The sequence below is a fragment of the Desulfoprunum sp. genome, assembly GCF_053613775.1.
The window spans coordinates 459,256-515,701 of sequence record NZ_JBSHXH010000004.1; the positions used below are offsets into that span (position 1 = coordinate 459,256).

Below are 56,446 nucleotides of genomic sequence, written 5' to 3' on the forward strand. Positions count from 1 at the left end.
CCGGCAAGGGGAAAAGCCTGCTTCCCTCCGGCATTCAGGCGGTGGAGGGTGAATTCGGCGTCGGCGATTCCGTCCGCTGTCTCGCTGCCGACGGGACTGTCGTCGCAGTCGGGTTGATCAGCTATTCCTCGCGCGATGTTGAAAAAATCAAGGGTCTGAAATCAGATCAGATCATCGGAGTCCTTGGCTTCAAGGACAGCGACGAGGTCATCCACCGCGACAACCTCGTTATTCTGTGAACCGGATGCGCAGTATTCAGGATCAAGATATGGACAACACCTCTCTCGCACAGATTATCGACACCATCGCCCGGCAGGCCCGGAAGGCCTCGTACTCGCTGATGTCGCTCTCGACCGCCAAAAAGAATGCCGTCCTGCTGCGGATCGCCGCTCTCCTCGAGGCGGAAAAGGAATATATCCAGGCGGAGAACGGCAGGGATCTCCAGTTGGGGAAGGAAAAAGGCCTGTCGGCGGCGATGCTCAATCGGCTCGAGCTATCCGATGCAGTCATCGCCTCGATGATTACCGGGCTGCGGGAAGTCTGCGCCCTGCCGGATCCGGTCGGTGCGATCCGGGAGATGGTCAAACGGCCGAACGGCCTGCTGGTTGGCCGGATGCGGGTCCCGCTGGGGGTCATCGCCATGATCTACGAATCACGGCCGAATGTGACGATTGACGCCGCGGCCCTGTGTCTCAAGGCGGGCAACGCCGTTATCCTGCGGGGGGGATCGGAGGCTCTGCACAGCAACATGGCCCTGGCGACGATTCTCCAGCGGGCCTTTGCCGAGGAAGGGGTTGATGAAAACGCCGCTCAGGTCATCCCGGTAACCGACCGCCAGGCCGTCAATATCATGCTCGCCCAGGAACAGTATATCGATCTCGTCATCCCGCGAGGAGGGGAGGGACTGATACGGTTTGTCACCGAAACCTCTAAAATTCCGGTGTTGAAACACTACAAGGGGGTCTGTCATATCTTTGTCGACAAGGATGCCGATCTCGACAAGGCGACGCCGATTATCCTCAACGCCAAGGTACAGCGGCCGGGGGTATGCAATGCCCTGGAAGGGCTCCTGCTCGACCGGGCTGTCGCCGAATCATATCTCCCGATAATCGCTGATGCATTAAGCAAAAATGGGGTTGAATTGCGCGGCTGCCCCCGCTGCCTGCGGATCCTGCCGCAGATGACCGCCGCCGGGGATGACGACTGGGGCCGGGAATATCTGGATCTGAAGCTCGTCGTTCGGGTGGTCGACAGCCTCGATGAGGCGCGCACCTATATCCAGCAATACGGGTCGCAGCATACCGAGGCGATTATTACCGAGAACTACTCGACGGCCCAGGAGTTCATCGCCACCATCGACGCCTCGGCCGTCATGGTCAACGCCTCGACCCGGTTCAACGACGGCGGTCAGCTGGGGCTGGGCGCGGAGATCGGCATCAGCACGACCAAACTGCATGCCTATGGACCGATGGGACTGGAGGAGTTGACCACCCGGAAATTTGTCGTTTTCGGCCAGGGGCAGGTTCGCAGTTGAGGGCACGGATCGGCCTGTTCGGCGGGACCTTCGATCCGGTACATTACGGGCATCTCCGCCTTGCTGAGTCAGCGCTGTCCGAATGCGGACTGGACAGGATAGTCTTTATTCCGGCCGCGATGCCGCCGCATAAGGCGGCATCCGAATTGACTCCATTCCACCACCGGGTCGAGATGCTCAGGCTGGCCCTGCACGATCGAACTGAATTTGAATGTTCGCTGGTGGAAGCACAACTTCCGGTGCCCACCTATACCGTCGAAACATTGCGCAATTTTCATCGACAGTATGCCCCGGACACCGATTTCTATTTTCTCACCGGACTGGACGCATTTCTGGAGATACAGACCTGGAAGGAATACAACCGACTGCTGGCAATGGCGTCCTTCGTCGTCTCGGAACGGGAAAGAGAAAAGCTCGCCCCCCTCAAGGCACAACTTGCCGGGGAGCTGGGGTATTCCACGGCTGGTCACATGTGGAAAAGCAATGACGACAGGTTGCCGATCTATTTCCTGACCAAGGCTCCGCTGACTGTATCCTCATCGACAATCAGGCGAAAAATTCGACTGGGAGAACCAATCAATGATATGGTTCCAGAGGTGGTTTACCGGTATATTCGAGCGAATAAGCTGTATCAAGGCAAAGCTGGGCAATAGTCGACGGTCGAGATCGAAGCAGGATACGGGAATATTGTGGAACTCGAAAGTGTCGGGATGCAGTTCCATGCTGAAACAACCGGTGGTGCAGGCGGCTCCGGATCGGGTTGGAGAGGGGATTTTTTCTTAGTATAGTCAACGTGATTGAGTCATGGAAACGTGATACTATGCAACTATCGGGAAAGATAACGGTTTTGATCGCGGATGATTCTCTCGTTTTCCGACGTTTTCTTCGCGACATATTTGAAAATACAATCGATATCGAGATCATTGGTGAAGCAAGGGACGGCATCGAAGCACTTGAACTCGTGCTGAAACAAACGCCTGATGTCATACTCATGGACCTCGAGATGCCGGTAATGGATGGGATGACTGCCCTCCAGCACCTGATGATCCATTGCCCTACGCCCATCATCATGTTCTCCAGTCTCACCAGTGAAGGGACGGCCCGCTGCTTCGATACCCTGAAAAATGGTGCGGTGGATTTTATCTGCAAGGATTTTCTGTTCCAGGAACATAATATTGAGATCTATGGCCAGATCGTCATTCAGAAAGTGATTAACGCCGCCGGTAACACGGTACGATCAATCGAACCGATTTTTACGCTGCAGAAAGGCCATCAGGCCAGGCTGTCCCGAGAAAAGCAGATAATTTTTTGCGAGGAATGCGGTACCCGGCAGAGTGTTGACGGAGACAGAGATCTGGTCCTGCGGGAGATCCGTTGTCAAAATTGCGGGGATATCATCGAAATTCGGAATCATTTCGATAAATTCAGGAGGAATAATTTCATTTCGATTCTGGCCGGTGGTTCGGGTTGTTTTCGCAATCTGCTCAACATCGTGCCAAAACTGGATGCGGATATGGGAGGGGCGCTGATCGTCGTCATCTTTGACGAGGAGAATGCGGTCAGCTCCTTTACCGAATACCTGAACTCGATATGCTCAATGAAGGTGATCCGGGCCCGGGAAAACATGTGCATCGATGGAGGAAATTGCTATATCGTCTCCGGCACGGAGTTGTTCGGCCTCAAACCCTATAGCGCCAATTACAGTTTTCAGCAGCTATCCAGTGATGATGGCAAAAGTCCTCTCGATTTGCTGCTGTCATCGACCGCCGCCGTGTTCAGGAATCGGACCGCGGGAATAATCCTCTCGGGTGATGCCCATGGCGGCGCCGCAGGAATGCAGGCGCTCGTGGAGGCCCAAGGCACGGCATTGATGCTGGACCCAGCCGAATGCTATTGCAAGGGTTTGGGCACCCTGATCCGCAACAATTGTTCGTCAATCTCATCGTTGGGTGAAAACGATCTGATCGCGCAGATTCAGGCGCTTCATTACGGCTCCAAAAGGACGGTGACCGCAGCCTGATCATGGCACTTCTTACGTGATGGGGAAACTCCGGATGGCGTAACACCGGTCGCGTTTGTTCTGTAGAAACTGGTGAGAAAATTGCTCTGGGAAGAACAGGTGCCGCTGATGCGGCAGGGTGTGCACAGGGAACTGGTCCAAAAGGCCTATGGACCGGCGGCCTCTGGAGAGCCGGTCTATCCTCCGCGTCAACACGTGTTCGATGCGATGAGGGTCACCAGTCTTGATAGTGTCAAGGTGGTGATAATCGGTCAGGATCCGTATATCAATGCCCATCCGGGGAAGGGCCCGGAGGCCCATGGACTCTGTTTTTCCGTGAGAAACGGGGTCCCCGAACCGCCATCGCTGCGCAATATCCTGAAGGAAATCAATGACAGCATTTACCAGGGGAAGCCGATCAGTGTCGATAGCGATCTGACACGACTGGCCCAACAAGGGGTGCTGCTCCTCAATGCCAGCCTGACCGTCATCGCCAGGAAGCCCAATTCCCATGCCAATCTCGGCTGGCATGAACTCACGGACGACATCATCAGGACGGTGTCACGACTGAAGGAACACGTGGTTTTCATGCTCTGGGGCTCCTTCGCCCAGAAGAAGGAGCCGCTGATTGATCGCAGAAAACATCTGGTGCTCAAGACCAGCCATCCTTCTCCCCTTTCAGCCCACAGAGGTTTTCTGGGGTCGGGGATCTTCGTCCGTTGCAATGAATACCTGATCCGCCACGGTCAGCAGCCTATCATCTGGTAACACCGCCAAGGCCGTTCCGGTTTCTCCCGGATCATCCGGCAATTGTCTTTATAATATCTTTTTTTCCTATAATTCCATAGAGTTGACCATCGTCGACGACGGGCAGGGTATGGACGTTTTTTTCCGACATGATGGTTGCGATCTCATCGACCGGGGTGGTGGTCGTAACGGTTACCGCCGGTGAGCTGTAGATATCCGCTACGGTGGCCCCGGCTATTTTCCGCATCTCCTGTTCCATCTTGTCTGGATTTTCGAGGAAGAAAAAAGAATCGAGGATTGTGACGATTGTAGGGATGTGAACTTTCTTGTTCTGGTCGATCAGGTCGCTTTCGGTCACGATGCCGAGAACCCTGCCGTCCGGATCGACCACCGGCACGCCGCTGATACCGTGTGCGGACAGCAGCTGCGCCAGTTGCTGAACGGTGGTTTCCAGCGAAACGGTGATAACTTCCCTGGTCATGATATCGGAGGCATTTTTCATTGCTTTACCTTTGGCGGATATGTTTGTGGATGATTGAGGGCAGGACGTCGGCGAGTTCACTGGCGCTGTACCCTACCCCTTGCTGTTGGAAAAGCTCGTCACCTGCCGATCCATGCAGGTACACAGCCATGGCCGCCGCATGCGGCGGCCCGATACCCTGGCAGACGAGGGCGCCGATGACACCGCTCAGTACGTCTCCCATACCGCCGGTTGCCATGCCGGGATTGCCGGTAGTATTGATCATGGCCATGCCATCATCAGCGGCTACGATGGTCCCGGCTCCCTTCAGGACCATGATGATCTGCTGATCGTTGCGCTTGAAGAGCGTGCAGGCCTTGCGCGCCGCCTCGAGTCGATGATCCTGGATTTCCCGGACCGAGGCATTGGCCAGACGACCGAGTTCGCCGGGATGGGGGGTGAAGATCCGTGGCCCGGCAGGCTCGCCGACCTGGTGGGGATGGCCGGCCAGTATGTTCAGCGCATCGGCATCGATGATGAGGGGCTGGTGGACATGCTGGTACAGGAACAGCACCAGCTCGACGGTCTGAGGATTGGTGCCGAGGCCCGGCCCGAGAACGATTGCCTGTTTGTCTATGATCGCCTGAAGGATATGATCACGGTCGGCGATACCGATAAAGGCGGGGCTGTTGCGAAGCGGGATGGTCATCGCCTCGAGGAGTGCGGTTTCAAAAATAGAGTTCAGCATGTGCGGCACACAGAGACTGACCAGGCCGCATCCGCTGCGGAGTGCCCCTTTAGCGGCCAGCAGGGCCGCCCCGGTCTTGCCGGGCGATCCGGCCAGGAGCAGGAGGTGACCATGACTTCCCTTGTGTGATGCCTTGCCACGGATCAGAGGTTTCGCCCACTGCCGGCATGTCGATTCGGTGATGAGCTCTGTAGCGATTTCGGCCTTATAGACCGCTTCCGGGGGAATGCCGATATCGATGATCCGCAGGGCGCCGCTCATATCCGAACTACTGTGGATAAAATGGCCGGGCTTGGGGCAACCGAATGTTGCGGTATAGTCGGCCTTGATGCATTTTCCGAGGATCCGGCCACTGTCCGAATCAAGCCCGGACGGAATATCCACCGACACTACCGGAACCGAGTGCGCGAACTCGGACTGATTGATCAGGTCGATGACGTCGGCGAAGTGGCCGTTGATTTGGCGGCCGAGACCAGTCCCGAAGAGGGCGTCAACAACGGCATAACAGGGAAGACCTCGGGATTCGATCTGTTTGAAGAGCACGGGAATGGTCTTGACCCGAACCTTGCTGTCGATGATATGGAAGGGCAGTTTGAGTTTTTCGACTATATTGAAGTTGACCGCGGCATCACCGGAGAGATGATCGGGGTTGACCATGATGAAGAAAATCGGCTGGCAGCCACGCTGGTGGAGGTGACGACCGATGACAAAACCATCGCCGCCGTTGTTGCCGGGCCCGACAAAGATCAGGGCAAAGGAGTTTTCGCAGGGGCCGAGTTCCCTGATCATCATATGGACAGTTCCAAGCCCGGCGTTTTCCATCAGGACAATCCCGGGAATGCCGAAATCTTCGATGGCGTTGCGATCGAGAGCCCGCATTTCAACAGCTGTTGGCAATTTCATGATAATTTCCTGAAGTTGAGCATGTTGTACGCGAAAGAATAACCACCCATTATGATGTATATAGGCTGCTCAACAGATGTGTCAACGCCTGAAACAAGAAAATCGATTCAGTAATCGAGGTTGAGTGCAATTCATTGCCCAGACTTGGCATTTTGAGCAAGCTCGATGCGTTCCCTGCAGAATTCGCATGGTCTGAAACCGGCATCCATCGCCACCTCGATGTCCCTGAAATCAAGGGTGCAATGCCTGTCGTGATAGTCTTTACAGCCGGCCAGATGAAAGATCCGATTCCTGATATCACCATGGAGCGGAAGCGGTTGCGCCGTCGCGGCGGCAACGATCGGTGCGGTGGTCCTCACCGGTTTTATTTTCTCGATGATGGCGATAATCGCAGAATGGAGACGGTTGAATACCGGTGAGAAGACCTTCCTCAGGTTGATAATGACGAAATTGGTGATTTTTTCCGGTATCAGCAGCTGTTCATTTGACACCTGGCGGATAAAGAAAAGGGCCATCAACAGAATCACCATGTTCGGGCCCCACATCGCCGGACCAATCGGCAGAGTTTGATCCTTGGCCACCATCTTGGCGAAGGTGAAGAGGATATAATAGAGAATAAAAACTGCCAGCCCCATCGGGATGCCGATGGCCCGGCGACCAGGACCGGCCTGCAGTCCGAGAGGCAGCCCGAGCAGACAGAGGATGAGGCAGCCGGCCGGCAGAACCAGCCGCTTATGGTATTCAATGATCAGCACCCTCCCTTTTTCAGTCGAGGTCCCACCGAATTCCCTGGCCTTGGCGAGCAGTTCGGGCATGGCCAGGGTTCCCCGGCTGAAGGCGTTGGCCGCCGCGGAGGGTGGCTGTAGAGGGATGTTGAGCTGGTACCTGTCGAACTGGACCACCTGGGAATTAGGGGTATCCGGCCGGTGGAGGCTGCCGTTGCGGAGGATGATGGTAACCTTCATCCGGTCGATCTCGCTTTTCATCTTGCCGGAGGAGGCCATGGTAATGGTTGGAATGACCTGGCCACGCATATCGGATACCCAGACATCCCGCCATTCTCCGGACTCCTGGTTGATTTTGCCGACGTAGACTACCAGGTCTCCAAGGGCCTCGGTGAACTGGTGTTCCTGGATCCCCTTGTCGATTTTTTCCTTGAGGAGTTGATATGTAAGTTGTTTCATGGCAACTTCGCTTACCGGGATCAGGGCGATGGAGAAATAACTGGTCAGCAGGGCGATGAGCGAGGCGACCACGATGACGGGCGGCAGGATCTGGTATATGCTGATTCCGCCGGCCTTGAAGGCGAGGATCTCCGAATCGTTGGCGAGCCGCGAAAATCCGATGGTGATTCCCATCATTGCGGCCATCGGAATGGAGTAGAGGAACATGTTGGGAAACAGATAGGAAAACAGACGGACGAAATCGGTGAATCCGATCTTCAGATCAAGGACAAAATTGAGGAAGGGGATGAGCTTGACCAGGAAAAACACGCAGTTCATGATCAGAAAGCTGGCGAAAAAGGGAGCCAGCATTTCGGTCGCGAGATAACTGTAGAGAAGGAACGGAAGGCGTAGTGAAGGTGGTTTCATATCCAGGAAATATCAGACTTGCATGATCCCGGTAGGCAGGAAACAGGCTGCCACTGGATCGGTCGGGGAAGTATCTCGAGGACATTACTGAAAAGTGCTTTCACAAACAAGCAGTAAGTTGTCGAATGTCGAGTTTTTGCCTTATGGTGCAACCGAAGTGAAAAAAATATGGATGTGCGAAGCGTAGATGCAGGCCTGCTTCAGGCCTGGGCAAGACAGCTGCAGGACGATTTCGGCCAGATCTGTTTCCAATATTCCCTTCATCTGGTCCACCCGGTCATCGAAATCATCGAAACAACCGAAACCCTCGGGCGCTGGCAACGGCACATCCGGACCATCGGTATCAGCCGCCATGTGGTTGTCAACCATGGCTGGGATATGACCATCAATGTCCTGAAGCACGAGATGGCGCATCAGATCTGCGACGAGCTGTTCGGCGGTCATGAGATGCCGCATGACAGCCGGTTCCGCCAGGCATGCGATATGCTGGGACTGCCGGAGGAATTCAGCCGGGCCCGCCTTCATCCCGCCTTGCTCCAGACCCCGATGGCGGCCGCCACTCACGGCGATGACCGCCGGGGAAGGTTGATCGAGAAGGTCCGCAAGGTCCTGGCGCTGTCCCAATCGGCCAACGAACATGAAGCCCGGCTGGCCCTGGAGATGGCGGTGCGGATCATGAACCGGCATGAACTGGAGAGAGCCGAGGTGGAACGACCACTCGACAAGGTGACCTACAGGATCATCTCCCTTGCCCGGCAACGGGTCCAGCTCTACCAACGGTTGATCGCCTCGCTGCTTTCCCGCCATTTCAATGTGAGACTTATCCATTCCCGAATCTATGATCCCGAGGCCGATGCGGTATGCAGGTCGTTTGAGATTTTCGGCCGCAGGGACTATGTGGAAATTGCCGAGTACTGCTACCATTTTCTGGAACACAGACTGGCGGCGCTCTGGCATGCCCACCGCCATGGTCTTCCAGGGGGGGCACGAGGGATGAAGAACAGCTATTGTTGCGGGGTGCTGCAAGGGTTCGAACAGAACCTGACCCGGAATCGAAAAGATGAAAAGGCGGCGGGAGGGGGGAAGGCCGGCGGCAGGCACCTCGACGTGGTTCAATTGCACCCCGTCGCCGGCGATCGCGAGGTGGAAGCCCTGCTGGCCAGAAGGCATCCGCGGCTGAAAAAACAGGGCGGCAGGAAAACCCGGGTCGATCCGGGCCTGTATTCCCTGGGGATGGCCGCGGGGCGGGAGATAACGCTCAGGGCCGGGATCGGGGAAGGGACGGCTGACGGTTGCGGCCCCAACCTGCTGCCGGAAAATTAATTATCGAGGGACAAGGAGTCGACATGCACCTGTTTGAGACCAAGGATGGGGACCGCTGGGTGTGCATCACCTGTGCGGAGGAAAAGAAAGAGTTGATCGAGGAGAATGGCTGGGAATGGATCCTCGATCGGGATGACATGGTCCTGCGCTGCGTCCTCTGCGGCCACCCCGATTACGATATCGAGGATTGACCCGTCAACCGCGGTCAATGCGCCTTCTTTGCCACGATACCTCGCGGGGAAGAAGGCGCATCGCCGGCATCAACCTTTGGTCTCCGACAGCGGGGATTCGATGGTGACATCGAGCCAGTGCTCGTCCCACCATTCCTTCGGCATCGAGAAAACGCCGTTGATCAGCATCGAAAAATGCAGGTGGTCACCGCCGGCCATCCCCGAGGTGCCGGTCAGACCGAGGATTTTCCCCTTCTCCAGGGTGTCGCCGACGGCGACATTGATCTGGCTCAAGTGCGAGTAGAGGCTGAAGACGCCCTGGCCATGGTCGAGGATCACCATGTTGCCATAGATGCCGAGGTAGTCGGCAAAGACCACCTTGCCGGTGTTGGCGGCCTGGACGCCGATCCGCTCGGTCGAGGCGATGTCGACGCCGAGGTGGACCTGCTTGTCGATCTCCTTGTCCTGGTAGTAGTAGGTGCGGTGATCGGCAAAGCCGGCCTTGGGACTGCCCAGCATGCGCAGGAACTTGCCTTTCCATAGCCGCTCAGGGGTCGCTTTGACACATGCCTCGGAGATGATCTTGTTGTTGGCGTCACGGATGGCGTTGTTGATATAGAGATATTTTTCTACCGGGGTGCCCTGCATTTCCGGATAATGCTGTTCGAACTCGGGAATCTTGGCGTTGAGGAAGCCGTCGCCGATATTGATGCGGTCATGCTGCCGGGCGATCTTCTGGAAGACCGGGGTAAACCCCATGATCGCCGTATTGCCGGCCCTGTCGGTGGCGCTGACCTTGGCCTCGGCGACACCTTCGGTATCATAGGGCAGGGCAAAGTAGGCGATGTAGGTATTCGGGCGATCGGCCCCGACAGGGTACCCGGGATTGGTCCGACCGTTGATGGTCACGCCATGGGAACAGTCGGGCTCGGAGACCCGGTAGATGGCAATTCCGGTGCCGCCGGGGGAGATATAGCGCTCACCGTGGAGCAGTTGGACCACCGGCGGTTTGAGGTCGAGGGTGATGTCCCTGGTCACCGTCGTGCCGTTGCCGGCCAGCAGTCCTCTGAACGAGAAGTCCCGCGCTTCGAGGGTAACCTGGATCTTTCCTTCCTTGAAGCCGAATTTCTGTGGTTCGAAGGTGATCTCCCCCTTTTCTTCGGCTGGACCGATTCTGCCGAGATAGCCGGTTCGGGGGTTTTCCTTCAACGACAGTTGCTTTGTCGTCTCTCCCTGGACGGCGGTGAGGGTCACCTTGCGGATGCCGCTTTTACCATCGGTGACCGTGTAACCGATTTTTGCCTGTTTTCCTATGTAGTTGGGGTTATCTTTGAAGGAGGCGAGGGGCTTCTCTCCTTCAAAAAAGAGGAAGAATGCGGTGGTGCCGGCAACGAGCAGGACGACAGAGAAAAAAATGAGAATAAATTTTCCGATTTTGCCGGAACCGCTGGTCTTTTTTTTCAACCTTCTGGTCTTCATAGTCTGGAAATATCCTTGAATCAAATCTGGAATGGGGAAATCGAAACAAGATCAACGCTGCCAGATGATCTCGTATTTTTCGATATGGAGATCCTTTGCCGGGGAGATGACCAACCGCTTGGAGATCTCCTGCTCGAGTTGGAGAATGGTCAATTCTTCTTCCTTCAGCAGTATGTCGGCGATGCGCGGATGGACCCGGACGGTCACGGTGTTGCCTGAGGCCTTGGCCGCATTGCGGCTGAGCTTTCGGAAGATATCGTAGCAGATCGTCCGGCGCGACTTCAACATCCCTTCGCCGGCGCAGTAATGGCAGGGTTCGCACATCAGCTGGTGGAGGTTTTCACTGTTTCTCTTCCTGGTCATCTGGACCAGGCCGAACTCGGAGAGCTTGAGGATGTTGATCCTGCTCTTGTCCTTCTTGACGGCCTCCTTGAAGGTGGTGAAGAGTTCCTCGCGATGGAACTCATCCTCCATGTCGATGAAGTCGATGATGATGATCCCGCCGATGTTGCGCAGGCGGAGCTGGTAGGCGATCTCCTTGGCGGCCTCGATATTGGTCTTGAAGATCGTCTCGTTGAGGTCGTTCTTGCCGACAAACCGACCGGTGTTGACGTCGATGACGGAGAGGGCCTCGGTACTCTCGATGATGATATAGCCGCCGGAACGGAGCCAGACCTTTTTCTCGATGGCCCGATTGATCTCGACCTCGATGCCGTGGGCTTCGAACAGGGGACTCTCACCCTGGTACAGGGATATCCTTTCCTGCAGCTGCGGGGCGAAGGCGCGGACGAAATGGAGCAGCTTGTCATAGGCGGCCTTCTCGTCGATGATCAACCGGTCGACATCGTTGGTGAACAGGTCGCGGACCGAACGGAGGGTGATGTCGAGGTCCTCGTAGACCAGGGCAGGGGATTTCGAGCTCCTGGCGAGATCCCTGATCTCGTCCCAGAGGAGCATCAGAAATTCCATGTCGGCTTCGAGTTCCTCCACCTTGGCGTGCTCGGCGACCGTCCTGACGATGAAACCGGTGCCCTGCGGTCTGATCTCCTCGATCTGTTCCTTGAGGATGGTGCGGATTTCCTCATTTTCAATTTTGCGCGACACCCCGATGTGATCGGTCAGGGGGATGAAGACCAGGTTGCGGCAGGGCAGGGTGATATGGCAGGTCAGTCGGGCGCCCTTGGTGCCTATCGGATCCTTGCTGACCTGGACCAGCACGTCCTGGCCCTCGATAAGAAGATCCTCGATATTGGCGCCATGGGATCGCCTGCCGTTGATTTCAACGGGGGCGGGCGACAACTCGTCCATGGCCGGCGACGATTCCTGGCCGAGCATCCGCTTCTCGATATCCTTTTCGGAGATGTGGACATCATCGACGTAGAGAAAACCGGTGCGTTCGAGGCCGATGTCGACGAAGGCCGCCTGCATTCCCGGCAGGACTCGGACAATCCGGCCGCGGTAGATGTTGCCCTTGAGACCTTTCTCCATAGGTCTCTGCATGTGGAATTCGGTCAGGACACCATTTTCGACAAGGGCCAGTCGGACTTCATAGCTCCTTGAATTGATGAGAATATCAGTGCTCATTGGCTGGGTAGTGCATCTTTTATTTAAACTTCTTCAGAAGAATGGTTATATTTTTTGAACTTCTCAGTATACAGCATCTCATATCCGAATCGCCATAAATATTGAAGATATAATATATAATTATAATTTATTATCCGTGCAGCCTCTGATTCTCCCAGTCTCGGTCATCATCCCGACCTACAACCGCCAGGACGTGCTGGTGCGAGCCCTGCGCTCGGTGTGCCGCCAATCGGTGCGGTGCGAGGAGATTGTCGTAGTCGACGACGCCTCGACCGATGGCAGCAGGGAGGCTGTCGAGGCCGGTTTCGATCGGGGCGGTCCCCCTGCCATCCGCTGGTTCCGGCTCCCGTCGAACCGGGGGCCGGCCGCAGCGAGGAATTTCGGGATACGGCAGGCCCGGTGCGGGATGATCGCCTTTCTCGACTCCGATGATCACTGGCGGCCGAAGAAACTGGAACGTCAGGCGGAAACGATGGAGCGTTTTCCGGAATACCTGATCAGTCACACCCGGGAAAGGTGGCTGCGACGGGGACAGCATCTCAATCAGAAATACAGGCATGTCCCCCGGCATGGGGACATCTTTTCCCATTGTCTCGAGCTCTGCGCCGTCGGGATGTCGACGGTCATGGTCCGCCGTGAGATCTTCGCCACGGTGGGTCTGTTCGATGAACGGATGCACTGCTGCGAGGACCATGATTTCTGGCTGCGGGTCAGCTGTCGCTATCCTTTCCTTCTCGTCGACGAGGAGTTGACCGTGAAAGAAGGCGGCAGGGACGACCAGCTTTCCCGCCAGCACCGGGTGGGGATGGATCGCCTGCGCATCGGTTCCCTGACCCGGCTCGTGCAGTCCGGTGTCCTCAACGCCGAACAACGGCAGCAGACCCTGCAGGGGTTGCGGCGGAAATGCGAGATCTACGGCAAGGGCTGCTGCAAACATGGCAGGGAAGAGGAGGGCCGGCGGTACCTCGACCTTGCCGCCAGAATTTCCCCGGAGGCTGGTGAGAAATGGACGCCGTGAATGCAACCCGATCCTGGCGGGATCCCTCCCGCTACATCCGCCATATCCACGTGGAGGAAAACTGTGTCGATCTGGCGGTGACCCGGGAGATCCTCGAGCGGGCGCAGCTGCCATGGTCGGTCGTCACCGAGAACCGCCCATCTGTAGAATTCGCCGATGGTTACCCGTTCAGTCTCGGCCAAGGCAAGCAGCATCTTTATCTCTGTCGCAACCGCGGCCGGTTTTTCAAGCCCTGTCCCGGGACGAAGGAATACCGCTGTTGCGGCTATGAGGTCCTCGGCACCGGCATGAACTGCCCGATGGACTGCGTCTACTGCATTCTCCAGGCCTACCTCAACACCCCGTGGATCACCCACCATGTCAATACCGACGAGCTGCTGGCGGAACTGGACCAGGTCCTCGACGCCGACCCCGGGCGTCTGCACCGTATCGGCACCGGCGAGTTTACCGATTCCCTCGCCCTCGACCGCCTGACCGGGCTGAGCCGAACCCTGGTCCCCTATTTCGCCGGCAAACCCAACGCCGTGCTTGAGTTGAAGACCAAGAGCGCCGTCGTCGACAACCTGGCGGCCCTCGATCATCGCGGCCGGACGGTGATCGCCTGGTCGTTGAACAGCCCGCTGGTCATGCGCCGGGAGGAGCTGCGATCGGCATCTTTGGAAGAGCGGATCGATGCCGCCCGGCGCTGCGCCGGCTGGGGATACAGGCTGGCCTTCCATTTCGATCCGATCATCGATCATCCCGGGTGGGAGGAAGGCTACGCCGAGACGATCCGCATGCTGTTCGCCCGGGTGCCGGCCCAATCGATTGCCTGGATTTCCCTCGGCGCCCTGCGGTTTCTCCCGAAACTGAAAGAGATCGGGATTGGACGGTTTCCAGGGTCGAGGATCTATTTCCAGGAATTCATCGATGGACTCGACGGCAAGTGCCGCTATTACCGTAAGCGCAGAGTCGGATTGTACCGCTATATTCATGACCGGCTCAGGCGCTATGCCGATCCTCGGACCTGCATCTATTTCTGTATGGAGAGCAGGGAAATATGGCGCGAGGTCATGGGCTTCGATCCCGAGGAGGTGGGCGGCATCGCCGCCATGCTCGACCGGACGGTTTTCCCCGATCATGACCGGCTGCAACGATAGCCGTTGTCCTCTGCCGACCGCCGAAGAACCGATAATCGCTTGTCCTTTCGAATTTCCAGCGTATACTGCACCTCGGAATATATGTCACCACATCATCAAAGAAGGAGAAACCACCATGTTGAATAAAGTCATGCTCATCGGCAATCTGGGCAAGGACCCCGAGATCCGCTATACCCAGGCCGGGACTGCGGTCGCCACCTTCAATGTCGCCACGACCGAGCGGTTCAAGGGGAAGGATGGCCAGATGCAGGACCAGACCGAATGGCACCGGGTCGTGGCCTGGTCCCGTCTGGCCGAGATCTGCGGCGAATACCTCCATAAAGGCTCGAAGGTCTATATCGAGGGGAGGCTGCAGACGCGAAAATGGACCGATCAGAACGGCAACGAGAAATACACCACCGAGATCATCGCCAGGGAAATGAAGATGCTGAGCCCGCGCGGCGGCACCGACCAGGATTCCTCTGGCGGATATCAGGAGCCGCCTTTTCCGGACGCCCCTGCCGGCATGATGGGGACCGGAGAAGATGTCCCGTTCTGAGCTGCGGCACCGGCCCTGACGGTAACGGATGGGTTGAAATGAATGAGGATCGGGGGACTTGCCTGGAGGCGGACTCTTGACCGGAGGCCCGGCCATTCATATTGTCAATGGAAAAGGTCGGCCTTCGGATGCGGCTCTCCTGCGCTGGGCAGGTTCCCCTTTAATCATCACGTGCGGTTGTTGAATGGCAATGGATTACTACGAAACGCTCGGTGTCTCCAAAACGGCTACGCCCGACGAAATAAAGAAAGTTTATCGGAAACTGGCCCTGAAGTACCATCCTGACCGGAACAACGGCGACAAGGCCGCTGAAGAGCGGTTCAAGCAGATCAGCGAAGCCTATGCCGTCCTCTCCGACGCCGAGAAGAAACGGCAGTACGATACCTTCGGCTCCACCCAGTTCCATCAGCGGTATTCGCAGGAGGATATCTTCCGCAATTTCGACATCAATGAAATCCTGCGGCAGTTCAATTTCGGCGGTGGTTCGCAGAATATCCATTTTCGGTCCGGGGGCGGGGGCGGGGGATTCTCTTTTTTCGGCAACGACATGCGGGGCGGCTGCGGCTCGGGCGGCTGTGGACAGCAGGCCAAGGGCCAGGACCTGACCTATCAGATCACCGTCACCCTGGAGGATGTCATGCACGGGGCCGAGCGCAATATCACCCTGCGGACCAACGGTACCCCCCAGAACGTCAGCGTCAAAATCCCCAAGGGGATCGAGGCCGGCAAAAAACTGCGGCTCAAGGACAAGGGCGGCGCCTCGCCCAACGGGGGGCCGCGGGGCGACCTGTACCTGAAGGTGGAGATCGCCCCGCACGAGCGCTTTGTCCGCGAGGGGGACGATCTGGTGATCGAGAAACTGGTCTCGTTCAGCGAGGCCTGTCTTGGAACCAAGGTCGAGGTCGAAACGATCGAGGGCAAGAATTTCGTCGTGACGATCCCGCCGGGTTCGGTCAATGAATCACGCCTGCGGCTGAAGGGACATGGACTTCCCGTGGGGCCGATCGGTGAGCGCGGCGACCTTTATGTCAAACTGGGCGTGGCAGTGCCGAAAGAATTGAACCAGGAACAGGAAGACCTGATCCGCGATCTGCAGAAACTCGGATTGTAACCGGAAGCGGCAGATTGAAAAAGGCCTTGCACCAACCACGGAAAGTGGATGGTGCGAGGCCTTTTTTGTTGCCGCGGTCAGACCGGTCAATAGCGCTGGTCGGCGAAGTTGAGCCAACCGCCGGCGGCGACGAGGTCGCGATCGAGGCTGTTCAGCTTGAAGGCGCAGGAGACCGGGGACTGGTCGGCGGCGTCGGAGACGGCCGTCATCGTGCTCTGCTCCAGATCGACCTTGACCTCGATATCGCCCTTCATCGCAAAGAGCCGGTCCAGATCGTCCTTGCCCAGCTCGATGGCGAGGATGCCGCAGTTGAACATGTTCTGCCGGAATATCCGGGCAAAGCTGCCGCCGACGATGAGGTTGATGTCGTTGACCTCGAAGGCCCATACCGCGTGTTCCCTCGATGAACCGCAGCCGAAGTTGTCCCGGGTGATCACCACCCTGGCGTTCTGCACCGCCGGCGATTGGTTGTCGAAGGGCCGGCCGTCGAGCAGCAGATCTTCGAGGAGATGGGGCTGGAGTGCCGACTTGGTGATCTCGGTGAGGTATTTCGCCGGGATGATCTCGTCGGTATTGATATCGTTTCTGTCCAGAAAGATTGCTGGACCGCCGAATTCTTTCATTGTTTTCGCCTCTCTTGCAGTATCAAATAAATGTCCGCGGATCGGTGATCGCCCCGGTGATGGCGGCGGCGGCGGCGGAGGAGGGGCTCATCAGGTGGACCATGCCGCCCTTGCCCATCCGCCCGTTGAAGTTGCGGTTGGTGGTCGAGGCACAGACCTCGCCTTCGGCCAGGACCCCTGAACTCATGCCGAGGCAGGCCCCGCAGGTGGGGTTGAGGACGCAGAAACCGGCGTCCATGAAGATCTTGATTATGCCCTCCTGAAGAGCCTGATTGAAGATCTTCGGCGTCGCCGGGGTGACGATGCCCCTGACCCCCACTGCCAGATGACGGTCCTTGAGCAGCGAGGCGGCATCACGCAGGTCTTCGATCCGGCCGTTGGTGCAGGAACCGATATATATCTGGTCGACCGGGGTGCCGGCCATCTCGCCGATATCCTTGACCTGATCGGGCTTGTAGCCGAAGGTGACCTGGGGGGCGAGGCCGGTGACATCGAGTTCGATCGTCCCGGCATAGGCGGCATCGGGATCGGAATGCCATTTGGCGAAATCGACAACCGCGGCGTCGATGTCGGCATACTGGTCCTGGATGAAGGGCCACAGGTACTCGGCCGTCATCCGGTCGGGCAGGCAGATGCCGCAGGTGGCGCCGGCCTCGACGGCCATATTGCAGATCGTCATACGCGCCGCCATGCCCATGCTGTCGACGACCGGACCGACAAACTCGATCACCTTGTCGGTGGCGCCGTTGACGGTCAGTCGCTTGATGATGGCGAGGATGACGTCCTTGGCGGTGACCCCGGGCTGGAGCCTGCCGCTGACGGTGATCTTCAGCGTCTGCGGCAGCCGGAAGGAACAGACCCCCTTGTAGATGCCGACCTCGAGATCGGTGGTGCCGACCCCGGCGGCGAAGGCGCCGAAGGCCCCATGGGTACAGGTGTGGGAGTCGCCCATGATGACGGTGTAGCCGGGACGGACGAAGCCCTTTTCGGGGAAGAGGGCGTGGCAGACGCCGTTGGCGCCGACGTCGAAAAAGTCCTTGATGCCGTGCCGCCTGGCCCAGTCGCGCATGATCTTGCCCTGGGTCGCGGTCTTGGAATCCTTGGCCGGGGTGACGTGATCGATGACCGCCTTGATCTTGTCAGGGTCGAAAACCCGGTCCATGCCCTTGGCCACCAGGTCCATGATGGCGATCGGGGTGGTGATTTCATGGCACATCACGACATCGAGATCGAGCACCATGTTTTCGGCGGAAGGAGTGTCCCGAAGGTGGGCGGCGAAAATCTTTTCAGCAATGGTCTTTCCCATTGATCAACTCCAGAATGAAAATGTTAGAAATGTGTATGGGATGGGTTGGATTTGCTTCTCGTGGCGAACATGGTAAGATAGCCACTGTCCTGGCAGTGCAGCAGCGCTGCTGGCAAATTCAGGAACTGCATATTCTACCCGAAAAACAGCATGGTTGCGAGTTCTTAATTGTTCCGGCAGCCATGGACCTTCTCGCCGCTCCGAATTCTTTTATCGAGGAGATACCACCATGACCGCGTCTTGCCGCTGCCTCCTCCTGTCAGCGCTCTTTCTTCTCCTCCTGCCGCATGCCGGCCGGGCAGCACATGGCATCTCCCTCTCGGAGACACTCAAATACCCGCCGGACTTCACCCATGTCGACTATGCCGATCCGGACGCGCCGAAAGGCGGCAAGCTGATCCTCCACAGCATCGGCAGTTTCGACCAGATGAACCCCTTCATCCTCAAGGGGACGGCGCCGCTCGCCATCGACAGCCTGGTCTTCGAACCGCTCGCCGAGGGCAGCCTCGACGAACCGTTCGCCCAGTACGGCCTGATCGTCAAGGATATCGACAAGGCTGCCGACAATCTCTCGGTGGTCTTCACCCTCAACGACAAGGCGCGATTCTCCGACGGCAGTCCGGTCACCGTCGACGACATCGCCTTCTCGCTCGAAACCCTGAAGAGCGACAAGGTCCACCCCTTTTATTCGTATTATTACAAGGATATCGTCGGCGCCGACATCCTTGACAGGCAGCGGATCAGGTTCCGGTTCGCCCAGAAAAACCGGGAACTGCTGATGATCGCCACCCAGATCCCGGTGCTGTCGAAGACATACTACACCACCTACGGTTTCGGTGAGGAAACCGGAACCAAGGATATGCTCCGTCCACCGGTTGCCAGCGGCCCCTATACCATTGCCGCCGTCAACCCCGGCAAATCCATCACCTACAAACGCAATCCCGGGTACTGGGCCCAGGATCACCCGATGCGTCAAGGGATGTTCAACTTCGACGAGATCACCATCAAGTATTACAAGGACCCGGTCGTGGCGCTCGAGGCCTTCAAGGCCGGGGAATTCGATTTCATGATGGTCAATATCGCCAAGCAGTGGGTGCGCGACATGCAGGGAGAGAAGTTCGGCCCCGGCGGGATCGTCAAAAAGATCTATCCGCACTCGAACAACGCCGGGATGCAGGGTTTTCTGATGAACACCCGCCGACCTCTCTTTGCCGACCGCCGGGTCCGGCAGGCGATGGGGCTGGCCTTCGACTTCGAATGGACCAACGCCTCGCTGTTCTTCGGCCAGTACACCCGCAGCACCTCGTTTTTCAGCAACTCGTACCTCGCCGCTACCGGTCTGCCGTCGAAGGAGGAACTGGCCTTGCTCGACAAATATCGCCGCGAGATACCGCCGGAGGTCTTCACCACTCCGCTGCAGGCGCCGGTGGTGAAGGGCAAGGCCGGATTGCGGGACAACCTGCGTCAAGCCAAAGACCTGCTGACGGAGGCCGGCTGGACCATCCGTGACGGCAAGCTGGTCAATGCCGAGGGGAAGGTGTTCAGTTTCGAGATCCTGCTGTCGTCGGCGACCTTCGAACGGGTCATGGCCCCGTATGTGAAAAATCTCGAAAAACTCGGCATGGAGGTGCGCTATCGGACGATCGACCCAGCCCTCTATGAACAGCGGCTGCAGAAGTTCGATTTCGATATGATCGTCCATGTCTACGGGCAATCGCAATCGCCGGGAAACGAGCAGCGCAATTTCTGGCATTCGGAATCCGCCAATCGCCCCGGATCGAGCAACTACGCCGGCATCTCCTCACCGGTGGTGGATTTCCTGGTGGACAGGATCATCTACGCCGAATCCCAGGAAGAGCTGACCGTCGCCTGCAAGGCCCTCGACCGGGTGCTGTGGTACGGCTACTATCTCGTCCCGAACTGGTACATGGCCGGCCACCGGCTCAGCTACTATCCGAAATTCGTCCAACCGGAGAAATATCCCTTGTATTACAATTACCTCCAACTCCTGATGACCTGGTGGAGCAAGACCGATAAATAACCGATACTGTTTATGATTACAGGAAATTGTATCGGCCGGGGCCTGGCGGGGTCGGTCCATGGGGGCTAAATAACTGTTTCTTGGTGAGAAATTGTTCTTTTCCCTTGACTACAAGAAATTCAATCTGATAAGAATGATACAGGTTCTCCAATGCCGGGAGAGATGTACTGCGGGGAGGTGCACGTTTTTTCATTGACAGGAGCATGTTTCTTGTCGCTACGCTGGAGGTTGGTTGGTATGTCTGAACGTGTTCGAGGTAAGGTCAAATGGTTCAATGCGAGCAAGGGATACGGATTCTTGGAAAGACCTGATGGCGAGGCCGATGTTTTCGTCCACTTCAGCGCCATCCAGGGAGAAGGGTTCAGAAGTCTTGAAGAAGGTCAGGCCGTGGAGTTTTCCGTGACCAAAACGGATAAGGGACTGCAAGCCGAGAATGTGGTCAAGCTGAGCTGACCGTACGAGCGTGAATTGTCGACAACCCGACCGACAGCTGACTGTCGGCCGGGTTTTTTTATGGAATGGACCAGATGATGTCAACTGCACAGGATGGATAAGGGTGATGGTGTGACCGACAAGGCCAAACAGACGAGCATCCATCTGAAGAGTCTGGATGAAACACGATTCTTCGGCCGTACATTGGGCGAGTTGGCACTCCCCGGCGACGTGATCTGTCTCGACGGCGACCTCGGGGCGGGAAAAACCACCTTGACCCAGGCGATCGCCCAGGGCCTGCAGGTGCCGGATTCCGAATATGTGACCAGCCCCTCCTTTGCCGTTTTCCATCAGTATCCCGGTCGCATTCCCCTCTACCATATGGATTTTTACCGTCTGCACGATGTCTCGGAGATCCTCGATCTCGGCCTTGACGAGTATTTTTCCCTTTCCGGGTTGACGGTGATCGAATGGCCGACCCGGGCGTCCGGCATCCTGCCGGATGATCGCCTGGAGCTGACGATTGAAAATCCGGGAGACGACAGCCGGATCATCCGCTGCGCTTGCCTGCCCGGATGGGAAACGCGACTTGCCGATCTGTTCAGGCAATATCCCGGCCTCCTGCTTGAATCAACCATGGGGCACTGACGGCCGGGGCGGCTGTCCGACCGTTGTTTCCCTCCCCGTTTTCGCTTGACGCCTCCAATGAAACTGCTATGCTGCTGGGCTGCGCCCATCACCAACCGGACTACCGGAGCCTTGTTAATAAACATGATAAATCATATAGATAAATGAAAAAATCAAATATAGTTCTCAAAGATTGCCTGAAGACCTTCACCATCGATCAGGACAAGGCCATACGGCCTGAGGATACGCTTGCCAGATTCTATGCCCGGGTCAAGCAACTTGACTGCGTCATTCTCAACGAAGTGAAGCGGATCGACAACGGCCGGCTCGACATTCCCGTCTACTTCAGTATCTGCGGCGAGGCGGCAAGCAAGCTCACCGGGACCAGGAAACAGATGGGCAAGGGGGCGCATCCGGTGCAGGCCGAGGCCTCGGCCTGCATGGAACTGGCGGAGCGGTTTTCCTTCTTCGCGTTCAAAAGCAATGCCGAACATTTCATCACCGGTGATTACCGGACGATGCGGGAGCAGGGCTACCCGCTGATGGAAATCGAACTGCTGCTGCAATCGGTCCATGACGAGAAAACGACCACGGCGCAGCTGGAGTCGCTGCTGCAGGATGTCCCGATGCAATGGACCTGGGCCACCAACATGACCAGGGGAGAGGAGGTGCTGGTCCCGTTTTCCTGGTTTTTCGCGATCAACGAGTTCAACGGGCCATCGGCCGGCAACACCTATGAGGAGGCAGCCCTGCAGGGGGTATGCGAGATTGTCGAGCGTCATGTCTGCTCCCGGATCAATCGTGAAAAATTACCGACGCCGGCCATCGACGGCGCTTCGGTTCAGGATCCGGTCGCCAGGGAGCTGCTGGCAAAATTCGCCCGCAACGGCATCGAACTCTATCTCAACGATTTTTCCCTCGATACCGGTATCTGTACGGTCGGGGCGCTGGCCATCGACCGCTCGACCTTCCCGGAAACAAGCGAGATCGTCTATACCGCCGGGACCACCCCGAATCCGGAAAAATCGCTTATCCGGGCGGTAACCGAGATCGCCCAGCTGGCCGGCGATTTCAACAGCGGCTCCAACTACGTCGCCTCCGGCCTGCCGAAGCCGCTCGACATGGCGGAGGTGGCCTACCTGACGGCATCGACCGAAAAGATCGCGATCGAAGAAATGGTCGACCTGTCCGACGACAATATCCGGGTCGAGGTGGAGCGTTGCGTTGCCGCTCTCAAAAATATCGGCATGGAAGTCTTCATGATCGATGTCCGGCACGAACAGCTGGACATCCCGGCACTGTATACCATCGTTCCCGGAACCCACTTCCGCGAACGGTCGATGATCCAGGATGCCGGGCTGTTCTCGGCCAAACTGGTTGAAGAGCTGATCAGCGATCCGCACCGCAAGGAAATGAAGTTCCAGCAGATGGAGGAACTGCTGCCCGGAGCCTATTATCTCTCGTTCTACCGGGGAAAAAACGCCGTTGATGCAGGGGAATGCGAGGCGGCCATCGGCTATTTCGATCGCGCCCTGGCCCTCGAACCGGAGGCGGAAGACCTGCCGTATATCTTTTCCTACAAGGGCAGCTGCCTGAAGGACCTGGGCAAATACGAAGAGGCGATCGGGGTCCTGCGCCAGGGCCTGGCCGAGGATGAGGAACGGCCGGATATCCACAACCTGATCGGCGTCTGCATGTTCAAGCAGGGGCGTTATGCCGAGGCCATCGATCATTTCCAGCGCGCTGTTGCCCTCAACCCCGCCTCCGGCATCGATTATGCCAATATCGGGGTCAATTACAATCGGCTGGGAGAACGGGAGAAGGCGATTCATTTCTTCACCATCGCCCTGACCATCGATCCTTCGCTCGATTTCGCCCGGGAGCAGCTGGCCGGGTTGCTGGCAGGTGAGTCGAAAGAATAAACAGGTGCGCCTGGAACGTCCGGGTGGCCGGCGCCACCGGCGTGTTGTTACGGTGTTGCGGCGTCGAGAGCAGTCGTCATGCCGGGATCAAACAGGCCAGTCCTTCTTCGATGCTGTCGAAGACGAGGACCTTGTTGGGTTTTTCCCGCCGGGGATCTCCCCTGAACTCCTTGACGCCGCCCGTCTCGCCGATCACCCCGAAGCGCTTGAGGATGTCTTCGACGGCCGGCTGCAGGTTGCAAAGGCCGAGAAGCTGGATGTTCCGGTCCAATATGCCACCACCTTGTGCCTCAAACCGTGGGCGATGCTGAATCTTCGTCTCGACAGGCGGAGACCCGCTTTTGCCGGTACGGGTATGGATGATTTCGATCAAGTTCCCGCCCATATGCGATCCGTAACAGAGATCGCATATGAATCCTTCCACCCTCCATTGTGCATGGATTATTGAAAATGGCAAGGCCTGAAATCATGCCGGAGGTCCCGGTTGGGAATGACCGCCGATTTCATCGGTGCAAGGGGTCACTGTATTGCCGAAGAACAGGCAAGGGCCGCTGTCACCCGACAACATTCCGTAACCGGCGACGGGTGGCGGATCGTTGTCTGGAAAATCGACAGAGTTCCGGGCCAGGGGTGTGGTCGTTACAGAGTCGGCATTCTCTGCAGCTGCCTTGAGGTATCTCCCTTCGACCCGATCGCGACAGCATCTGGTGAGTCGGGCCCGGTTATGACCGGTATCGATCCGTGGCGGCGGGTAAAGGGCGACAATCGGTCAGGCCGTGAAATGCCGTTTGCCTTCAAATCAGCTCTGTGCTATCCTCGTCGTTCTGGCGTGGTTGTCAACCGCTTCGCAGTCGTACCTCTACTGTGGCAGAATGAAAATTTCCATTTTATCGGTATCTTCCGGTGGCAGGATGCTGGCGGCGCATATTGCCGCCGCCCTTGGTGACGAGGCCTGCCGCCATCCCGAAAAGGCGACCCTGGAGATCCTGCGCCAGGCCTTTGTCTCTTCCGACGCCCTGGTCTGCATCATGGCCGCCGGCATCGTGGTGCGGGCCCTCGGCCCGATCTGCCGGGATAAATGGACCGATCCCTGTGTCATCGTCATCGATGAGCGCGGGGAGTATGTCGTCAGCCTGCTCTCGGGCCATCATGGCGGCGGCAACGAGTTGGCCAGACGGATCGCCGCGATCACCGGCGGCAAGGCGGTGATCACCACCGCCTCCGATGTCCTCGGCCGGACGGCGGTCGATCTGTGGGCGGAACGCAACGGCTTCCAGATCCGTTCGGAACGGAAACTGTTGACGACCATTGCGGCCCGGCTGGTCAACCATGGCGTGATCAATTTTTTCTCCAACTGCCGGTGCACGGGGGTGCCGAAAGACTTCCATATCGTCGACAGTCCGGCCAAGGCCGATATCGTGCTGACCTGCAACGAGAAACTCCCCGACGGCGCGCTCTGTTTCTCCCCTCGCAACCTCGTTGTCGGCATCGGCTGCAACCGGGGCACGTCGGTGGAGGAGATCGGCGCGGCGGTGGCTCAGACCTGCCGGCAGCACGACCTGCACGAGGGATCGATCGGCGGTATCGCGACCATCGACGCCAAGATCGGGGAAGAGGGGCTGGTACGCTATGCGGCGACGAACGGGCTGCCGCTGCGCTGTTTCACCAAGGAGCGGCTCAACCGGATTCCGGGAATCACCGAATCCGTCCACGCCCTGGCGGCAGTGGGGGCCAAAGGAGTGGCCGAACCGGCGGCGATGCTCGCCGCGGCCAGCGGGGATGACCCGGGACAATTGATCGTGGGAAAGATGAAATGGAACAACGTCACGACGGCCGTAGCGGCAAGGAACATCGTATGCGTGGAATGATAACTGTCGTCGGCACCGGCCCCGGCAGTACCGATCATATTACCCCGGCGGCGCTCAGGAGCATCTGTGAGGCCGATGTCGTCATCGGCTACAGCACCTACCTCGATCTGCTTCCCGATCTGCTCGTCGGCAAAGAGGTCATCTCCTCGTCGATGATGCAGGAGGTCAACCGCTGCAAGGCGGCCTTCGATGAGGCCGAGAAGGGCCGCCGGGTAGTGATGGTCTCCGGTGGTGATCCGGGGATCTATGCCATGGCCGGGCTGATTTTCGAGATTGCCGCCGAAAGGGATTCCGCGGTCGCGATCGAGGTCGTTCCCGGCATCGCCGCCGTCAACAGCTGCGCCGCCCGGCTCGGGGCGCCGCTGATGCATGATTTCGCCACCGTCAGCCTCTCCGATCTGCTCACCCCCTGGGAGACCATCGAACGACGGCTGCAGGCGGTGGCCAGTGCCGATTTCGTCATCGCCATCTACAATCCGAAATCGAAGAAACGGGCCGAACATGTCGCCCGGGCGCGGGAGATCCTGCTCCAATACCGGAACCCCGAAACTCCGGTAGGCATCGTCAAGGCCGCCACCCGGGCCGATGAACGCATCCTCCTGACCGATCTCGCCCATATGCTCGACGCCGAAATCACGATGCAGACGACGATCATCGTCGGCAACAGCCTGACCTTTGCCTGGCATGGCAAAATGATCACCCCGCGGGGCTACCGGGGAAAGTACAGGTTGGATGAAGAACAGGCGAAAGCAGAGTGACGATGACGCAACGGCTCCATCTGCTGCGCCATGGCAGCACCGGCGCCGGCAACCGGTATATCGGCTCGACCGACCTGCCGCTCAGCCCGGACGGGGCGGCCGACCTGGAAGGCGCCGCCGACCTGCTGCAACGGCAGGAGATCGATGCCGTCTTCTGCAGCCCGATGCGGCGGTGCCGGCAGACCGTCGACCGCCTTGGTCTCGCCCCCGGGACCGAGATCGTCGATGACCTGCGCGAGATCGATTTCGGCCGCTGGGAGGGCCTGAGTTTTGCCGAGATCTGCGCCACGGACGGTGAGCTGGTCGATCGATGGGCGCAAGGGGCCACGGATTTCGCCTTCCCGGAGGGGGAGTCACTCCGCGATTTTCTCGGCCGGATCGACAGAATCCGCATGATGCTGACGGCAACGCCGGCCCGGCGGCCGCTGCTGGTGACCCACGGCGGCGTCATCCGCCATCTGGTCTGCGCCTGTCTCGGCATCGGGCCGGAAAAATCGCTGCTGTTCGAGATCAAGCCAGGCCGCTGCACCGTCATCGACATTCATTCGGCCGGCGGGGTGCTGGCCGGGCTGAACCTGGGCGGCAGCTGATGGGGACCCTGATCCTGGTCACCGGCGGGGCGCGGAGCGGCAAGAGCGCCTATGCCCTGGCGCGGGCCGAGGCGGTGTCGACAGATCGGTATTTTCTGGCCACCTGTCCGGTGACCGACGCCGAGATGGGGCAACGGATCGACCGCCACCGCCGGGAGAGGGAAGGGCGCGGCTGGGTCAGCTGCGAGGAGGAAACGGCCCTGGCCGCCCGGATCGCCGCCCTTGCCGGCCCCGGGGTCGTCCTCGTCGACTGCCTCACCCTGTGGGTCAACAATCTGCTGTTCCAGGCCGAGCGGCACGGGGAGGTTTTCGATGAACCGGCGATGCGGCAGGAGATCGGCCGGTTGCTGGCGGCGGCGTCCAGCTATCCGGGAACGGTGGTCCTGGTCAGCAATGAGGTCGGCATGGGGATCGTCCCCGACAATCAACTCGCCCGGCACTACCGGGATCTGGTCGGCACCGGCAACAGGCTGATCGCCGCTGCCGCCGACGAGGTCGTGCTGGTCAGCTGCGGTCTGCCGCTGTTTCTGAAGCAGGCGCGACCGGGCGGGATGTAATCATATCGAACACAACAGGAACGAACGATGGGTGCACTGGAGAATACACTGAAACAGGTTTTTCCGCAGGATGCCGAATACCGGGCAAAGGCCAAGGCCCGGCTCGACCAGCTGGCCGTGCCGCACTGGGCCCTGGGCGATCTGATGGACCTGGCGATCGACCTCGCCGGCATGACCCGCTCGATGACGCCGCCGGTCGGCCGCAAGGCGATCGTGACGATGGCCGGCGATCACGGGGTAACGGTCGAGGGGGTGAGCAAGTTCCCCAAGGAGGTGACGCCGCAGATGGTCGTCAACTTCGTCAACGGCGGGGCCGGCATCAACGCCCTGGCCCGTCAGGCCGGGGCCAGGGTCTTCGTCGTCGACATGGGGGTCGACGCCGACCTGCGCGGTCTGGCCGATGCCGGCAAGATCATCAACAAGAAGGTCGGCATGGGCACCGCCAACATCGCCGCCGGTCCGGCAATGAGCCCGGCGATGGCCCGACGGGCGGTCGAATCGGGAATCGACGTGGCCGAGATGCTGGCCGACGATTTCGATATCTTCGGCACCGGCGACATGGGGATCGGCAACACGACGCCGTCCACCGCGATCGCCGCCGTCTGCACCGGCCGCTCGGCCGGGGAGCTGACCGGCCGGGGAACCGGGCTCGACGATGCCCAGCTGCAGAACAAGGTCAGGATCATCGAGCGGATCATCGCGGTCAACCAGCCTGACCCCAAGGACGGCCTCGATATCCTCGCCAAGGTCGGCGGCTTCGAGATCGGCGGCATCGCCGGCCTGATCATCGGCGCCGCCGCCCGCCGCAAGCCGGTCCTGGTCGACGGCTTCATCTCCACCGCCGGGGCCCTGATCGCCTACACGATCGAGCCGTTTGTCCGCGACTACCTGATTTTCGCCCATCGTTCGGTCGAACCCGGCCATCGCTACATGCAGGAAATGCTCGGCTGCCGTCAACCGCTGCTCGACCTCAACTTCCGTCTCGGCGAGGGGACCGGGGCGGCGGTGGCGATGAATCTGGTCGAGGGCGCCGTCGCCATCCTGACCGAGGTGGCGACCTTCGCCGAAGCGGCCGTCGCCGCGGCCGACAAGTAGGCCGCGGCCGAGATACCCGCCGATGATGCCATTCCCTCCCATGCTGGCCCCGCTGCTGACGGCGCTGCGGTTCCTGACCGTACTGCCGCTCCGCCGGGGCGCCGAATTCGACGGCATGCATTTCCAGGCCGGGTTGTTCTTTTTTCCGGTCATCGGCCTGGGCATCGGTGTTGTCGCGCTGCTGACGGCGGCGCTGGTGGGCCCGATCCTGCCGCCGGCGCTGACCGCCCTGGTCGGGATCGTCGTGCTGGCGGCGATCTCCGGCTGCCTCCATCTCGACGGCCTGGCCGACAGCGCCGACGGCATGCTCAGCAGCCGGCCGCGAGCGGAAAAACTGGTGATCATGCACGACAGCCGCATCGGGGCGATGGGGGTGATCGCCATCGTCATCGTCCTGCTCGGCAAGTATGCCGCCCTCGGCACGGCCCTCCCGGCGCGGCTGGCCGTGGTGCTGCTGCTGATGCCGCTGGGCGGCCGCTGCGCCATTGTCGTGACGATGGCGCTGCTGCCCTATGCCCGGCCGGAGGGGGGGCTGGGCCTCCTGTTCTATTCGAACAATACCCGGCGGGCGGCGGTGCTGGCGGCGGGGCTGTGGCTGGTGGTGGTGGTCGTCGTGGTTCCGCTGGCGGGCTTGGGTCCGCCGGCGCTGCTGGCGGCGCTCGTCATCCCGGCCGCCGCCGTGCTGCTGTTTGCGGCCTGGTGCCGCCGCAGTCTGGGCGGCGCCACCGGCGATACGCTGGGGGCGGTGTGTGAATTGAGCGAACTGATGGTTGCCGTGGGGCTGACAGTCGGCGGTTGACCGATCCAGGATCTCGCCCGAAGTGCTTGATACAACCGCTGAAATATGCTGGAGAGGAGAGTGAGGATGAACAACGGCGCCGCCGATAGCTGCCTTTTGACCGGATCAGGACACGGCGGCAACGTCCACGCCTTCCGCCGCCGGATGCAGGCCTCCGGGATCATCGACTTCAGTGCCAACATCAACCCGCTGGGACCGCCGGAATGGCTGCGCGGGGTGATCAGCCGCAGCGTCGAGGACCTGGGCCACTACCCCGACCCCGAGTGCCACGATCTCGTCGCCGCCATCGCCGCACATGGCGGCTACCGGCCATCGGCCATCGTTGCCGCCAACGGCTCCACCGAGCTGCTCTACCTGCTGACCCGCCTCCTGCCCAACCGGCGGGTGGTGATCCCGGTCCCGGCCTACATCGATTATGCCCGGGCGGCCCGGCTGGCCGGCAAACCGGTCGAGACCGTGCCGATGCGCGAGGACGACGGCTTCCGCCTCGACCCGGGCCTGATCGCCGCGCGGCTCCGGCCGGGCGACCTGGTGATCATCGGCAGTCCCAACAATCCGACCGGGGCGCTGCTGGCGGCGCCGGCCATCCTCGCCCTGGCCGGCGATTTCCCCGAGGTCGACTTTCTCATCGACGAGGCCTTTCTCGACTTCGTGCCGGCCGGCGAAGCGGTGGGCGGCCGGCGGGACAACGTCTCCACCCTCAACTCGTTGACCAAGTTCTACGCCATCCCCGGTCTCCGTCTCGGGTTCGGCGTGTTCCCGGAGGCGATGGCCCAGACGCTGCGCGAGCACCTGCCGCCCTGGACGGTCAACACCCTGGCCCAGGTCATCGGCGCCCGGGCGCTGCGGGACCGGGAGTACCAGGAACAATCGCGGCAGGCCTGCCTCACCCTGCGCGATGGCCTGGCCCGGGGACTGGCCGGCTTCGACCAGATCCAGGTCTTTGCCGGTGCCGCCAACTACCTCTTCCTCCGCCTGACCGGCGGCACCGACGCGGTGCGGTTGGCCGGGGCGTTGGCGGCCAAGGGCATCCTGATCCGTCGCTGCGACAACTACACCGGCCTCGATTCCAGCTACGCCCGGGTGGCGGTGCGGACCGCGGCGGAAAATGCCCGGCTGATCGCCACCCTCGGCGAGATCCTGGGAAACAGGACTGCCACCTTGCCGGCCAGGAAGACCGCCTCCCTGATGTTCCAGGGCACCTCGTCGAACGCCGGCAAATCGGTGCTGACCGCCGCCCTGTGCCGGATCCTGCTGCAGGACGGGGTGCGGGTGGCGCCGTTCAAGGCCCAGAACATGTCGCTCAACTCCTTCGTCACCCTGCAGGGCGAGGAGATGGGCCGGGCCCAGGTGGTCCAGGCCCAGGCCGCCCGCCTCGACCCCGACGTGCGGATGAACCCGATTCTGCTCAAGCCCAGTTCCGACACCGGCAGCCAGGTCATCGTCCGCGGCCGGCCGGTGCGCAACATGTCGGTCGGGCAGTACCACGCCTACAAAGACGAGGCCTGGGCCGCCGCCACCGCCTGCTACGACAGCCTGGCCAGCGAGTACCAGGCGATCGTCCTCGAGGGCGCCGGCTCGCCGGGCGAGGTCAACCTCAAGCGCCACGACATCGTCAACATGCGGATGGCCGCCTATGCCGGCAGCCCGGTCCTGCTGGTCGGCGACATCGACCGCGGCGGCATCTACGCCTCCTTCGTCGGCACCATGGAGGTGCTGGCCGAGTGGGAGCGGCGCCTGATCGCCGGCTTCGTCGTTAACCGCTTCCGCGGCCAGGCCTCGCTGCTGGCCGCAGCCCATGACTATGTCCGCGACTACACCGGTCGCGAGGTCTTCGGGGTCGTGCCCTATTTTCACGATCTCGATCTGCCCGAGGAGGACTCGGTGTCGTTCAAGGCAGGGATCTACCGGCGGCCGCAACCGGGGCAACCGCATGTCGACATCGCCGTCATCAGTCTGCCGCATATCTCCAACTTCACCGATGTCGAACCGTTCCTGGCCGAGCCCGATGTCCACCTGCGGGTCGTGTCCCGGGTCGACGACCTCGGTACCCCCGACGCCCTGATCCTGCCGGGATCGAAAAACGTCATCGGCGATCTCCGCTTCCTCCGCGATTCCGGCTTCGCCGCCAGGATCGCCGCGTTGGCCGGCAAGGGCTGCGCCATTGTCGGCATCTGCGGCGGCTACCAGCTCCTCGGCCGGGAGATCGCCGATCCGCTGGGGCTGGAATCGCCGGCCGGGGAGACGGTGGCCGGCCTCGGCCTGCTCGATACCGTCACCGAGCTGAAGGGGGACAAGACCCTGCTGCGGCGGACCGGGACCCATATCGCCTCGGCGCTGCCGGTTGCCGGCTACGAGATCCATCACGGTATCTCCACCGGGCCGCTGCCGCCGGCGCTGAGGTTCGACGACGGCAGCGGCTGCGGGGCGACGGGCAACGACGGCCGGATCTGGGGCTGCTATCTGCACGGCATCTTCGACGAGGACCGGTTCCGCCGCCATTTCATCGATCGCCTGCTGGAGCGCAAGGGACTGCCGGCCAAGCAGACCATCCTCGCCCCCTACAATCTCGAGGCGGCGTTCGACCGGCTGGCGGCGCGGGTCCGCGCCAGTCTCGACATGGACCGGATCTACGCCCTGCTGCGATTGTAGCGCCTCAACCAATGCGATTTCGATAACGATGTATACCCTCCAGGTCCTGACTGCCATTGCCGGCGATTTTGTGTTCGGCGACCCGCGCTTCCTGCCCCATCCGGTGCGGCTGATCGGCCGGTTGTGCACTTTTACTGAAGAGCAAACCCGCTCGGCAATTGCCGGTCCGGCCATGGCCGGGGCCTTGACGGTGGCCGCGGTCCTGCTGGCCACCGGGCTGACCCTGGCGCTGGCGCTATGGGCCTGCGCCGTCGTGTCGCCGCTTGTGGCCGATATCGTGGCGGTCTTCCTGTTCTACACCTCGGTCGCCGCCCATGACCTGGCCGGCCACAGCCAGACGGTCTATCGCCGCCTGATCGCCGACGACCTCGACGGGGCGCGGCAGGCGGTGGCGATGATCGTCGGTCGCGACACGACCCAACTCGACCGGCAGGGGGTATGCCGGGCGGCGGTCGAGACGGTGGCCGAGAATGCGGTCGACGGGGTCACCGCGCCGCTGTTCTGGGGGATCGGCGCCAGCCTGCTGGCCGTGCCGGGGAGCGCCAGTCCCATCGTCCTGACCGCGATCGGGGCGCTGCTGTACAAGGCGGTCAACACCATGGACTCGATGTTCGGCTACAAAAACGAAAAATATCTGCAGTTCGGCCGGACCGCGGCCCGGCTCGACGACCTGGCCAATTTCCTGCCGGCCCGCCTGACCCCGGTCTTTCTTGTCCTCGCCGCCGCCATCCAGCGGCTGGACTGGCGGGCGGCGCTCAGGATCTGCCGCCGTGACCGGTTGCGCCATGCCAGTCCCAACTCCGGCCATCCCGAGGCGACAGTGGCCGGGGCGCTGGGCGTCCGCCTCGGCGGGCCGTCGGTCTACTTCGGCACGATCGTCGACAAGCCCTGGCTGGGCGACGACCGGCGGGCCATCGACGCCGAAGACATCCTCCGCACCAACCGGCTGATGTACCTCGGCGCCCTGCTGTTTGCCATCTTCCTGCTGGGATGCAGTGCAGTGATCATGGAGGGATGAATGCAAGAGCGATCGGCCTTCGTCATCGCCGCCACCAAGAGCGGCTCCGGCAAGACCCTGCTCAGCCTCGGGCTGCTGGCCGCCCTGGTCCGGCGGGGGCTGGCGGTGCAGCCGTTCAAGTGCGGCCCGGACTTCATCGACCCGACCCTGCACACGATGGTGGTCGACCGGGTATCGCACAATCTCGATCTGTTCATGATGGGGGAGGAGTGCTGCCGCCGGATCTTCGCCCGAGCCGCGGTTGAGGCCGACGTCCGCCTGGTCGAAGGGGTGATGGGGCTGTTCGACGGCGGCGAGGCCAGCACCGCCGCCCTGGCCCGGGTCCTCGATCTGCCGGTGCTGCTGGTCGTCGACGCCCGCTCGGCCGCCGAGAGCGTGGCCGCGGTGGTCAAGGGCTTCGAGGTCTATGACCCGCGAATCCATCTGTGCGGGGTGGTGCTCAACCAGATCGGGTCGGCGCGGCATGTCGCGCTGATCCGCGACGCCCTGGCTCAATCCTGCGCCACCCCGTTGCTCGGCGCCTTTCCGCGCGAGCAGCAGTTCATGATGCCGGAGCGCCATCTCGGCCTGCACATGGGCGAGGAGAACCCGCTGTCGGCGGGCCAGCTTGATCGGCTGGCGGCGGCGGTCGAGGACCATATCGACATCCCGGCGCTCTTGGCCGCGACCGTCCAGCCGCTGCCACCGCCCCGCCAGGTTCCGCCCCCGGTCCGACCCGTGCAGCCGCGGCTGCGCCTGGCGGTCGCCCGCGATGCCGCCTTCTGCTTCTACTATCAGGAAAATCTGGCGATGCTGGCCGCCGCCGGCTTCGATATCGTGCCCTTCAGTCCGCTGGCCGACGCGGCGCTGCCGCCGGCCACGGCCGCCGTCTATATCGGCGGCGGCTATCCCGAACTGCATGCGGCGGCGCTGACCGCCAACACCTCGCTGCGGACGGCGCTGCGGCAGTGGGTCGAGGACGGCGGCCCGCTCTACTGCGAGTGCGGCGGCCTGATGTACATGGCCGAGGAACTGGCCGATACCGAGGGCCGGGTGCATCCGATGGTCGGGGTCTTCCCGCTGCAGATGATCATGCGGCCCCGGTTCAGCCGGCTCGGCTACCGCCGGGTGCGGTTGCGGCGCGACTGTCTGCTCGGCCGCCAGGGCGATACGCTCTACGGTCACGAATTCCACTATTCGGAACCGATTGGAGAGGCCCCGGCACTCGAATGCCTCTACGCCCTCGACGACGGCCGGCAGGAGGGGTACGCCCGGCACAACGCCATCGGCAGCTACGTCCACCTCCACTTCGGCCGGACGGTCGGCAATGTGGACCATTTTTTTCGCCATGCACTCAGCATGCAGACCAGGAGGGAAGAAAGGACATGATCCAGGATATCCGACCGGAGGACATCGAGCGGGAGAGCTTCCGCATCATCGAGGAGGAGTTTTTCGCTCGCACCGGGAGGCGACCCGGGGACTTCGACGCCCGGGAATTCGCCATCCTGCAACGGGTGATCCACGCCACCGGTGATTTTTCCCTGACCGACAGCATCCGGTTCCACCCGCAGGCGATCGATCGCGGCCTCGCCGCCATCCGCGCCGGCCGCAATCTCTACGCCGATGTCGGCATGGTGGCGGCAGGCATCGGCAGCAAGCTGCAGACCGCCTTCGGCGGCCGGGTGATCTGCCGGGTCGGCGACGAGGAGGTGGCACGACGGGCCCGGGCGACCGGCCGCACCCGGTCCGAGACCGCGCTGGAGATGGCGAGCGGCGACAACGTCGGCATCGTCGCCGTCGGCAACGCCCCGACGGCCCTGCTGGCGGCCATCGCCCTGGTGCAGCGGGGGACTTTCGCCCCCGACCTGATCGTCGGCGTCCCGGTCGGATTCGTCAACGCCGCCGAATCGAAGGACCTGCTGGTGGCCGCCGGCCTCCCGGCGATCACCGTCCTCGGCCGGCGGGGCGGCAGCCCGATTGCCGCCGCCATCGTCAACGCCCTGCTGAAGATGGCCTGACGGGCGGCCGCGCCGGTCCTTGACTTTTTGCCGGCGTGATGCTACTGATGAGCCGGTTTTTTCACTACTCACCCATTGCCGAGAGGATATACACGTATGGAACGAACATTTGCGATCATCAAGCCGGACGCCTTCGCCGCCGGTCATGCCGGAAAGATCCTGAGCCGGATCTATGAAGAGGGGTTCACCGTGGTCGGCCTGAAGAAGCTCTACCTGAGCAAGATCGAGGCCGAGGGCTTCTATTACGTCCACAGGAGCCGGCCGTTCTTCGGCGAACTGACCGAATTCATGAGCAGCGGCCCCTGCATCGTCATGGTCCTCCAGGCCGAGGGCGCGATCAAGAAGTGGCGCGACCTGATGGGCGCCACCAATCCGGCCGAGGCCGCCGAAGGGACGCTGCGCCGCCAGTTCGGCTCCTCCGTCGGCGAGAACGCCACCCACGGCTCGGACGCCCCCGATACCGCCGCCTTCGAGATCGGCTACTTCTTCTCCGGTCTCGAACTGCTGTAATCCCGCCTGTACCCCGCCGTTCCGTCCCTCGATCGGGGCGGGACGGCGGTCCCTGTTTTTCCCGCCCCCTCCCTCGCCCCTTTCTGCCCGTCGTGATGCTGCAATCCCGTCCGGGCGCCCCATGCCGGATGTAAAAATGTATATTGACAAATCCTGCTGTACATGTACATTTACAGCAAATGTCCATATACATTGGAGGGGGATGATGGAGCTGAGCGGAACCCAGAAACGGCTGTACGATTATCTGGCCGAGTGCCTTGCCCGGGACGGGAGGACCCCGAGCCTGCGGCAGACCGCGGCCGACATGGGGGTCAGCCACACGGCGGTGGCCCAGTTGCTCGGGCTGCTGGAGAAAAAGGGGGTGGTCGAACGCGACGGCCGCTACAGCCGGTCGATCCGCCTCGTGGCCGGGCAGGAGCGCCGGCGGCGGGACGACCGCAGCCGGGAACTGCCGATCATCGGCCAGATCACCGCCGGTCTGCCGATGTACGCCCAGCAGGAATGGGACGGTTCGGTGCTCGTCGACCGCCGCCTCTTCCCCGGCGACAACCTGTTCTGCCTGCGGGTCAGGGGTCGGTCGATGCAGGGCGCCGCCATCCTCGACGGCGACCTGGCGATCTGCGAGCCCCGCCAGTACGCCGCCAACGGTGAGATCGTGGCGGTGCTGATCCAGGGGGAGGAGGCGACGGTCAAGCGCTTCTTTCTTCAGGCCGACCATATCGAACTGCGGCCGGAGAATCCCGAGTTCCCGGTGATGCGCTACCCGTTCGGCGAGGTGCTGGTGCAGGGCAGGGTGGTCGGGGTGATCCGGGGCCCCGGCGGCATCTTCGAGACGGGGCAGCGGGTGGCATGAACGGGCCGCCGGCGATACTGACCGTAGGCGAAACCGACGGCGCCGGCCAGGGCAGGGGCTGCCGCATCGCCGTCGGCACCTGCGGCTATTCCTATACCGAATGGGCCGACAGCGGCTTCTATCCGCCCGGCACCAGGACCGCGGCGATGCTGCCGCTCTATGGCCGCTCGTTCTCGGTGGTCGAGCTCAACTACACCTGGTACCAGATGGCCCGGGCCGAGGCGATCGCCCGGATGGTCGACAAGGCCCCGCCGCACCTGCGCTTTGCCGCCAAGCTGACCCGGACCATCACCCACGAACGGGAGCAGGACTGGCGCGAGCAGTTGCAGCAGTTCCGCCGCGGCATCGCCCCGCTCGGGAGTCGTCTGCTTGCCGTTCTGATCCAGCTGCCGCCGGATTTCGAGCGCAGCCCCGACAACCGCCGCCATCTCGCCGCCCTCCTCGACGGTCTGCAGGGTCTGCCGGTGGCGGTGGAGTTCCGTCACGGTTCCTGGGCCGTCGATCGGGTCTTCGCCGAGCTCGAGCGGCGGGCGGTGAGCCTGGTGACCGTCGACGCCCCGTCGCTGCCCGGCTTGTTTCCACTGCTCGATGTGGTCACCAACCCGCAATTGCTCTATGTCCGCCTCCATGGGCGCAACGGCGTCGGCTGGCGCTCCGGCAACATGCAGAAGAAATTCGATTACGACTACAGCGCCGCCGAGCTGCGGCAGTGGAGCGATGCGATCCTGCGGCCGATGGCGGCCCGGGCGGAGCGGGGGGTGGTCTTCTTCAATAACCATGTCCGGGCCCAGGCACCGCGCAACGCCCGGTTGCTGGTCGAGATCCTGGGCGGGGCGAGCGCCTGAGGGAGAGGGGCGATGTCCCGGGAACGTGCGATCCTCCACCTCAACGTCACCGATTTCGCCGTCGCCGTCGAGCAGGCGGCCGAGGCGCCGCGGCGGGGGCGGCCGCTGATCATCGCCCCGCCCGGCACCTCGCGGGCGACGGTCTACGATATGAGCGAGGAGGCCTATCGAGCCGGGGTCCGCAAGGGGATGGCGCTGTCGCAGGCGGCCCGGGTCTGCCGTGGGGCCGAGGTCCGGCCGCCGCGGCCGGAGCTGTACCGCCGGGCGATGGACGACTTCCTGCGGCAGGTGCGGAGCTATTCGCCACGGCTGGAGCACGGCCTCGAGGATGGCCATGTCTTCGTCGACCTCACCGGCACCCATCGCCTGTTCGGGCCGGCGATGGATGTCGGCCTGCGGCTGCGGAGGGAGGTGCGGCGGCAGCTCGGCTTCAACCCGATCTGGACCCTGGCGACCAGCAAGCTGGTGGCCAAGGTCGCCTCGCGGCTGGTCAAGCCGGTCGGCGAGTACATCGTCAGTGCCGGCGACGAGACCGATTTCCTCGCCCCCCTGCCGGTGTCCCTGCTGCCGGGGCTGGCGCCTGGGGAACTGCGGCGGCTGGGCGAGTTCCGGATCTTCACCGTCGGCCAGCTGGCCGGCCTCAGCCGGGGCCAGCTGCTGGTGCCGTTCGGCCGCCGCAGCGACTATCTGTACGATGCCAGCCGCGGCATCGACACCGCCCCGGTGCAGACCGGGGCGGAAAAGGAGGCTGTCGTTTTCGAGCATGTCTTTGCCGGCGATACCAATGACCGGCAGGAGGTGGAGGCGGCGGTGGCCGACCTGATCAGCCGGGCCGGGATGGAGCTGCGGCAGCGGCGGCAGGAGGCGCGCCGGGTCGGCGTCCGGGTCGGCTATGCCGACGGCCTCCAGGTGGTCCGTTCGGCCTCCGGCCGGCGGCGCACCGCCAATGATTTTCAGCTGCAACAACTGGCCGACCAGGCCCTGGCCCGGGCCTGGCTGCGGCGGGGGCGGCTGCGCAGCTGCCGCCTGGTCTGCGACGATCTGTGCCGGCAATCACCGCAGCTGCCGCTCTTTGCCGAGACCCACGGTCGGGAACGGCGGCAGGCCGGGCTGCTGGCGGCCATGGACACCATCCGCAGCCGTTACGGCCAGGCCCTGATCGCCACCGGCCGGCAGCGGTTGTCCCCCTTGCCGGCGGCAACCGGCGAGGCCGCCTGAGACCGCGCCATGTTTCCTCTCCGGGTCCGTTCCTCCTACTCCCTGCTCGAAGGCACCGCGCCGCCGGCGACCCTCTGCCGTCAGGCCCGGCAGCACGGCTATCCGGGCCTGGCGCTGACCGACGGCGACAACCTCTACGGCCTGTGGCCTTTTCTCGCCGCCTGCCGGCGGGAGGGGTTGCGGCCGGTGGTCGGCGCCGAGATCTCCGAGCCCGGCACCATGCGCCGGGCCACCTGCCTGGTCGAGGACGAGGCCGGTTATGCCAGCCTCTGCCGGTTGCTGAGCCGGCGCCACGACCCGGCCGGCTTTGATCTCGCGGCGGCGCTGGCCGATGGCAGCGAGGGGCTGACCATCCTCGGCGATCATCTGCCGCTGCTCGACGAATTGTGGGAACGAGGGCTGGCGCCGGTCGCCGATCTCGGCCCGCAGCCGACCGAAGCCGGCCGCCGGCTCAGAAACTGGGCCGGAAGCCGGGGCGTTGTCGCCGTCGCCACCCCGGCCAGCCGGCTCGCCGGTGAAGAGCAGCGCGACCTCTATCGTCTGCTGCGGGCGATCGCCGGCACTACCACCCTCAGTCGCCTGGAAACCCTGGAGTCTCCGGCCGGGGTCCACCCGCTGTGCGGGCCGGAGGTGTACCGCCGCCGCTTCGCCGTGTGGCCGGAGGTGGTGGAAGCGACGCTGGCGGTGGCCGAGCGCTGCGCCTTCACCGGTCCGGCCTTCGGCATCGTCATGCCGCCCTGGCGCCGGGGCGGGGAAGGGGAGGCTGTCCAGGTGCTGCGGCGCAGAGCCTACGCCGGGGCCCGCCGCCGCTACGGCGACGACCTCGGCGAGACGGTGGTCGACCGGCTCGAGCATGAACTGCGGATCATCGCGACGATGGGCTATTCCGCCTATTTTCTGGTCGTCCGCGACATCGTCCACCGCAAGGGGGCGGACGGCCGCCGCCACAAACGGCGGATCTGCGGCCGCGGTTCGGGCGCCGCCTCGCTGGTCGCCTACTGCCTCGACATCACCAACGTCTGCCCGATCCGCTACAACCTCTATTTCGAGCGTTTTCTCAACCCCGGCCGCCGCGACCCCCCGGACATCGACATCGATTTCGCCTGGGACGAGCGCGATGAGGTCCTGGCCGACATCCTGGGCGACCACGCCGGCCAGGCGGCGATGGTCTGCAACCATATCCGCTTTCAGCCGCGGATGGCGATCCGCGAGACCGCCAAGGTCTTCGGCCTCCCGGAGGGCGAGATCGCGCGGCTGACCCGCCGCCTGCCCTGGCTCTCCCGCGGCGACGGCGATGGGCTGCAAGAGCGGTTGCAGGGCCTGCCGTCGCTGGCCGACCAGGACTTCTCCGCCCCCTGGCCGGCGATCCTCCGCCTGGCAACCCGGTTGATCGGCCTGCCGCGCCATCTGTCGGTCCATTCCGGCGGGGTAATCATCACCCCCGGACCGATCACCGACTATGTCCCGATCGAATACGCCGTCAAAAAGATGCCGATCAGGGTGCCGATCATCCAGTGGGACAAGGACGGCGCCGAGGAGGCGGGACTGGTCAAGATCGACATCCTCGGCAACCGCAGCCTCGGCGTCATCCGCGACTGTATCGCGGCGGTACGGCAGGGCGGGACGCCGCTGGCCGAGTCCGGCTGGAACCCGGAAGACGATCGGCCGACCAGGGAGGCCGTCGCCTCCGGCCGGACCATGGGCTGTTTCTACATCGAGAGCCCGGCCATGCGCCTGTTGGAGCGGAAGGCCGGCAGCGGCGACTTCGAGCAGCTGGTGATCCAGTCGTCGATCATCCGTCCGGCCGCCAACGAGTTCGTTCGTGAATACGTCCGGCGGCTGCATGGCGGCAGCTGGCAGCCGCTGCATCCGGCGGTCGGCGACATCCTCGACGAGACCTACGGCCTGATGGTCTACCAGGAGGACGTGTCGCGGGTGGCGGTGGCCCTGGCCGGTTTCAGTCATGCCGATGCCGACGGCCTGCGCAAGGTGATGGCGAAGAAGGACAAGGTCCTGCAGCTGCAGGACTACCACCGGCGTTTCCACGACGGCTGTCGCCGGCGGGGGGTCGCCGAGGCCGATATCGACCGGGTCTGGCGGATGATGCTGAGTTTCGACGGCTACTCCTTCTGCAAGCCCCACTCCGCCTCCTACGCCCGGGTCTCGTTCCAGGCGGCCTATCTCAAGCGCCACCACCCGGCCGAGTTCATGGCGGCGGTGATCTCCAACCAGGGCGGCTACTATTCGACCTTTGCCTATGTCTCCGAGGCCAAACGGCTGGGGCTTACGGTCCTGCCGCCCGATGTCAACGCCGGCGACCGCCGGTGGCAGGGACGGCCTGGATCGCTGCGGGTCGGCCTGCAGTCGGTCGCCGGGCTCTCCGCCGCCTGTCTCGACCGGCTGCTGGTGGCTCGGCAGCAGGGAAAATTCGTCGCTGCCGTTGATTTCTGGCACCGGGTCCGGCCGGCCGACGACGAGGCCCGGGCCCTGATCCATGCCGGGGCGATGGACAGCCTGGATCCGGGGGGCAACCGCACCGCCCTGCTCTGGCAATGGGCCGTCTTCCTGCGCCTGCGCGAGACGGCAAAGGCGGCCTCGCTTTTTCCGGCCGTGCTGCCCGAACCGCCGCCGCTGCCGCCGCCGGACCGTACGACGCTGCTGCGCCGCGAGTACGCGGTGCTCGGTTTTCTCTGCAGCGATCACCCGGTGACCCTGATCGGCCGGGTGCCGCCGGGCCTGGTCAAGGTCGCCCGGCTCGGCGAATGCGTCAATCGCCGGGTGCGCTGCGCCGTCTGGCTGCTGACCGGCAAGCTGGTGGCGACGAAGAGCGGCGAGGCCATGGAGTTCCTGACCTTCGAGGATGAGACCGGCATCGTCGAGGCCACCTTCTTCCCGCCGGTCTATCGCCGTTGCGCCCACCTGCTGCAGAGCGGTCGGGCCTATGTCCTGGCCGGCACCGTCGAGCAGGATTACGGCGCGATCACCCTGACGGTGGAGCAGGCGGAGGCGCTCGGGACGGGCGGGTGACGGCTGCAGAATGGTCGATCCGACGATCCATCCTGAAACCACCGTTTTTTACCAACGGCGAAGATGCAGTGGAATAATGGCGGAGAAACCGGTATCCTTCCAGCCTGTCAGGGACCGTATCCGCTGCCGGCAGAACGGCTGGAGCGGATGTCCCTCGCCGGCGACCGCTGACGGCCGCCGGAATTTTGTCGCCAGGGCATACGATGACACGTCCACCCCTTTTCGCCAGCATAGTTCTGATCCTGATCGTCCTGGTGCTCCCGGCCCCGGCGTATGGCCCGGCAGAGAAGGAGCCCATTATCCTCGGCCAATCCTGCGCCCTGACCGGCCCGTCAAGGTATCTTGGAATCGAGTTGCGGAGCGGGCTGCTCGCCGCATTTGCGGAGGCCAACCAGCAGGGCGGGGTCAACGGCCGGGAGATCGTCCTGTTGACCATCGATGATGGCTATGAACCGTACCGGGCCGTCGCCAACACCCGCCATCTGATAGAAAAAACAACGTTTTCCTGATAATCGGAGAATTGGGGACGCCAACCTCCGAGGCGGTCCTCGCCTTGACCGAACAGCGGAATGTCCCCTTTTTCGCCCCCCACACCGGAGCGGAGTTCCTCCGCACCCCTTTCAGGAAATATGTCGTCAATATCCGCGGCAGCTATTACCAGGAAATGGAGAAGGTCGTCTCGCATTTCGTCGACCGCCTGAAGCTCAGCCGCATCGCCTGTTTCTACCAGAACGACAGCTATGGCAGGTCCGGCCTCGACGGCGCCCGGATCGCGCTTGCCCGGCGCGGCCTGAAACTCGTGTCCACCGGGACCTACGAACGTAACACCGTCGCCGTGCTGGGCGGGATGAACGACATCTACAGGGCCGATCCGCAGGCCGTTCTGCTGGTGGGGACCTATACCGCCTGCGCTGAATTCATCAAGCTGAGCAAACTTCGCCATGGGGAAAACATCCTTTTCAGCAACATCTCCTTTGTCGGCTCCTCCGTCCTGCAGAAAACACTTGGCACCTTCGGCGGCAATGTCATCATTTCCCAGGTCGTCCCCTTTCCGTGGGACAACCGGATCCCTCTGGTCAGAGAATATGTCGCGGCCATGGATACCTACCAACACGATGCCTCTCCGGAATTCACCTCGTTCGAAGGGTATATCGCCGGCCGCCTCTTCTGCGCTGTTGTCAGAGAGGTGAAAGGTGTTCTGACGAGAGAAAGTTTCATCCGGACAATGGAGGAGGTCGGTCGCTTCGAACTCGGCGGACTGTGGTCCTCGAATTCGGCCCCGAGGACCACCAGGGGCTCGATATGGTGCAATTGACCTCGATATTCTGAGTTACCGGTTTGCCCTTGACAGCATCCGCCAACGCTATCATTCAGGGACGCGAACGGGGCCTATGTCTTCAAGGATATGATCGATATCGTCAGCGAACGGGGCGCCGGAATATACAGATATCTGTGGCCGAAACCGGAGGTCGACGGCAGAAATTACCCCAAGGTCTCGATTGTCAGATCCTTCGAACCGTTCAACTGGTTCATCGGCACCGGAATCTACGAGGACGACATGCAGGCGCAGGTGAAGGAAGATGTCCTCGGTCGGCTGAAAAAAATCCATTTCGGCAAGAACGGTTCGGTTGCCTGCTTCAGTGCCGAAGGCGTGACCTTGATCGACTTTGAAGAAATGCGGAGCGGTCGCAAGGTATCGACGCTCGTCGATGCCCACGACACCCCCTTCGGCCGACAGCTGCGGGCCATGGCCCAGAGAGGCGTCAACGGCGGGTTTATCGAATATGTACGACACAGGTCCGGCACGACCGAGGATGTGGCGAGAATGAGCTACGTCAAGGCGTATCCCCCCTGGAACTGGGTATTTGTCACCAGCATCGACATGGATGAGATGGAAGAGACGATCCAGCGGGAAAGCAGCAGACATTTGAAGATCGTCTACCGGGAAGTCGCCGTCTTTCTGTTCCTGTTTCTCCTGACCATCACCGTCGTCGGGATCGTTACGTATTTCCATTCGCTGAAGATAAAACACGGCATCAGTCTCTTTACCGATTTTTTCAAGGATGCGGCCGACCGCAAAATCAAGTTCGACGAGGACGATGTCCAGTATGCGGAATTTGCCGCCCTCGGCGAGTTCGCCAACCGGATGGTTGACGAGAAGATCGAAAAGGAACACCTGATCCAGGCCGACAAGATCAGGCTCGACACGCTGCTCAGGATTTCGACGATGACGGAGGCCTCGCAGAAGGAGATCAGCGATTTCACCCTGGCCAGGATGCTCGAGATCACCCGCAGCGAGCGAGGGTATATCGCCTTCCTGAACAATGACCGATCGATCGTTTCCTACCAGTCGTTCCTGGAGCGCAATGGAGAGGCGTGGCCCAAGACCCAATGAGGAGCGCAACGTCCCTTATGCCCAGGACGGGGAAACCCGCTACGCCACGATCACCGTCTATCCGCTGGTCGCCGAGCACGTCACCGGCGCCGTCATCCGAATCGATGACGTGACGGAGAGGGTGCGGACCGAAGAGCTGATGATCCAGTCGGAAAAGATGCTGTCGGTCGGCGGGCTGGCGGCCGGGTTGGCCCATGAGATCAACAATCCGCTGGCCGGCATCCTCCAGAATCTCCAGGTGGTGCAGAACCGGTTGTCGCCGGAGTTGCGCAAAAAACAACGAGGTTGCGGCCTCGCTCGGCATCCGGATGGAGGATGTCGAGGCCTATCTCAAGGCCAGGGGGATCGACGAGATGTGCCATGCGATCAATGATTCGGCCAAGCGTGCCGCCCAGCTGGTCCTCAACATGCTGTCGTTCAGCCGCAAGAGCGACGCGAGTTTTTCCAGTCAGGAAATCGGCAGACTGATGGATGCTGCACTGGAGCTGGCGATGAATGACTATGATCTGAAGAAGCGCTATGACTTCCGCCGGATCGAGATCGTCCGACACTACGATGGGGAGATCCCGCTGGTGCCCTGCGAGGCGACCAACATCCAGCAGGTTTTCCTCAATATCGTCAAGAATGCCGCCTATGCCCTGGCCGACAAGCAATTTGTCGACGATGCGCCGCGACTGATGATCGCCATCAGGGCCGACGAACAGGTGGTGACGGTTGAAATAGCCGACAACGGGCCGGGCATGGATGAGAAGACGAGGAAACGGATATTCGAGCCCTTTTTCACCACCAAACCGGTTGGTCTCGGCACCGGCCTCGGCATGTCGATTGCCTATTTCATCATCCACGACCAGCATAAGGGGACGATCCAGGTGCAATCGGAGCCAGGGAAGGGAACGGCCTTCACCGTTCGTCTGCCGTACTTCCGGGTGTAGGACGTTCTTCCGCAGCGGGCGACGTCGTGGCCGGAGTGGTCGCCAGCACCTCGCAGGACAGGCCGCCCCGGGCGAGAAGGACATCGACCCTGTCGCCCCGGGCCACCTCGCCGCTGTCGGTGAGCACCGTCCGCTGCCTGGTCGTCGCCTCCTGTTTCCTGACGATCGCATACCCCCGGGCCAGGGTCGCCAGCGGGCTGACGGAATGGAGCAGGGCCGCCGCCGCGGCAAGGCGGGACTCCATGGTGTGCAGGATGGCGGCGATGTTACGCCCCAGCCGTTGCTGCAGATGCTCCAGGCGCAGGCCCTTGAGCTGCAGCTGGTGCAGCGGCGTCTGGGTCTCGAGACGGGCGAGAAGCTGGGCCAGCCGCTGCTCCCTGGTCCGGAGAAACGCATCGGAGGTCCGGCTGAAGCGATGGATAATGAGATCGAGTTGGAGCGCCAGGTGTTCGAGATGGTCCGGAAATGCCGCCAGCGTCTTGCCGCAGGCGGCCAGTCGCCGTTCTTCGACGGCGAGATGGCGAACCAGCGAGTGCCGCAGGCGGCGGTGCAGGGCGGCGATCCTCTCGAGCAGGACGGTGCCGTCGGGGATGATCCGTTCGGCGGCGCCGGTCGGGGTCGGGGCCCGCAGGTCGGCGCAGAAATCGGCAATGGTGAAATCGATTTCATGACCGATCCCGGTAACCACCGGGAGCGAGGAGCGGACGATGGCCCGGGCGACGCATTCTTCGTTGAAGGCCCACAGATCCTCGATCGATCCGCCGCCCCGGCAGAGCACGATGAGGTCGGCGGCGACCAGCCGGTTGGCCGTATCGATGGCCCGGGCGATCTCCTCGCCGGCGCCCCTGCCCTGGACCCTGACCGGCAGCAGACGGATCGCGGCGACCGACCGGCGGCGGCGCCAGACCGTCAGAAAATCATGGATCGCGGCTCCGGTCGGCGAAGTGATCATCACGATCGACTCCGGGAATGCCGGTATCGGCCGTTTGCGGCCCGGATCGAAGAGGCCTTCGCTGGCGAGCCGGTTTTTCAACTCTTCGAAGGCGATCTGCAGCATCCCCGAACCGGCCTGTTCGACACTGTCGACGATCAGCTGATACTCGCCGCGCTGCTCGTAGACCGAGATCCGGCCATGGCAGATCACCTGCTGCCCATCCTCGATGGGCCGGTCGAGGTAGCGCTCCTGCTGTTTGAACAGCACCGCCCTGAGCTGGGCGGTGCTGTCCTTGAGGACAAAATAGCGGTGGCCGGAATAGGGGATGCGGAGGTTCGAAATCTCTCCCCGGATATGGACAAAGCGGTAATTGCCCTCGAGCAGTTCCCTGATCGATTGGGTAATCTGAGTGACGGTCAGGACTTCATCGGGATGGGGAATCGGCATGGGGAGATCGTCGATCAGCGGTTGGACGCTGAGAAAGGGGGATTGTGGATGGACAGCAGCCTTGGCATATATTATACTTTGCGGCTTGATTTGGGAAGTTTACCGCAGAGAGAAATGATACGAGCAAGGAGATCCTGAATGGGCGGAGAAAGCGTTTTCGACAAGAAACATGTGGAACCCAGCGCCATGGGCGACGTGGAAGGGTTGCTGGAACATTTCAATCTGCCGCCGGCCGTCATCGGCTATATCCGCCGGAACAAACGGATGATCCAGGTGATCGTCGCCGCCGTCCTGATCACCGTCGTCGCCCTGGCCCTCTATGATTCCTATCGCCAGAAACGGATCGAACAGGCGACTTCGGCCCTTACCATCGCCCTGCAGAAGGCCGGCGACGACAAGGAGAAGGCCCTCAGGACGGTAGCGGCGGAATTCGCCGGAACGACCTCGGCCCGCTGGGCGGAAGTCGAACTGGCTCATCTCGCCATGGCCGGTTCAAAGTTCAAGGAGGCGGCCGAACAGTACCACCGCATCCGCAGCGATCTCGGCACATCGGATCCGCTCTATGCCCTGACGGTCTTCGGCTTCGCCCAGGCCAAAGAGGCCGGCCACGAGTATGACGAGGCCTCGGCCGCCTATCAGGAGTTGAAGGACATCGACGGCTATCAGGCCATCGGCTCCACCGGGGTGGCGAGGATTCTCGAAACCCGGGGAAATACCGACAAGGCCATCGAGACCCTCACGACCTATCTCGCGACCCTGGCCGACAAGGGCCCGACCGATCCAGGGAAACGGGTTATCGAAGATAAAATCGCACGTCTGAAGGTCAAACAGTGAAACTGATCGAAAAGAGCGAGGAGGTCGTCCGGCTAACCGGCGGCTGGAGGGAAGAGGGCCGGCGCATCGTCCTCGTGCCGACCATGGGATGGTTCCACGAGGGCCATCTGTCGCTGATGCGGCTGGCGCGATCACTCGGCACGAGAACTATTGTCAGTCTCTTCGTCAATCCGATCCAGTTCGGGCCGCGTGAGGACCTCGCCGCCTATCCGCGCGACCTCGACCGGGATCGCCGGCTGGCCGAACAGGAGGGGGTCGATGCCCTGTTCGCCCCGGTGGCGGAGGAGATGTTCGAGCCGGAATTCCAGACCAGGGTATCGCTGACCAGGATTTCCCTGGGGCTGTGCGGCGCCGACCGGCCGGGGCATTTCGATGGGGTGGCGACCATCGTCACCAAGCTGTTTCACTTGATGACCCCCCATGTCGCCGTCTTCGGCGAAAAGGACCTGCAGCAACTGGCGCTCATCCGGCGCATGGTCCGCGACCTCAATTTCCAGATCGAGATCGTCGGCCATCCGATCGTCCGGGAAAAAGACGGCCTGGCCCTGAGTTCCAGAAACAGCTATCTGACGGCGGCGGAGAGGCAGACGGCCCTGTGCCTGTCGCAGGCGATCGGCCAGGCCCGCGACACAGTCCGGGACTCGAGCAACACGACCTCCGTCGCCGATCTGATCGCCGGCGCCATTGCATTCATCAACGCCCACGAAGGCTGTCAGGTCGATTATGTCACCATCGTTGACCGGTGGTCCCTCGCCCCCGGCACAACAATCAATCAGGACAGCGTCATGGCCCTGGCGGTGAAGATCAACGGCAGGGTGCGGCTGATCGACAACGGCCTGTTGCTGTAGCCCGTCGCCACCATCTTCGTCCCCCGGGTCGGGACCGCGATCGTCATTCAATATACAGACAAGAGAGAGAGGAAGATATGCCAGGATTCGAGGTCTTCGGTGAAGAGGAAAAACGCCAGATACAGGATGTGCTCGATACCGGTGTCCTGTTTCGCTATGAGTTCGCCGAGCAGCGCAGGGGTGTCTACAAGGTCAGGGAGTTCGAGGAGAGATTTGCCGGCTATTGCGGCACCGGCTATGCCCAGGCGGTGACCTCGGGGACCGCGGCCCTGAAGGTCGCCCTCGCCGCCCTCGGCGTCGGCCCGGGAGATGAGGTCATCACCCAGGGCTTCACCTTCGTCGCCACCTGGGAGGCGATTCTGGAACTGGGGGCGATCCCGGTGTTCACCGAGGTCGATGCAACCATGAATATGGACCCGGCGGACCTGAAGAAAAAAATCAATGCCAAGACCCGCTGCATCGTCCCGGTCCACATGCTCGGGGCCCAGGCGCGTATCGCCGAGATCGTCGAGATTGCCGACAGCCATGCCATCCCGGTCCTCGAGGATACGGCCCAGTCGGCCGGCGGCCGGATCCAGGGCCGGCATCTCGGCACCTTCGGCCGATGCGGCACCTTTTCATTTGATCCGGTCAAGACCCTGACCACCGGCGAGGGCGGGATGATCATCACCGCCGACGAGGCCCTGTGGCGAACCATGTCGGAGTACCACGATCACGGCCATGACCATGTGGTCAACCCGGGGGGAAGGGGCGGCGAGGGGCGCCGGTTCATCGGCACCAACTACCGGATGATGGAGATCCAGGGGGCGATCGGTCTGGCCCAACTGGCCAAGCTCGATATGATGCTCACCGAGCAGCGCAAGAACAAGGCCCGTCTCAGGGAGGCGGCCGCCGCGATTCCCGGTGTCGGCTTCCGGCAGCTGGTCGACCCCGAAGGCGATACGGCCACCCACTTCAGCTTCTTCCTTCAGGATCAGGAGCACTGCCGGCGGGTCAATGCCCTGCTCAAGGACAAAGGCTGCGGGGCGATAAATTTTGCCGAGAACACGTGGCATTACTATCCGCAGTGGGAGCATCTGCTGCACGGCCGGTCGGTGGCGGCCGGCGGTTGGCCGTTCACCGGACAGGACGGCCGGCGACGGGTCGTTTACGATCCCGCGGCCTTGCCGGCATCGGCCGCCCTGATGAACCGGAACCTGGTCTATCCCGTCTCGATCAGGATGACGGAAGAGCGGTTGGCGGCAATGTCCGAGGCCTTGACCAGGGCGGCCTCGGTCTGATCGACGACGAAAGGGAGGCGAATGCAGTCGGAGACCCCATGAAAAGCTACCGCAAAGAACTGTGGTTCGAAATCCCCACCCGCCGCGGTTTCAGGAATACAACCCAGCCGACGCGCTTCTCGGGAGGGGGTGATCCCCAGGGTCCGCGAGAGATAATCGGGGAAGCAGTCGTCTGTCTCGAAGCGGGTTTTCAGCGTCAACAGCGGCAGTGCCACCTGCAGCGGTTCCAGTTTGACCAGATCCTTTTCAGTGGTGATCAGGGCCCGTGCCCCGGATGCCTTCGCCCGTCGACAGATGACATCGACATCGTTCTGGTTGTAGCGATGATGATCCCTGAACCAGGCCTTGCCGGTGACATGTAATTTCATGCCGTACAGGGAGTTGAAAAACCGGTCCGGGTGGGCGATGGCGCAGAAGGCGAAGAAAGGCGGCAACGAATCTGCCGTCGACTCCGGGTTGGGCGGTGCCGGGAGTTCACCGGCGATGGCGGAATAAAATACCGGTTTGTCCGGAAAACGGCTGTTCAGCAGGGCGGCGAATCTCTCCGCCCGGCCTACGTTGCCGTCGTCGACGCCGGTCAGCAGAAAGGCGGTGCAACGGTGCAGGGCGGAGACCGGTTCCCGCAACTCACCACCGGGAAACACGCGGCTGTTGCCGGCCAGGGTGGTGGCGTTGAACAGAACCAGGTCGATATCGCGGGCGATGGCGAGATGCTGAAAGCCGTCATCGAGGATCAGGATCGTGCTGCCGAGGCGTTCGATCGCGTGGCGGCACGGATGGAGGCGGATTTTTCCTGTCAGGACCGCAATTCCTGGGAGTTGCCGGGCGAGCATCGCCGGCTCGTCACCGGCCTGGTCGGCGGTGAGCAGCACCTGGCTGCCGTCGGATACGAGATTGACGGCGCCTTTGGCCGTTCCGCCGTAGCCGCGGCTGATGATTGCCGGGCGGTGCCCTGCCGCATGAAGGAACCGGGCGATCCAGGCGACCGTCGGGGTCTTGCCGGTTCCACCCAGGGTCAGGTTGCCGACCGAGATGACGGGAACGGCGAGGCGATGGACGGTGAGGATGTTCCGGCGATAGAGATTCTGCCGCACGGACATCAGCAGACTGTACACCGGGCTGAAGGGTCGGCCGATGGCGAAGAGGGTGGGGGGCGATGGTGTCATCGAATGTCGGAATGATTGACGATAAGCGTGATGAGCAAGATTTTTCACTTCCAATTTTACGCAATGCTGCGTAAAAGACTACTATCATTTTTAACTGGTTTCAGCCCGCTTTTTCGCGTTCTCGAAATGAGCTCTAGTGTAGGCGGGAGGCACCAATTCAATCTTTCCGATGGAGGAAAAATGAACCTGATGAGAAGCAAAAAAATCCTTGCAGCAGCTTCGGTTCTGATGCTGGCCTTGTCCGCCCCGGTAGCCGGCATGGCAGGCGACACCATCAAATTCGGGGTCGCCGGGGCGCACAGCGGCGACCTGGCCTCCTATGGTCTGCCGACGGTCAACGCCGCCAAACTGGTGATCGACCAGGTCAACGCCAAGGGCGGAATCAACGGCAAGAAGATCGAACTGCTGGTCGAAGACGACGTCTGCAAGCCCGAGGTTGCCACCAATTCCGCCACCAAGCTGGTGTCGCAGGGGGCCGAGGTCGTGCTCGGACATATCTGTTCCGGCGCCACCAAGTCAGCCCTGCCGATCTACACCAACGCCAACATCCTCGTCATGTCGCCATCGGCCACCAATCCCGAACTGACCTACAGCGGCGAGTACCCCAATTTCTTCCGCACCATAGCCCCGGATGACATGCAGGCCAAGGTCGATGTCGACTTTGCTCTCAACAAACTCGGCCACACCAAGATCGCGGTTATCCATGACAAGGGTGATTACGGCAAGGGTTTTGCCGAGTTCGCCAAATCATTCGTCGAGAAATCCGGCAAGGCCGAAGTCGTTTTGTTCGAGGGCGTGACCCCGGGGGCGGTCGACTACTCGGCCATCGTCCAGAAAATCAAGAAGTCCGGGGCCCAGGCCGTCATATTCGGCGGCTATCATCCTGAGGCGGCGAAGATTGTCGGCATGATGAAAAAGAAAAGACTGAAGATCGATTTCCTCTCCGATGACGGGGTGAAGGATGACACCTTCATCAAGGTCGCCGGCGCTGATGCCGAAGGGGTCTATGCCTCGGGACCGAAGGATACGACCGGCAACCCCCTGTCCAAGGCCGCCTTCGCCGAACACAAGAAGGTCTTCAACGCCGATGCCGGCGCCTTCTATGAAAATGCTTATACCGCCGCCCTGGCGATGGTCAACGCCATCGAAAAGGCCGGGTCGACCGATCTGGCGGCCTTGAAGAAGGCGTTGCAGACCGAAAAAGTCGACACCCCGCTGGGCACTATCTATTTTGACGACAAGGGCGATGCCGTCGGCATCGGCTTCTCCGTGTACCAGGTCCAGAATGGCAAGTTTGTCGAGCTGAAGTAGTTTTTTGTTCGTCATTTTCAATACCTGAAGCAGACAACAGATTTTCTGTCGCCGTCTGCTTCAGGTTCTTTTTTGTGAACCCGATATGGACTATTTCATCGAACTGTTCTGTGGCGGTCTGACCCGCGGCGCGATCTACGCCCTGATCGCCCTGGGCTATACGATGGTCTACGGCATAATCGGGCTGATCAACTTCGCCCATGGCGAGATCTACATGATCGGGGCATTCACTGCCTTCATTGTCGCCACGGTGCTGTCGATCTATGGCTTCCCGCTGCTGGCGATCGTGATCCTGGCAGGGTTTGCAGCTGTAATCTGGTCGAGCGCCTACGGCTATACGGTCGAGAAAATCGCCTACAAGCCGCTGCGCCACGCCCCTCGGTTGTCACCGCTGATCAGTGCCATCGGCATGTCGATCTTTCTCCAGAATTACGTGCTACTGGCCCAAACCTCCAATTTCCTGCCGTTTCCGGAATTGATCCCCGAGTTCGCCTTTATGGAACCGATCGCCCACATCGTCGGCTCCACCGATATCGTTATCCTGATCACCACCGCCGTCATCATGCTCATCCTCACGGTGGCCATCAAGGGAACCAAGGTCGGCAAGGCGATGCGGGCCACTTCGCAGGACAGGACTATGGCGATGCTCGTCGGCATCAACGTCAACCGGATCATCTCCGCCACCTTTATCATCGGGTCGGCACTGGCGGCGATCGGCGGCCTGCTGATCGCCTCCCATATCGGCCAGATCAATTTCTACATCGGCTTTCTGGCCGGGATCAAGGCCTTCACCGCAGCGGTCCTCGGCGGCATCGGCTCGATTCCCGGAGCGGTCCTCGGCGGCCTGGTGCTGGGGTTGACGGAAAGTTTCGCTACCGGCTATGTTTCGAGTGATTATGAAGACGTCTTCGCCTTCTCCCTGCTCGTCCTCATCCTGATCTTCAAGCCGTCCGGCCTGCTGGGCAAGGCGGAAACCAAGAAAGTCTGAGACGGTGGCACACATGCTGGGTTTCAAAGAGATAAAAAACGGCCTGCTCGTCTCGCTGTGGTTCGTCTTCCTGACCTTTCCGCTCATGGTCGTCAAGGTCGATCCAGTTGAGCGAATCGTCAGTTGGCGCTGGGAAAATTCGATCTATGTCGCGATCGGGACCTTTGTGATCTATTGCGTGGTCAAGATCATCATGCAGCACCGGACCGGAAACGCTGCCGTCGAGAAAGAGGCGGAACAGGAAAAGGAATCGATCATCCACCGCGTCCTGGCATCGCCGAAGCAGAAGTATACGTTGATCGCGTTGCTGCTGGCCGTGGCCATCGCCTTTCCGCAATTCTCCTCGTCCTACCAGACCAATGTCATGACGACCGCCCTGATGTATGTCGTGCTCGGCCTGGGCTTGAATATCGTCGTCGGCATGGCCGGTCTGCTCGATCTCGGCTATGTCGCCTTCTACGCGGTCGGCGCCTATACCTATGCGCTCCTCAACCATCATTTCGATCTCGGCTTCTGGGCGGTGCTGCCGATCGGCGGCGGAATGGCGGCCATCTTCGGCATCCTCCTCGGCTTCCCGGTGCTGCGCCTGCGCGGCGATTACCTGGCCATCGTCACCCTCGGTTTCGGCGAAATCATCCGCCTGGTCCTGGAAAACTGGAGCGAATTTTCCAAGGGCCCGAGCGGCATCTCCAACATCTCCCGCCCGGGTCTGTTCGGTATCGAGCTGGGCCTCGATGCGGCGATCATCTATCTCTACTACCTGATGATCATCTTCATGATCGTGACGATCTTCATCGTCAACCGCCTCCAGGATTCGCGGCTGGGCCGGGCCTGGATCGCCCTGCGGGAAGATGAGATCGCCTGTCAGGCGATGGGGATCGACAAGCGCAGGACCAAACTGGTCGCCTTCGCCCTGGGCGCCTTCTGGGCCGGGATCATCGGGGTGGTCTTCGCCGCCAAGACGACCTTTATCAACCCCGCCAGTTTCACCTTTCTCGAATCCGCCATCATCCTGGCCATCGTCGTTCTCGGCGGCATGGGCTCCATCGTCGGGGTCATCCTCGGTGCCCTCATCCTGATTCTCCTGCCCGAATACCTGCGCGCCCTGTCCGAATACCGGATGCTCGCCTTCGGCGCCATCCTCGTGGCGATGATGGTGTTCCGGCCGCGGGGTCTGATCTCGAACATCCGCCGAACCTATCATTCCGACAAAAAGTTTCATCCCCCGATACAACACTAATGGCTACCCCAATTCTCCAGATCAGCGGTTTGACCATGGATTTCGGCGGGATTCGCGCCCTCAACCGGCTTGATCTCGATGTCCATGCCGGCGAGATCGTCGCCCTCATCGGCCCGAACGGGGCGGGAAAAACGACCTTTTTCAATTGCCTGACCGGAATCTACACGCCGACGGCGGGTGAGATTCTCCTCACCCCGCCGGGAAGCGCCAGGAGTGTCAGCCTGAAAGGGCTGAAACCGAACCAGGTAACGGAAAAGGGATTGGCCAGGACGTTTCAGAATATCCGTCTCTTTTCCCAGATGACGGTGCTGGAAAATGTCATGATCGGCCGCCACTGCCGTACCAAGGCCTTCATCCTCGGGGCGGTGTTCCGCAATGCGGCGACCCGGCGGGAAGAACGGGAGATCGTCGAGATGAGCTATGCCATCCTCGACAAGGTCGGCCTCGCCCATCTGGCCAACGAATTCGCCAGGAATCTTCCGTACGGAGCCCAACGGCGGCTCGAAATCGCCCGCGCCCTGGCGACCGAGCCGTTCCTCCTGCTCCTCGACGAACCGGCCGCCGGCATGAACCCGCAGGAGACGCAGGACCTGGATCGGTTGATCAAGGAGATCTCCACCGACGGTCACTCCATCCTCCTCATCGAACATGACATGAAGCTGGTGATGAGCCTGTCCGACCGGATCTTCGTGATGGACTACGGCAAGAAGATCGCCCAGGGAAAACCTGCTGAAATCCGTTCCAACCCCGCCGTTATCAAGGCGTATTTAGGTGAAGATGTCGATGCTTAAACTCGAACACATCCAGGCCGGGTATGGCAATATCCTGGCCATCAAGGATATCGATCTCGAAATCAACGAAGGGGAGATCATCACCCTGATCGGCGCCAATGGGGCGGGGAAGAGCACGACCCTGATGACGATCTCCGGCATCGTGCCAAGCCGCTCCGGCAAAATTTTCTTCGACGGCCAGGAGATCCAGCACAAGGAACCGGATGAGATCGTGCGGCTGGGCATCTGTCAGGTCCCCGAGGGACGCCACATCTTCCCGGAGCTGACGGTGCAGGAAAACCTCGACATGGGGGCCTTTCTGCGCCACGACAAGAAGGAGATCAAACGCGATATCGACTACGTTTTTTCTCTTTTCCCGATCCTGGCCGAGCGGCGGGGCCAGGATGGGGGGACGCTGAGCGGCGGCGAACAGCAGATGCTGGCGATGTCGCGGGCCTTGATGGCCCGGCCGCGGCTCCTGCTTCTCGATGAACCGTCGATGGGGCTGGCCCCGCTCGTGATCAGACAGATCTTCGAGATCATCAAACAGATCAACGCCGAAAACCGGACCACCATTTTCCTGGTCGAGCAGAATGCCAACCAGGCGCTGCATATTGCCCACCGGGGCTATGTCATCGAAAACGGCCGGATCGTGTTTGCCGGAAAGGCCGAAGAACTCCTGAAAAACACCGATATCCAGAAGGCCTATCTCGGCATCTGACCCTTCGCCGTATCCCCTGAATGACCTGTACTCCGGCCGAACCCCCCTGACTGACGCCGTGACGTCGCCGGTCGAAAACTATAACGATGGAACAATGAACAACGCAATGAAGAAGATCAGAGCAGGTGTGATCGGGGTCGGCTATCTGGGCCGATTCCACGCCCAGAAATACGCGTCGATGGAAGGGGTGGAACTCGTCGGCATCGCCGATATCGATCCCCGGCAGGCCCAGCGGGTCGCCGAGGAATGCAGCTGTGCAAGCTACGACGACCATCGGGCCCTGCTGCGGGACATCGATGCGGTATCGATTGTCGTGCCCACCAGTCTCCACCACCGGATCGCCTCGGACTGCATCGCCGCCGGGGTCGACATCCTGCTCGAAAAGCCGATGACCGTCACCCTGGCCGAGGCCGACGACCTGATCGGCCGCTGCGCCGAGAAGGGACTGGTCCTCCAGGTCGGCCACCTCGAACGCTTCAACCCGGCGATTGAGGCGATGGAGCCGTTTCTGACCCTGCCGGTCTTCATCGAGAGCAACCGCCTCTCCACCTTCAAGAACCGCGGGGTCGACGTCGACGTCGTCCTCGATCTGATGATCCATGATATCGACATCATCCTCAACATCATCCAGTCGCCATTGCAGTCCATCCATACCGCCGGGGCGCCGGTGGTCACCGCCACCACCGACATCGCCAACGCCAGGCTGATCTTTGAAAACGGGGCGACCGCCAACGTCACCGCCAGCCGGATTTCGCGGACCAATGTCCGCAAGATGCGGATATTCCAGCCGGGGTCCTACATCAACGTCGATTTCGCCAAGCGAAAATTCATGACCATCACCCTGACCGATGAGATCCTCGAGTCGGGGATGCCGCGCCAGGATATCCAGGTGCATACGTTTGCGGCCGGCGATGCCCTGCGCAGCGAGATCGAGCACTTCATCGGCCATGTCCGCCACCGCACCCGGCCCAAGGTATCGGGACATGAGGGGCGCCGGGCCCTCGATGTGGCCCTGCAGGTGATGGCGCAGATCCGGGAACATCAGGATCTCGATGTCTTCCGCAAGGTCTCCGAGGTCTTTCGAAAACCATGACGACGGAGGTGATGATCGTCGCCGGCGAGGCCTCCGGCGATCTTCATGCCGCCAATCTGCTGCGGGCCATGCAGCGGCTGGATCCCGGCCTCGCCTTCTGCGGCATGGGCGGCGAGGAACTGGCGGCCGCCGGCATGGAAATCCTCTTCGACGCGGCGAGAGTCGCGGTCGTCGGCCTGACCGAGGTCTTTTCCCATCTCGGCGATATCATTGCCGCCCAGCGAACCCTGCGGCGCCGGCTCGAACGCCGGCCGCCGGCCCTGCTGATCATCGTCGACCTCCCCGATTTCAACCTGTGGCTGGCCAAAAAAGCCAAAGGCCTCGGCATCCCCGTCTTTTACTACATCACCCCGCAGGTCTGGGCCTGGCGCAGCGGCCGGGTCAAGACCATCGGCGATCGGGTT

54 protein-coding genes and 2 pseudogenes (2 of these 56 running past the window's edge) are annotated in these 56,446 nt (G+C 61.5%); 46 read left to right on the forward strand and 10 right to left on the reverse strand.

Going from position 1 to position 56,446, the window contains the following annotated elements:
* The 5 genes from proB to ung all read left to right on the forward strand — a co-directional run.
* Nucleotides 1-239: the end of a glutamate 5-kinase gene (gene proB / locus ACWGKN_RS06120; protein WP_052159910.1), read on the forward strand. It extends 919 nt beyond the left edge of the window; only the last 239 of its 1,158 coding nucleotides appear in the window; its start codon lies off the left edge, out of view; the stop codon is at nt 237-239.
* A 29-nt stretch (nt 240-268) separates the two neighbouring features.
* Complete coding sequence (locus ACWGKN_RS06125; RefSeq protein ID WP_035229098.1) at nt 269-1,534, forward strand: glutamate-5-semialdehyde dehydrogenase; 1,266 nt, start codon at nt 269-271, stop codon at nt 1,532-1,534.
* Entirely contained in the window at nt 1,531-2,187 is a 657-nt protein-coding gene (gene nadD, locus ACWGKN_RS06130; protein WP_035229097.1) for a nicotinate-nucleotide adenylyltransferase, read from the forward strand. Before ACWGKN_RS06125 ends, nadD begins: the two co-directional genes overlap by 4 nt.
* A 167-nt stretch (nt 2,188-2,354) precedes the next feature.
* Nucleotides 2,355-3,554 (forward strand): chemotaxis protein CheB, encoded by a 1,200-nt coding sequence (locus tag ACWGKN_RS06135; protein WP_452094875.1) that lies wholly within the window; start codon nt 2,355-2,357, stop codon nt 3,552-3,554.
* Between the two features lie 72 nt (nt 3,555-3,626).
* Nucleotides 3,627-4,301, forward strand: coding sequence for a uracil-DNA glycosylase (gene ung / locus ACWGKN_RS06140; protein WP_424256305.1), 675 nt, complete (start codon nt 3,627-3,629; stop codon nt 4,299-4,301).
* 31 nt (nt 4,302-4,332) lie between these two features.
* Here ung and ACWGKN_RS06145 read toward each other — a convergent pair whose 3' ends face one another.
* The 3 genes from ACWGKN_RS06145 to lptF form a co-directional block, all read right to left on the reverse strand.
* Nucleotides 4,333-4,782 (reverse strand): CBS domain-containing protein, encoded by a 450-nt coding sequence (locus tag ACWGKN_RS06145; RefSeq protein WP_035229094.1) that lies wholly within the window; start codon nt 4,780-4,782, stop codon nt 4,333-4,335.
* 4 nt (nt 4,783-4,786) lie between these two features.
* The gene (locus ACWGKN_RS06150) at nt 4,787-6,391 is read right to left on the reverse strand and encodes a bifunctional ADP-dependent NAD(P)H-hydrate dehydratase/NAD(P)H-hydrate epimerase (protein WP_035229093.1); all 1,605 of its coding nucleotides are present in this window, start codon (nt 6,389-6,391) and stop codon (nt 4,787-4,789) included.
* A 131-nt stretch (nt 6,392-6,522) separates the two neighbouring features.
* On the reverse strand, nt 6,523-7,983 hold the full coding sequence (gene lptF, locus ACWGKN_RS06155; RefSeq protein WP_452094876.1) for an LPS export ABC transporter permease LptF: 1,461 nt from the start codon (nt 7,981-7,983) through the stop codon (nt 6,523-6,525).
* 168 nt (nt 7,984-8,151) lie between these two features.
* On the opposite strand from lptF, the gene ACWGKN_RS06160 reads away from it, so the two are divergent.
* Together ACWGKN_RS06160 and ACWGKN_RS06165 are read left to right on the forward strand one after the other, a co-directional pair.
* Nucleotides 8,152-9,306 (forward strand): SprT-like domain-containing protein, encoded by a 1,155-nt coding sequence (locus tag ACWGKN_RS06160; protein ID WP_452094877.1) that lies wholly within the window; start codon nt 8,152-8,154, stop codon nt 9,304-9,306.
* A gap of 23 nt (nt 9,307-9,329) precedes the next feature.
* A complete protein-coding gene (locus ACWGKN_RS06165; RefSeq protein WP_424256302.1) occupies nt 9,330-9,497 on the forward strand; it encodes a hypothetical protein in 168 nt (55 codons plus the stop codon).
* Nucleotides 9,498-9,566: 69 nt separating this feature from the next.
* Here the strand turns inward: ACWGKN_RS06165 and ACWGKN_RS06170 are convergent, their stop codons facing one another.
* Both ACWGKN_RS06170 and ACWGKN_RS06175 read right to left on the reverse strand, forming a co-directional pair.
* Nucleotides 9,567-10,955, reverse strand: a complete 1,389-nt coding sequence (locus ACWGKN_RS06170) for a M23 family metallopeptidase (protein ID WP_035229091.1) — start codon at nt 10,953-10,955, stop codon at nt 9,567-9,569.
* Nucleotides 10,956-11,006: 51 nt separating this feature from the next.
* Entirely contained in the window at nt 11,007-12,539 is a 1,533-nt protein-coding gene (locus ACWGKN_RS06175; RefSeq protein ID WP_035229090.1) for an Rne/Rng family ribonuclease, read from the reverse strand.
* Between the two features lie 136 nt (nt 12,540-12,675).
* On the opposite strand from ACWGKN_RS06175, the gene ACWGKN_RS06180 reads away from it, so the two are divergent.
* The 4 genes from ACWGKN_RS06180 (at nt 12,676) to ACWGKN_RS06195 (ending at nt 16,345) form a co-directional block, all read left to right on the forward strand.
* Nucleotides 12,676-13,557, forward strand: a complete 882-nt coding sequence (locus ACWGKN_RS06180; protein ID WP_035229088.1) for a glycosyltransferase family 2 protein — start codon at nt 12,676-12,678, stop codon at nt 13,555-13,557.
* Nucleotides 13,545-14,696, forward strand: coding sequence for an SPL family radical SAM protein (locus ACWGKN_RS06185; protein WP_035229087.1), 1,152 nt, complete (start codon nt 13,545-13,547; stop codon nt 14,694-14,696). The genes ACWGKN_RS06180 and ACWGKN_RS06185 overlap by 13 nt, the downstream gene beginning before the upstream one ends.
* Nucleotides 14,697-14,811: 115 nt before the next feature.
* Nucleotides 14,812-15,234: a single-stranded DNA-binding protein gene (locus ACWGKN_RS06190; RefSeq protein WP_035229085.1), complete on the forward strand. Its 423-nt coding sequence runs from the start codon at nt 14,812-14,814 to the stop codon at nt 15,232-15,234.
* 190 nt (nt 15,235-15,424) lie between these two features.
* Nucleotides 15,425-16,345, forward strand: a complete 921-nt coding sequence (locus ACWGKN_RS06195) for a DnaJ C-terminal domain-containing protein (protein WP_052159907.1) — start codon at nt 15,425-15,427, stop codon at nt 16,343-16,345.
* A gap of 86 nt (nt 16,346-16,431) precedes the next feature.
* On the opposite strand, the gene ACWGKN_RS06200 is transcribed toward ACWGKN_RS06195, so the two are convergent.
* The gene (locus ACWGKN_RS06200) at nt 16,432-16,968 is read right to left on the reverse strand and encodes a 3-isopropylmalate dehydratase small subunit (protein WP_452094878.1); all 537 of its coding nucleotides are present in this window, start codon (nt 16,966-16,968) and stop codon (nt 16,432-16,434) included.
* 22 nt (nt 16,969-16,990) lie between these two features.
* Nucleotides 16,991-18,274 carry a 3-isopropylmalate dehydratase large subunit gene (locus ACWGKN_RS06205; RefSeq protein ID WP_424256299.1) on the reverse strand — a complete coding sequence of 428 codons (1,284 nt, stop codon included), beginning with the start codon at nt 18,272-18,274 and terminating at the stop codon, nt 16,991-16,993.
* A 14-nt stretch (nt 18,275-18,288) separates the two neighbouring features.
* Here ACWGKN_RS06205 and ACWGKN_RS06210 point away from each other — a divergent pair, with 14 nt between their 5' ends.
* The 5 genes from ACWGKN_RS06210 to ACWGKN_RS06230 all read left to right on the forward strand — a co-directional run bounded on the left by ACWGKN_RS06210 (nt 18,289) and on the right by ACWGKN_RS06230 (nt 23,296).
* Entirely contained in the window at nt 18,289-18,507 is a 219-nt protein-coding gene (locus ACWGKN_RS06210) for a hypothetical protein (RefSeq protein WP_035229079.1), read from the forward strand.
* Entirely contained in the window at nt 18,504-20,315 is a 1,812-nt protein-coding gene (locus ACWGKN_RS06215) for an extracellular solute-binding protein (RefSeq protein WP_035229077.1), read from the forward strand. Before ACWGKN_RS06210 ends, ACWGKN_RS06215 begins: the two co-directional genes overlap by 4 nt.
* Before the next feature lie 237 nt (nt 20,316-20,552).
* On the forward strand, nt 20,553-20,768 hold the full coding sequence (locus ACWGKN_RS06220) for a cold-shock protein (RefSeq protein WP_035229076.1): 216 nt from the start codon (nt 20,553-20,555) through the stop codon (nt 20,766-20,768).
* A gap of 93 nt (nt 20,769-20,861) precedes the next feature.
* Nucleotides 20,862-21,395 (forward strand): tRNA (adenosine(37)-N6)-threonylcarbamoyltransferase complex ATPase subunit type 1 TsaE, encoded by a 534-nt coding sequence (gene tsaE, locus ACWGKN_RS06225; RefSeq protein WP_052159906.1) that lies wholly within the window; start codon nt 20,862-20,864, stop codon nt 21,393-21,395.
* A 143-nt stretch (nt 21,396-21,538) separates the two neighbouring features.
* Nucleotides 21,539-23,296, forward strand: a complete 1,758-nt coding sequence (locus ACWGKN_RS06230; protein ID WP_452094879.1) for a YcaO-like family protein — start codon at nt 21,539-21,541, stop codon at nt 23,294-23,296.
* 76 nt (nt 23,297-23,372) lie between these two features.
* Here the strand turns inward: ACWGKN_RS06230 and ACWGKN_RS06235 are convergent, their stop codons facing one another.
* The gene (locus tag ACWGKN_RS06235) at nt 23,373-23,567 is read right to left on the reverse strand and encodes a hypothetical protein (protein ID WP_452094880.1); all 195 of its coding nucleotides are present in this window, start codon (nt 23,565-23,567) and stop codon (nt 23,373-23,375) included.
* A gap of 219 nt (nt 23,568-23,786) precedes the next feature.
* Between ACWGKN_RS06235 and ACWGKN_RS06240 the strand changes: the two genes are divergently transcribed.
* The 20 genes and pseudogenes from ACWGKN_RS06240 to ACWGKN_RS06335 all read left to right on the forward strand — a co-directional run bounded on the left by ACWGKN_RS06240 (nt 23,787) and on the right by ACWGKN_RS06335 (nt 44,410).
* The gene (locus tag ACWGKN_RS06240) at nt 23,787-24,242 is read left to right on the forward strand and encodes a hypothetical protein (protein ID WP_452094881.1); all 456 of its coding nucleotides are present in this window, start codon (nt 23,787-23,789) and stop codon (nt 24,240-24,242) included.
* Nucleotides 24,208-25,164, forward strand: a complete 957-nt coding sequence (locus ACWGKN_RS06245) for a cobalamin biosynthesis protein (protein ID WP_052159905.1) — start codon at nt 24,208-24,210, stop codon at nt 25,162-25,164. Before ACWGKN_RS06240 ends, ACWGKN_RS06245 begins: the two co-directional genes overlap by 35 nt.
* On the forward strand, nt 25,152-25,922 hold the full coding sequence (cobJ, locus tag ACWGKN_RS06250) for a precorrin-3B C(17)-methyltransferase (protein WP_035229070.1): 771 nt from the start codon (nt 25,152-25,154) through the stop codon (nt 25,920-25,922). The genes ACWGKN_RS06245 and cobJ overlap by 13 nt, the downstream gene beginning before the upstream one ends.
* Nucleotides 25,923-25,924: 2 nt before the next feature.
* Complete coding sequence (locus ACWGKN_RS06255; protein WP_052159903.1) at nt 25,925-26,512, forward strand: histidine phosphatase family protein; 588 nt, start codon at nt 25,925-25,927, stop codon at nt 26,510-26,512.
* The gene (gene cobU, locus ACWGKN_RS06260; protein WP_035229068.1) at nt 26,512-27,069 is read left to right on the forward strand and encodes a bifunctional adenosylcobinamide kinase/adenosylcobinamide-phosphate guanylyltransferase; all 558 of its coding nucleotides are present in this window, start codon (nt 26,512-26,514) and stop codon (nt 27,067-27,069) included. Before ACWGKN_RS06255 ends, cobU begins: the two co-directional genes overlap by 1 nt.
* Nucleotides 27,070-27,096: 27 nt before the next feature.
* Entirely contained in the window at nt 27,097-28,164 is a 1,068-nt protein-coding gene (gene cobT / locus ACWGKN_RS06265) for a nicotinate-nucleotide--dimethylbenzimidazole phosphoribosyltransferase (protein ID WP_035229067.1), read from the forward strand.
* Between the two features lie 22 nt (nt 28,165-28,186).
* The gene (gene cobS / locus ACWGKN_RS06270) at nt 28,187-28,963 is read left to right on the forward strand and encodes an adenosylcobinamide-GDP ribazoletransferase (RefSeq protein ID WP_452094882.1); all 777 of its coding nucleotides are present in this window, start codon (nt 28,187-28,189) and stop codon (nt 28,961-28,963) included.
* Between the two features lie 66 nt (nt 28,964-29,029).
* Nucleotides 29,030-31,615 carry a cobyric acid synthase gene (locus ACWGKN_RS06275; RefSeq protein ID WP_452094883.1) on the forward strand — a complete coding sequence of 862 codons (2,586 nt, stop codon included), beginning with the start codon at nt 29,030-29,032 and terminating at the stop codon, nt 31,613-31,615.
* Nucleotides 31,616-31,643: 28 nt separating this feature from the next.
* Nucleotides 31,644-32,633, forward strand: a complete 990-nt coding sequence (gene cbiB, locus ACWGKN_RS06280) for an adenosylcobinamide-phosphate synthase CbiB (RefSeq protein ID WP_452094884.1) — start codon at nt 31,644-31,646, stop codon at nt 32,631-32,633.
* A complete protein-coding gene (locus ACWGKN_RS06285) occupies nt 32,634-34,001 on the forward strand; it encodes a cobyrinate a,c-diamide synthase (protein ID WP_452094885.1) in 1,368 nt (455 codons plus the stop codon).
* Nucleotides 33,998-34,630: a precorrin-8X methylmutase gene (locus ACWGKN_RS06290; RefSeq protein ID WP_035229064.1), complete on the forward strand. Its 633-nt coding sequence runs from the start codon at nt 33,998-34,000 to the stop codon at nt 34,628-34,630. The genes ACWGKN_RS06285 and ACWGKN_RS06290 overlap by 4 nt, the downstream gene beginning before the upstream one ends.
* A gap of 96 nt (nt 34,631-34,726) precedes the next feature.
* Entirely contained in the window at nt 34,727-35,140 is a 414-nt protein-coding gene (gene ndk, locus ACWGKN_RS06295) for a nucleoside-diphosphate kinase (protein WP_035229063.1), read from the forward strand.
* 202 nt (nt 35,141-35,342) lie between these two features.
* On the forward strand, nt 35,343-35,993 hold the full coding sequence (lexA, locus tag ACWGKN_RS06300; protein WP_424256289.1) for a transcriptional repressor LexA: 651 nt from the start codon (nt 35,343-35,345) through the stop codon (nt 35,991-35,993).
* Nucleotides 35,990-36,838, forward strand: a complete 849-nt coding sequence (locus ACWGKN_RS06305) for a DUF72 domain-containing protein (RefSeq protein ID WP_452094886.1) — start codon at nt 35,990-35,992, stop codon at nt 36,836-36,838. Before lexA ends, ACWGKN_RS06305 begins: the two co-directional genes overlap by 4 nt.
* Before the next feature lie 12 nt (nt 36,839-36,850).
* Entirely contained in the window at nt 36,851-38,056 is a 1,206-nt protein-coding gene (locus ACWGKN_RS06310) for a DNA polymerase Y family protein (RefSeq protein ID WP_035229062.1), read from the forward strand.
* A gap of 9 nt (nt 38,057-38,065) precedes the next feature.
* Nucleotides 38,066-41,083 carry a DNA polymerase III subunit alpha gene (locus ACWGKN_RS06315; RefSeq protein WP_424256287.1) on the forward strand — a complete coding sequence of 1,006 codons (3,018 nt, stop codon included), beginning with the start codon at nt 38,066-38,068 and terminating at the stop codon, nt 41,081-41,083.
* Nucleotides 41,084-41,286: 203 nt separating this feature from the next.
* Nucleotides 41,287-42,398 (forward strand): annotated as a pseudogene (locus tag ACWGKN_RS06320) (ABC transporter substrate-binding protein).
* 60 nt (nt 42,399-42,458) lie between these two features.
* A pseudogene (locus ACWGKN_RS06325) lies at nt 42,459-43,478 on the forward strand (cache domain-containing protein); the annotation flags it as partial.
* On the forward strand, nt 43,450-43,851 hold the full coding sequence (locus tag ACWGKN_RS06330) for a histidine kinase dimerization/phospho-acceptor domain-containing protein (protein ID WP_052159898.1): 402 nt from the start codon (nt 43,450-43,452) through the stop codon (nt 43,849-43,851). The pseudogene ACWGKN_RS06325 and the gene ACWGKN_RS06330, both read left to right, overlap by 29 nt.
* Nucleotides 43,787-44,410 (forward strand): sensor histidine kinase, encoded by a 624-nt coding sequence (locus ACWGKN_RS06335; RefSeq protein WP_424256286.1) that lies wholly within the window; start codon nt 43,787-43,789, stop codon nt 44,408-44,410. Before ACWGKN_RS06330 ends, ACWGKN_RS06335 begins: the two co-directional genes overlap by 65 nt.
* Here ACWGKN_RS06335 and xseA read toward each other — a convergent pair.
* A complete protein-coding gene (gene xseA / locus ACWGKN_RS06340; protein WP_452094887.1) occupies nt 44,379-45,791 on the reverse strand; it encodes an exodeoxyribonuclease VII large subunit in 1,413 nt (470 codons plus the stop codon). The genes ACWGKN_RS06335 and xseA overlap by 32 nt on opposite strands.
* A gap of 138 nt (nt 45,792-45,929) precedes the next feature.
* Here xseA and ACWGKN_RS06345 point away from each other — a divergent pair, with 138 nt between their 5' ends.
* The 3 genes from ACWGKN_RS06345 (at nt 45,930) to ACWGKN_RS06355 (ending at nt 48,753) form a co-directional block, all read left to right on the forward strand.
* Nucleotides 45,930-46,625, forward strand: a complete 696-nt coding sequence (locus ACWGKN_RS06345; protein ID WP_035229059.1) for a tetratricopeptide repeat protein — start codon at nt 45,930-45,932, stop codon at nt 46,623-46,625.
* Nucleotides 46,622-47,473 (forward strand): pantoate--beta-alanine ligase, encoded by an 852-nt coding sequence (panC, locus tag ACWGKN_RS06350; RefSeq protein WP_452094888.1) that lies wholly within the window; start codon nt 46,622-46,624, stop codon nt 47,471-47,473. The genes ACWGKN_RS06345 and panC overlap by 4 nt, the downstream gene beginning before the upstream one ends.
* 77 nt (nt 47,474-47,550) lie before the next feature.
* Nucleotides 47,551-48,753, forward strand: a complete 1,203-nt coding sequence (locus ACWGKN_RS06355; protein WP_452094889.1) for a DegT/DnrJ/EryC1/StrS family aminotransferase — start codon at nt 47,551-47,553, stop codon at nt 48,751-48,753.
* On the opposite strand, the gene lpxK is transcribed toward ACWGKN_RS06355, so the two are convergent.
* Entirely contained in the window at nt 48,675-49,919 is a 1,245-nt protein-coding gene (gene lpxK, locus ACWGKN_RS06360; protein WP_424256014.1) for a tetraacyldisaccharide 4'-kinase, read from the reverse strand. The genes ACWGKN_RS06355 and lpxK overlap by 79 nt on opposite strands.
* Nucleotides 49,920-50,108: 189 nt before the next feature.
* Here lpxK and ACWGKN_RS06365 point away from each other — a divergent pair, with 189 nt between their 5' ends.
* From ACWGKN_RS06365 to lpxB, 7 genes are all read left to right on the forward strand, one after another.
* Nucleotides 50,109-51,230 (forward strand): branched-chain amino acid ABC transporter substrate-binding protein, encoded by a 1,122-nt coding sequence (locus ACWGKN_RS06365; RefSeq protein ID WP_424256016.1) that lies wholly within the window; start codon nt 50,109-50,111, stop codon nt 51,228-51,230.
* A gap of 85 nt (nt 51,231-51,315) precedes the next feature.
* Nucleotides 51,316-52,218, forward strand: a complete 903-nt coding sequence (locus ACWGKN_RS06370; protein ID WP_452094890.1) for a branched-chain amino acid ABC transporter permease — start codon at nt 51,316-51,318, stop codon at nt 52,216-52,218.
* Between the two features lie 13 nt (nt 52,219-52,231).
* On the forward strand, nt 52,232-53,458 hold the full coding sequence (locus tag ACWGKN_RS06375; RefSeq protein WP_452094891.1) for an ABC transporter permease subunit: 1,227 nt from the start codon (nt 52,232-52,234) through the stop codon (nt 53,456-53,458).
* Entirely contained in the window at nt 53,458-54,249 is a 792-nt protein-coding gene (locus ACWGKN_RS06380) for an ABC transporter ATP-binding protein (RefSeq protein WP_035229053.1), read from the forward strand. Before ACWGKN_RS06375 ends, ACWGKN_RS06380 begins: the two co-directional genes overlap by 1 nt.
* Complete coding sequence (locus tag ACWGKN_RS06385) at nt 54,242-54,949, forward strand: ABC transporter ATP-binding protein (RefSeq protein ID WP_035229282.1); 708 nt, start codon at nt 54,242-54,244, stop codon at nt 54,947-54,949. The genes ACWGKN_RS06380 and ACWGKN_RS06385 overlap by 8 nt, the downstream gene beginning before the upstream one ends.
* A 106-nt stretch (nt 54,950-55,055) precedes the next feature.
* Complete coding sequence (locus tag ACWGKN_RS06390) at nt 55,056-56,042, forward strand: Gfo/Idh/MocA family protein (protein WP_035229052.1); 987 nt, start codon at nt 55,056-55,058, stop codon at nt 56,040-56,042.
* Nucleotides 56,039-56,446, forward strand: partial view of a lipid-A-disaccharide synthase gene (gene lpxB, locus ACWGKN_RS06395; RefSeq protein ID WP_035229051.1) — the 5' end (the start) only. The gene runs 753 nt beyond the window's last position; the window shows 408 of its 1,161 coding nt (coding positions 1-408); it begins with the start codon at nt 56,039-56,041; the stop codon falls past the right edge of the window. Before ACWGKN_RS06390 ends, lpxB begins: the two co-directional genes overlap by 4 nt.

Bases quoted from the DNA above. Each gene is read 5' to 3' on its own strand.
- ACWGKN_RS06125 (WP_035229098.1), top strand. From the start codon at position 269: ATGGACAACACCTCTCTCGCACAGATTATCGACACCATCGCCCGGCAG.
- ACWGKN_RS06135 (WP_452094875.1), top strand. From the start codon at position 2,355: ATGCAACTATCGGGAAAGATAACGGTTTTGATCGCGGATGATTCTCTC.
- ACWGKN_RS06145 (WP_035229094.1), bottom strand. From the start codon at position 4,782: ATGAAAAATGCCTCCGATATCATGACCAGGGAAGTTATCACCGTTTCG.
- ACWGKN_RS06150 (WP_035229093.1), bottom strand. From the start codon at position 6,391: ATGAAATTGCCAACAGCTGTTGAAATGCGGGCTCTCGATCGCAACGCC.
- lptF (WP_452094876.1), bottom strand. From the start codon at position 7,983: ATGAAACCACCTTCACTACGCCTTCCGTTCCTTCTCTACAGTTATCTC.
- ACWGKN_RS06160 (WP_452094877.1), top strand. From the start codon at position 8,152: ATGGATGTGCGAAGCGTAGATGCAGGCCTGCTTCAGGCCTGGGCAAGA.
- ACWGKN_RS06165 (WP_424256302.1), top strand. From the start codon at position 9,330: ATGCACCTGTTTGAGACCAAGGATGGGGACCGCTGGGTGTGCATCACC.
- ACWGKN_RS06170 (WP_035229091.1), bottom strand. From the start codon at position 10,955: ATGAAGACCAGAAGGTTGAAAAAAAAGACCAGCGGTTCCGGCAAAATC.
- ACWGKN_RS06175 (WP_035229090.1), bottom strand. From the start codon at position 12,539: ATGAGCACTGATATTCTCATCAATTCAAGGAGCTATGAAGTCCGACTG.
- ACWGKN_RS06185 (WP_035229087.1), top strand. From the start codon at position 13,545: ATGGACGCCGTGAATGCAACCCGATCCTGGCGGGATCCCTCCCGCTAC.
- ACWGKN_RS06190 (WP_035229085.1), top strand. From the start codon at position 14,812: ATGTTGAATAAAGTCATGCTCATCGGCAATCTGGGCAAGGACCCCGAG.
- ACWGKN_RS06195 (WP_052159907.1), top strand. From the start codon at position 15,425: ATGGATTACTACGAAACGCTCGGTGTCTCCAAAACGGCTACGCCCGAC.
- ACWGKN_RS06200 (WP_452094878.1), bottom strand. From the start codon at position 16,968: ATGAAAGAATTCGGCGGTCCAGCAATCTTTCTGGACAGAAACGATATC.
- ACWGKN_RS06205 (WP_424256299.1), bottom strand. From the start codon at position 18,274: ATGGGAAAGACCATTGCTGAAAAGATTTTCGCCGCCCACCTTCGGGAC.
- ACWGKN_RS06210 (WP_035229079.1), top strand. From the start codon at position 18,289: ATGAAAATGTTAGAAATGTGTATGGGATGGGTTGGATTTGCTTCTCGT.
- ACWGKN_RS06215 (WP_035229077.1), top strand. From the start codon at position 18,504: ATGACCGCGTCTTGCCGCTGCCTCCTCCTGTCAGCGCTCTTTCTTCTC.
- ACWGKN_RS06220 (WP_035229076.1), top strand. From the start codon at position 20,553: ATGTCTGAACGTGTTCGAGGTAAGGTCAAATGGTTCAATGCGAGCAAG.
- tsaE (WP_052159906.1), top strand. From the start codon at position 20,862: ATGGATAAGGGTGATGGTGTGACCGACAAGGCCAAACAGACGAGCATC.
- ACWGKN_RS06230 (WP_452094879.1), top strand. From the start codon at position 21,539: ATGAAAAAATCAAATATAGTTCTCAAAGATTGCCTGAAGACCTTCACC.
- ACWGKN_RS06240 (WP_452094881.1), top strand. From the start codon at position 23,787: ATGACCGCCGATTTCATCGGTGCAAGGGGTCACTGTATTGCCGAAGAA.
- ACWGKN_RS06245 (WP_052159905.1), top strand. From the start codon at position 24,208: ATGCTGGCGGCGCATATTGCCGCCGCCCTTGGTGACGAGGCCTGCCGC.
- cobJ (WP_035229070.1), top strand. From the start codon at position 25,152: ATGCGTGGAATGATAACTGTCGTCGGCACCGGCCCCGGCAGTACCGAT.
- ACWGKN_RS06255 (WP_052159903.1), top strand. From the start codon at position 25,925: ATGACGCAACGGCTCCATCTGCTGCGCCATGGCAGCACCGGCGCCGGC.
- cobU (WP_035229068.1), top strand. From the start codon at position 26,512: ATGGGGACCCTGATCCTGGTCACCGGCGGGGCGCGGAGCGGCAAGAGC.
- cobT (WP_035229067.1), top strand. From the start codon at position 27,097: ATGGGTGCACTGGAGAATACACTGAAACAGGTTTTTCCGCAGGATGCC.
- cobS (WP_452094882.1), top strand. From the start codon at position 28,187: ATGATGCCATTCCCTCCCATGCTGGCCCCGCTGCTGACGGCGCTGCGG.
- ACWGKN_RS06275 (WP_452094883.1), top strand. From the start codon at position 29,030: ATGAACAACGGCGCCGCCGATAGCTGCCTTTTGACCGGATCAGGACAC.
- cbiB (WP_452094884.1), top strand. From the start codon at position 31,644: ATGTATACCCTCCAGGTCCTGACTGCCATTGCCGGCGATTTTGTGTTC.
- ACWGKN_RS06285 (WP_452094885.1), top strand. From the start codon at position 32,634: ATGCAAGAGCGATCGGCCTTCGTCATCGCCGCCACCAAGAGCGGCTCC.
- ACWGKN_RS06290 (WP_035229064.1), top strand. From the start codon at position 33,998: ATGATCCAGGATATCCGACCGGAGGACATCGAGCGGGAGAGCTTCCGC.
- ndk (WP_035229063.1), top strand. From the start codon at position 34,727: ATGGAACGAACATTTGCGATCATCAAGCCGGACGCCTTCGCCGCCGGT.
- lexA (WP_424256289.1), top strand. From the start codon at position 35,343: ATGATGGAGCTGAGCGGAACCCAGAAACGGCTGTACGATTATCTGGCC.
- ACWGKN_RS06305 (WP_452094886.1), top strand. From the start codon at position 35,990: ATGAACGGGCCGCCGGCGATACTGACCGTAGGCGAAACCGACGGCGCC.
- ACWGKN_RS06310 (WP_035229062.1), top strand. From the start codon at position 36,851: ATGTCCCGGGAACGTGCGATCCTCCACCTCAACGTCACCGATTTCGCC.
- ACWGKN_RS06315 (WP_424256287.1), top strand. From the start codon at position 38,066: ATGTTTCCTCTCCGGGTCCGTTCCTCCTACTCCCTGCTCGAAGGCACC.
- ACWGKN_RS06330 (WP_052159898.1), top strand. From the start codon at position 43,450: ATGGAGAGGCGTGGCCCAAGACCCAATGAGGAGCGCAACGTCCCTTAT.
- ACWGKN_RS06335 (WP_424256286.1), top strand. From the start codon at position 43,787: ATGGAGGATGTCGAGGCCTATCTCAAGGCCAGGGGGATCGACGAGATG.
- xseA (WP_452094887.1), bottom strand. From the start codon at position 45,791: ATGCCGATTCCCCATCCCGATGAAGTCCTGACCGTCACTCAGATTACC.
- ACWGKN_RS06345 (WP_035229059.1), top strand. From the start codon at position 45,930: ATGGGCGGAGAAAGCGTTTTCGACAAGAAACATGTGGAACCCAGCGCC.
- ACWGKN_RS06355 (WP_452094889.1), top strand. From the start codon at position 47,551: ATGCCAGGATTCGAGGTCTTCGGTGAAGAGGAAAAACGCCAGATACAG.
- lpxK (WP_424256014.1), bottom strand. From the start codon at position 49,919: ATGACACCATCGCCCCCCACCCTCTTCGCCATCGGCCGACCCTTCAGC.
- ACWGKN_RS06365 (WP_424256016.1), top strand. From the start codon at position 50,109: ATGAGAAGCAAAAAAATCCTTGCAGCAGCTTCGGTTCTGATGCTGGCC.
- ACWGKN_RS06370 (WP_452094890.1), top strand. From the start codon at position 51,316: ATGGACTATTTCATCGAACTGTTCTGTGGCGGTCTGACCCGCGGCGCG.
- ACWGKN_RS06375 (WP_452094891.1), top strand. From the start codon at position 52,232: ATGCTGGGTTTCAAAGAGATAAAAAACGGCCTGCTCGTCTCGCTGTGG.
- ACWGKN_RS06380 (WP_035229053.1), top strand. From the start codon at position 53,458: ATGGCTACCCCAATTCTCCAGATCAGCGGTTTGACCATGGATTTCGGC.
- ACWGKN_RS06385 (WP_035229282.1), top strand. From the start codon at position 54,242: ATGCTTAAACTCGAACACATCCAGGCCGGGTATGGCAATATCCTGGCC.
- ACWGKN_RS06390 (WP_035229052.1), top strand. From the start codon at position 55,056: ATGAAGAAGATCAGAGCAGGTGTGATCGGGGTCGGCTATCTGGGCCGA.